44 protein-coding genes, 1 tRNA gene and 2 pseudogenes (1 of these 47 running past the window's edge) are annotated in these 57,671 nt (G+C 60.5%); 28 read left to right on the top strand and 19 right to left on the bottom strand.

Translation table 11 applies throughout. From position 1 onward, the window contains the following. The 5 genes from E4K64_RS33665 to E4K64_RS33645 form a co-directional block, all read right to left on the bottom strand. A protein-coding gene (locus E4K64_RS33665) for a DUF1272 domain-containing protein (protein WP_135167181.1) crosses the window boundary here: on the bottom strand, positions 1 to 310 show its 5' portion. 2 nt of this gene lie to the left of the window's left edge; only the first 310 of its 312 coding nucleotides appear in the window; it begins with the start codon at positions 308 to 310; the stop codon is cut by the window's left edge — 1 of its three bases falls inside, at position 1. A gap of 107 nt (positions 311 to 417) precedes the next feature. Beyond that, on the bottom strand, positions 418 to 1,536 hold the full coding sequence (locus E4K64_RS33660; protein WP_135167180.1) for a CaiB/BaiF CoA transferase family protein: 1,119 nt from the start codon (positions 1,534 to 1,536) through the stop codon (positions 418 to 420). Positions 1,537 to 1,744: 208 nt separating this feature from the next. Continuing rightward, on the bottom strand, positions 1,745 to 2,545 hold the full coding sequence (locus E4K64_RS33655; protein WP_135167179.1) for an FAD binding domain-containing protein: 801 nt from the start codon (positions 2,543 to 2,545) through the stop codon (positions 1,745 to 1,747). A 15-nt stretch (positions 2,546 to 2,560) separates the two neighbouring features. Further along, positions 2,561 to 4,903 carry a xanthine dehydrogenase family protein molybdopterin-binding subunit gene (locus E4K64_RS33650; RefSeq protein WP_135167178.1) on the bottom strand — a complete coding sequence of 781 codons (2,343 nt, stop codon included), beginning with the start codon at positions 4,901 to 4,903 and terminating at the stop codon, positions 2,561 to 2,563. Between the two features lie 84 nt (positions 4,904 to 4,987). Then, a complete protein-coding gene (locus tag E4K64_RS33645; protein WP_126260626.1) occupies positions 4,988 to 5,473 on the bottom strand; it encodes a (2Fe-2S)-binding protein in 486 nt (161 codons plus the stop codon). A 494-nt stretch (positions 5,474 to 5,967) separates the two neighbouring features. Here E4K64_RS33645 and E4K64_RS33640 point away from each other — a divergent pair, with 494 nt between their 5' ends. From E4K64_RS33640 to E4K64_RS33620, 5 genes are all read left to right on the top strand, one after another. Beyond that, positions 5,968 to 6,417 (top strand): SRPBCC family protein, encoded by a 450-nt coding sequence (locus E4K64_RS33640; RefSeq protein WP_135167177.1) that lies wholly within the window; start codon positions 5,968 to 5,970, stop codon positions 6,415 to 6,417. Between the two features lie 249 nt (positions 6,418 to 6,666). After that, positions 6,667 to 8,382, top strand: a complete 1,716-nt coding sequence (locus E4K64_RS33635) for a PQQ-dependent methanol/ethanol family dehydrogenase (RefSeq protein WP_209312006.1) — start codon at positions 6,667 to 6,669, stop codon at positions 8,380 to 8,382. Positions 8,383 to 8,523: 141 nt separating this feature from the next. Beyond that, complete coding sequence (locus E4K64_RS33630; protein WP_167772398.1) at positions 8,524 to 9,714, top strand: c-type cytochrome; 1,191 nt, start codon at positions 8,524 to 8,526, stop codon at positions 9,712 to 9,714. 113 nt (positions 9,715 to 9,827) lie between these two features. Next, the gene (locus tag E4K64_RS33625; protein ID WP_135167195.1) at positions 9,828 to 10,514 is read left to right on the top strand and encodes a response regulator; all 687 of its coding nucleotides are present in this window, start codon (positions 9,828 to 9,830) and stop codon (positions 10,512 to 10,514) included. 101 nt (positions 10,515 to 10,615) lie between these two features. Continuing rightward, positions 10,616 to 11,311, top strand: a complete 696-nt coding sequence (locus E4K64_RS33620) for a response regulator (RefSeq protein WP_135167175.1) — start codon at positions 10,616 to 10,618, stop codon at positions 11,309 to 11,311. A 33-nt stretch (positions 11,312 to 11,344) separates the two neighbouring features. Here E4K64_RS33620 and E4K64_RS33615 read toward each other — a convergent pair whose 3' ends face one another. Beyond that, positions 11,345 to 12,703, bottom strand: coding sequence for a hybrid sensor histidine kinase/response regulator (locus E4K64_RS33615; RefSeq protein WP_135167174.1), 1,359 nt, complete (start codon positions 12,701 to 12,703; stop codon positions 11,345 to 11,347). Continuing rightward, the gene (locus E4K64_RS33610; RefSeq protein ID WP_135167173.1) at positions 12,700 to 13,866 is read right to left on the bottom strand and encodes an FIST N-terminal domain-containing protein; all 1,167 of its coding nucleotides are present in this window, start codon (positions 13,864 to 13,866) and stop codon (positions 12,700 to 12,702) included. The genes E4K64_RS33615 and E4K64_RS33610 overlap by 4 nt, the downstream gene beginning before the upstream one ends. A 245-nt stretch (positions 13,867 to 14,111) precedes the next feature. Between E4K64_RS33610 and E4K64_RS33605 the strand changes: the two genes are divergently transcribed. Both E4K64_RS33605 and E4K64_RS33600 read left to right on the top strand, forming a co-directional pair. Then, positions 14,112 to 16,151 carry a methyl-accepting chemotaxis protein gene (locus E4K64_RS33605; protein WP_135167172.1) on the top strand — a complete coding sequence of 680 codons (2,040 nt, stop codon included), beginning with the start codon at positions 14,112 to 14,114 and terminating at the stop codon, positions 16,149 to 16,151. Between the two features lie 360 nt (positions 16,152 to 16,511). Next, complete coding sequence (locus E4K64_RS33600; protein WP_167772397.1) at positions 16,512 to 18,545, top strand: methyl-accepting chemotaxis protein; 2,034 nt, start codon at positions 16,512 to 16,514, stop codon at positions 18,543 to 18,545. Positions 18,546 to 18,774: 229 nt separating this feature from the next. Here the strand turns inward: E4K64_RS33600 and E4K64_RS33595 are convergent, their stop codons facing one another. Continuing rightward, positions 18,775 to 19,161: a DUF3175 domain-containing protein gene (locus tag E4K64_RS33595; protein WP_135167170.1), complete on the bottom strand. Its 387-nt coding sequence runs from the start codon at positions 19,159 to 19,161 to the stop codon at positions 18,775 to 18,777. A 185-nt stretch (positions 19,162 to 19,346) separates the two neighbouring features. Between E4K64_RS33595 and E4K64_RS33590 the strand changes: the two genes are divergently transcribed. From E4K64_RS33590 to E4K64_RS33580, 3 genes are all read left to right on the top strand, one after another. Further along, entirely contained in the window at positions 19,347 to 20,831 is a 1,485-nt protein-coding gene (locus E4K64_RS33590; RefSeq protein WP_167772396.1) for an MFS transporter, read from the top strand. A 4-nt stretch (positions 20,832 to 20,835) separates the two neighbouring features. Then, a complete protein-coding gene (gene otsB, locus E4K64_RS33585) occupies positions 20,836 to 21,654 on the top strand; it encodes a trehalose-phosphatase (protein WP_126260637.1) in 819 nt (272 codons plus the stop codon). 242 nt (positions 21,655 to 21,896) lie between these two features. After that, entirely contained in the window at positions 21,897 to 23,360 is a 1,464-nt protein-coding gene (locus E4K64_RS33580; RefSeq protein ID WP_135167168.1) for a trehalose-6-phosphate synthase, read from the top strand. A gap of 160 nt (positions 23,361 to 23,520) precedes the next feature. Here E4K64_RS33580 and E4K64_RS33575 read toward each other — a convergent pair whose 3' ends face one another. Further along, on the bottom strand, positions 23,521 to 23,862 hold the full coding sequence (locus E4K64_RS33575) for a hypothetical protein (protein ID WP_167772395.1): 342 nt from the start codon (positions 23,860 to 23,862) through the stop codon (positions 23,521 to 23,523). Between the two features lie 194 nt (positions 23,863 to 24,056). Here E4K64_RS33575 and E4K64_RS33570 point away from each other — a divergent pair. After that, positions 24,057 to 24,146 (top strand) — tRNA-Ser (locus tag E4K64_RS33570). 672 nt (positions 24,147 to 24,818) lie between these two features. On the opposite strand, the gene E4K64_RS33565 is transcribed toward E4K64_RS33570, so the two are convergent. After that, positions 24,819 to 25,367: a hypothetical protein gene (locus E4K64_RS33565; protein WP_235884862.1), complete on the bottom strand. Its 549-nt coding sequence runs from the start codon at positions 25,365 to 25,367 to the stop codon at positions 24,819 to 24,821. A gap of 134 nt (positions 25,368 to 25,501) precedes the next feature. Between E4K64_RS33565 and E4K64_RS33560 the strand changes: the two genes are divergently transcribed. Together E4K64_RS33560 and E4K64_RS33555 are read left to right on the top strand one after the other, a co-directional pair. Continuing rightward, positions 25,502 to 27,844 carry an AAA family ATPase gene (locus E4K64_RS33560; RefSeq protein WP_135167167.1) on the top strand — a complete coding sequence of 781 codons (2,343 nt, stop codon included), beginning with the start codon at positions 25,502 to 25,504 and terminating at the stop codon, positions 27,842 to 27,844. Continuing rightward, complete coding sequence (locus E4K64_RS33555) at positions 27,837 to 29,714, top strand: UvrD-helicase domain-containing protein (RefSeq protein WP_235884861.1); 1,878 nt, start codon at positions 27,837 to 27,839, stop codon at positions 29,712 to 29,714. The genes E4K64_RS33560 and E4K64_RS33555 overlap by 8 nt, the downstream gene beginning before the upstream one ends. Before the next feature lie 397 nt (positions 29,715 to 30,111). On the opposite strand, the gene E4K64_RS41330 is transcribed toward E4K64_RS33555, so the two are convergent. Beyond that, positions 30,112 to 30,531, bottom strand: a complete 420-nt coding sequence (locus E4K64_RS41330) for a hypothetical protein (RefSeq protein WP_235884860.1) — start codon at positions 30,529 to 30,531, stop codon at positions 30,112 to 30,114. Positions 30,532 to 30,558: 27 nt separating this feature from the next. Here E4K64_RS41330 and E4K64_RS41325 point away from each other — a divergent pair, with 27 nt between their 5' ends. Beyond that, positions 30,559 to 31,038 carry a hypothetical protein gene (locus E4K64_RS41325; RefSeq protein WP_235884859.1) on the top strand — a complete coding sequence of 160 codons (480 nt, stop codon included), beginning with the start codon at positions 30,559 to 30,561 and terminating at the stop codon, positions 31,036 to 31,038. 309 nt (positions 31,039 to 31,347) lie between these two features. Here the strand turns inward: E4K64_RS41325 and E4K64_RS33545 are convergent, their stop codons facing one another. The 3 genes from E4K64_RS33545 to E4K64_RS33535 all read right to left on the bottom strand — a co-directional run bounded on the left by E4K64_RS33545 (position 31,348) and on the right by E4K64_RS33535 (position 33,625). After that, positions 31,348 to 31,740: a hypothetical protein gene (locus E4K64_RS33545; RefSeq protein WP_235884858.1), complete on the bottom strand. Its 393-nt coding sequence runs from the start codon at positions 31,738 to 31,740 to the stop codon at positions 31,348 to 31,350. Between the two features lie 65 nt (positions 31,741 to 31,805). Next, the gene (locus E4K64_RS33540) at positions 31,806 to 33,185 is read right to left on the bottom strand and encodes a recombinase family protein (protein ID WP_135167164.1); all 1,380 of its coding nucleotides are present in this window, start codon (positions 33,183 to 33,185) and stop codon (positions 31,806 to 31,808) included. Next, the gene (locus tag E4K64_RS33535) at positions 33,182 to 33,625 is read right to left on the bottom strand and encodes a DUF2924 domain-containing protein (RefSeq protein ID WP_135167163.1); all 444 of its coding nucleotides are present in this window, start codon (positions 33,623 to 33,625) and stop codon (positions 33,182 to 33,184) included. The genes E4K64_RS33540 and E4K64_RS33535 overlap by 4 nt, the downstream gene beginning before the upstream one ends. A gap of 359 nt (positions 33,626 to 33,984) precedes the next feature. On the opposite strand from E4K64_RS33535, the gene E4K64_RS33530 reads away from it, so the two are divergent. From E4K64_RS33530 to E4K64_RS33505, 6 genes are all read left to right on the top strand, one after another. Beyond that, the gene (locus tag E4K64_RS33530; RefSeq protein WP_135167162.1) at positions 33,985 to 34,833 is read left to right on the top strand and encodes a hypothetical protein; all 849 of its coding nucleotides are present in this window, start codon (positions 33,985 to 33,987) and stop codon (positions 34,831 to 34,833) included. A 90-nt stretch (positions 34,834 to 34,923) separates the two neighbouring features. After that, positions 34,924 to 35,145, top strand: a complete 222-nt coding sequence (locus E4K64_RS33525; protein ID WP_135167161.1) for a helix-turn-helix transcriptional regulator — start codon at positions 34,924 to 34,926, stop codon at positions 35,143 to 35,145. Between the two features lie 199 nt (positions 35,146 to 35,344). Beyond that, a complete protein-coding gene (locus E4K64_RS33520; protein ID WP_135167160.1) occupies positions 35,345 to 35,971 on the top strand; it encodes a helix-turn-helix domain-containing protein in 627 nt (208 codons plus the stop codon). 451 nt (positions 35,972 to 36,422) lie between these two features. Then, positions 36,423 to 38,840 (top strand): MrcB family domain-containing protein, encoded by a 2,418-nt coding sequence (locus E4K64_RS33515; RefSeq protein ID WP_135167159.1) that lies wholly within the window; start codon positions 36,423 to 36,425, stop codon positions 38,838 to 38,840. 3 nt (positions 38,841 to 38,843) lie between these two features. Continuing rightward, positions 38,844 to 39,875: a 5-methylcytosine restriction system specificity protein McrC gene (locus E4K64_RS33510; protein ID WP_135167158.1), complete on the top strand. Its 1,032-nt coding sequence runs from the start codon at positions 38,844 to 38,846 to the stop codon at positions 39,873 to 39,875. A gap of 252 nt (positions 39,876 to 40,127) precedes the next feature. Then, a complete protein-coding gene (locus E4K64_RS33505) occupies positions 40,128 to 40,682 on the top strand; it encodes a hypothetical protein (protein WP_135167157.1) in 555 nt (184 codons plus the stop codon). Between the two features lie 243 nt (positions 40,683 to 40,925). Here E4K64_RS33505 and E4K64_RS33500 read toward each other — a convergent pair whose 3' ends face one another. After that, positions 40,926 to 41,120 (bottom strand): hypothetical protein, encoded by a 195-nt coding sequence (locus E4K64_RS33500; protein ID WP_135167156.1) that lies wholly within the window; start codon positions 41,118 to 41,120, stop codon positions 40,926 to 40,928. Between the two features lie 106 nt (positions 41,121 to 41,226). Between E4K64_RS33500 and E4K64_RS33495 the strand changes: the two genes are divergently transcribed. The 6 genes and pseudogenes from E4K64_RS33495 (at position 41,227) to E4K64_RS33470 (ending at position 51,641) form a co-directional block, all read left to right on the top strand. Further along, positions 41,227 to 44,595, top strand: coding sequence for an adenylate/guanylate cyclase domain-containing protein (locus E4K64_RS33495; RefSeq protein WP_135167155.1), 3,369 nt, complete (start codon positions 41,227 to 41,229; stop codon positions 44,593 to 44,595). A 680-nt stretch (positions 44,596 to 45,275) separates the two neighbouring features. Continuing rightward, positions 45,276 to 45,737, top strand: coding sequence for a hypothetical protein (locus E4K64_RS33490; RefSeq protein ID WP_135167154.1), 462 nt, complete (start codon positions 45,276 to 45,278; stop codon positions 45,735 to 45,737). 400 nt (positions 45,738 to 46,137) lie between these two features. Beyond that, on the top strand, positions 46,138 to 47,547 hold the full coding sequence (locus tag E4K64_RS33485; protein WP_235884857.1) for an alpha/beta fold hydrolase: 1,410 nt from the start codon (positions 46,138 to 46,140) through the stop codon (positions 47,545 to 47,547). 190 nt (positions 47,548 to 47,737) lie between these two features. Continuing rightward, on the top strand, positions 47,738 to 48,220 hold the full coding sequence (locus tag E4K64_RS33480; protein ID WP_167772393.1) for an SgcJ/EcaC family oxidoreductase: 483 nt from the start codon (positions 47,738 to 47,740) through the stop codon (positions 48,218 to 48,220). Positions 48,221 to 48,640: 420 nt separating this feature from the next. Further along, the gene (locus tag E4K64_RS33475; protein WP_135167152.1) at positions 48,641 to 50,431 is read left to right on the top strand and encodes a vanadium-dependent haloperoxidase; all 1,791 of its coding nucleotides are present in this window, start codon (positions 48,641 to 48,643) and stop codon (positions 50,429 to 50,431) included. A 587-nt stretch (positions 50,432 to 51,018) separates the two neighbouring features. Continuing rightward, positions 51,019 to 51,641: pseudogene (locus tag E4K64_RS33470) on the top strand (response regulator transcription factor). A 115-nt stretch (positions 51,642 to 51,756) separates the two neighbouring features. On the opposite strand, the gene E4K64_RS33465 reads toward E4K64_RS33470, so the two are convergent. From E4K64_RS33465 to E4K64_RS33455, 3 genes and pseudogenes are all read right to left on the bottom strand, one after another. After that, positions 51,757 to 52,521, bottom strand: a complete 765-nt coding sequence (locus tag E4K64_RS33465) for an outer membrane protein (protein ID WP_135167151.1) — start codon at positions 52,519 to 52,521, stop codon at positions 51,757 to 51,759. A 346-nt stretch (positions 52,522 to 52,867) separates the two neighbouring features. After that, positions 52,868 to 54,253, bottom strand: a complete 1,386-nt coding sequence (locus tag E4K64_RS33460) for an adenylate/guanylate cyclase domain-containing protein (protein WP_347338643.1) — start codon at positions 54,251 to 54,253, stop codon at positions 52,868 to 52,870. Positions 54,254 to 54,473: 220 nt separating this feature from the next. Continuing rightward, positions 54,474 to 54,952, bottom strand: a pseudogene (locus tag E4K64_RS33455) (SAM-dependent methyltransferase); the annotation flags it as partial. 201 nt (positions 54,953 to 55,153) lie between these two features. Between E4K64_RS33455 and E4K64_RS33450 the strand changes: the two are divergent. Both E4K64_RS33450 and E4K64_RS33445 read left to right on the top strand, forming a co-directional pair. Further along, positions 55,154 to 55,630: a YybH family protein gene (locus E4K64_RS33450; RefSeq protein ID WP_135167150.1), complete on the top strand. Its 477-nt coding sequence runs from the start codon at positions 55,154 to 55,156 to the stop codon at positions 55,628 to 55,630. A 390-nt stretch (positions 55,631 to 56,020) separates the two neighbouring features. Next, complete coding sequence (locus tag E4K64_RS33445) at positions 56,021 to 57,331, top strand: adenylate/guanylate cyclase domain-containing protein (protein WP_135167149.1); 1,311 nt, start codon at positions 56,021 to 56,023, stop codon at positions 57,329 to 57,331. 151 nt (positions 57,332 to 57,482) lie between these two features. Here the strand turns inward: E4K64_RS33445 and E4K64_RS33440 are convergent. Beyond that, on the bottom strand, positions 57,483 to 57,671 hold a 189-nt coding region (locus E4K64_RS33440; RefSeq protein ID WP_167772372.1), incomplete at its 5' end, for a transposase.

Raw genomic sequence — 57,671 nt, 5'->3', positions numbered from 1 at the left:
ATCGTTGGTCTGGCGGCACGTCCTTGATCCGCGCGCAATGCGCGGCGACATCCTCGACGCTGTATTTCAAATGCACCCGCTTGTCGGACGGCGCCTGCTTCGCTGTGCAGACGCCGGGCCGCCATTCCTGCGCCGGCCTGATCGGGCGCGGCGCAAAGCCGCCGCCGCAGTTCGGGCAGACGTTGGACAGCTTGGTCTCGACGCAGTCCGCGCAGAACGTGCATTCGTAGGAGCAGATCCGCGCGTCCGTTGCGTCTGGCGGCAGGTCGCGGTCGCAATATTCGCAGTTCGGACGAAGCTGGAGGGCCATGGCAAATCTCCCGGAGCGACCGCGATCATCGCAGATCGCGCGCGCGGTGCGAATGACGTAGTTCCCTCGATTTCAGCCGGCCTGATCGCCGTGCGGCAGAAGAGATCCTATCTCTTCCAGGCCGTCGTCACCGCGGCGATCTCCGCCGGCTCCGGCTCGCGCACCGCCGAGGGCGTGCGCGAGAAACGCGGCGCGGGACCGGGCTGCTTCACGCCGTGGCGCTCGATGAACACGTTGCGCGCGACCATGTGCGGATGCTTCGTCGCCTCCGACATGGTCAGCACCGGCGCGAAGCAGATGTCGGTGCCTTCCATGATCTTGCACCAATCCTCGCGCGTCTTGCTCTTGAACACCGCCTTGAGCTTCTCCTTCAGCGCCGGCCAGGCCTTGGGATTCATCTGCGCGTCGAAATCGGCGTCGGTCAGGCCGGCGTGCTGGCGCAGCAGCGCGTAGAATTGCGGCTCGATTGAGCCGATCGAGATGAAATGACCGCAGGCGCATTCATAGACGCCGTAGAAATGCGCGCCGCCGTCGAGGAAGTTCTGGTCGCGCCCTTCGGTCCAGCGTCCCATATTGGTCATGTCGAAGAAGAACGACATCAGCGATGCCGCGCCGTCGCACATCGCGGCGTCGACGACCTGGCCCTTGCCGGATCTCTGCGCTTCCAGGAGCGCGGCGAGCACGCCGACGACGAGATAGAGCGCGCCGCCGCCGAAATCGCCGACCAGATTGAGCGGCGGCACCGGCGCTTCCTTCGGTCCGATGGCGGCGAGCGCGCCGGTGATGGAGATGTAGTTGATGTCGTGGCCGGCGGCGTTGGCGAGCGGGCCTTCCTGGCCCCAGCCGGTCATGCGGCCGTAGACCAGCTTGGGATTGCGCGCGAGCACGACGTCCGGCCCGAGGCCGAGCCGCTCCATCACGCCGGGACGAAAACCCTCGACCAGCGCATCGGCGCTGGCCAAGAGGTCGAGAACCTGCGCGATCGCCGCCTTGTCCTTGAGGTCGAGCTCGATCACCTTGCGGCCGCGCCCGGCCACCGACTTCATGTTCTTCTTCGCACCGACGCGGTCGAGCGTGACGACGTCGGCGCCCATGTCCGCGAGCATCATGCAGGCGAACGGGCCGGGCCCGATGCCGGCGAATTCGACGATGCGGAAGCCCGCAAGCGGGCCGGAGCTGCGGACGGACGAGGCTTCTGATTTTTCTTGGGCTGATTGATCGAGCACGTTGTTGTTTCCTCGGGTCGCGGGCGGATGCCGGCGATCCGGCAGCCGTCTCTGACATTTCTTTTGTGGGGCGAGTTAATCGGCCGATTAACTTTTCTCGCCTTCGCGCCAGCGAGGCAAGCGGTTTTCATGCCGCATGGCCAAAATAAAACGGCGCGCACCGAAGTGCGCGCCGCGGAAAATTTGTGTCGAGGCGCTGGCCGCGGGATCAGCCCGCAGCAGAAACCGCGCGTTGCGCCATCACCTTGATGAGATTGGCGCGATACTCAGCAGTGCCGTGGATATCGGCCAGCAATCCGTTTGCCGAAATGCTGACGCCATCGACCGCCGCCGGCGACCAGTTCGCCTTCAGCGCGGCTTCGATGACGGGGACCCGCATCACGCCGCTCTGCGAGGCGCCTGTGGCGGCGACGCGAACCTCGCCCGACTTGGTCTGGGCCACGAACACCCCGGTCAGCGCGAAGCGCGAGGCCGGATGCCGCATCTTCTCATAGCCTGCCTTCGCCGGCACGGGGAATGATACGGCGGTGATGAGCTCGCCGTCCTCCAGAGCCGTGGTGAACAGGCCCTGGAAGAAATCCTCCGCCGCGATCGACCGCTTGTTGGTCTTCACGGTGGCGCCGAGCGCGAGCAGCGCGGCCGGGAAGTCCGCGGCGGGATCGTTGTTGGCAATCGAGCCGCCGATCGTGCCGCGATAGCGCACGGCAGGGTCGCCCAGCACCGAGGTGAGATGGGCGATCGCGGGAATCGCCTTCTTCACATCGGCATTCGTCATGATGTCGTAATAGGTCGTGGCGGCCTTGATGGTCAGCGTGTCGCCCGACAATTCGACGCCCTGCAGCTCCTTGATCTTGCCGAGGTCGATGACGTCGGAGGGGCTTGCGAGGCGCTGCTTCATCACAGGCAGCAGCGTCTGGCCACCGGCCAGGAACTTCGCTTCGCTGCTCTTGCCGAACAGGCTGACGGCCTCGTCGACCGAGGAAGCGCGATGATAGGTGGTCTGGTACATCTTGGTTGCTCCCTCTTAAGCCGCGTGGATGGTGCGCCAGACCCGGTCAGGAGTCGCGGGCATTTCCAGATTGTTCTTGCCGATCGCATCCGTGATCGCGTTGATCACGGCCGCTGACGCCCCGATCGCGCCGGCCTCACCGCAACCCTTGATGCCCAACGGATTGCCCGGGCACAGCGTCGTGGTGTGGGAGAGATTGAAGGAGGGCACATCGTCGGCGCGCGGCATGGCGTAGTCCATGAACGAGGCCGTGACCGGCTGGCCGTTGGCATCGTAGATCGCATGCTCGAGCAGGGCCTGTCCGATGCCTTGAACAAGGCCGCCATGGACCTGGCCTTCGACGATCATGGGGTTGATCAGCCGGCCGAAATCGTCTGCCGCGACGAAGTTGACGAAGGACGTCTTGCCGGTGCCGGAATCGACCTCGAGCTCGCAGATATAGGTGCCGGCCGGGAAGGTGAAGTTGGTCGGGTCGTAGAAAGCGCTTTCCTTCAGGCCCGGCTCCATCCCGTCAGGCAGATTGTGCGCGGTGTAGGCCGCGAGCGCCACCATCGGCAGGGCGATCGCCTTGTCGGTGCCGGTCACCTTGAACTCGCCGTTCTCGATGACGATGTCGGCCTCGGAAGCTTCCAGCGCATGGGCCGCAATCTTTTTGGCCTTCGATTCCATCTTCTCCATCGCCTTCAGGATCGCGGTGAGGCCGACGGCCGCCGAGCGCGAGCCGTAGGTGCCCATGCCGAACTGCACCTTGTCGGTGTCGCCATGGACGATCGAGACCTGGCTGATGGGAACGCCGAGGCGCTCCGCGACGAGCTGGCAGAACGTGGTCTCGTGACCCTGGCCGTGGCTGTGCGAGCCCGTGAGGATCTCGATGGTGCCGACCGGATTGACGCGCACCTCGGCAGATTCCCACAGGCCGACGCCGGCACCCAAGCTGCCGACCGCCTTCGACGGCGCGATGCCGCAGGCCTCGATGTAGCAGGACACGCCGATGCCGCGCAGCTTGCCGTCGGCTTTCGCCTTGGCCTTGCGGGCGGGGAAGCCGGCATAGTCGATCGCCTTCATCGCGGCATCGAGCGAGGCGTTGAAGTCGCCGGTGTCGTAGGCCATGATCACGGGCGTCTGGTGCGGGAACTGAGTGATGAAGTTGCTCCGCCGCAGTTCGGCCGGATCGACCTTGAGCTGCCGCGCCGCCGTTTCCATCAAACGTTCGATCAGATAGCTGGCTTCGGGACGGCCTGCGCCACGATAGGCGTCGACCGGTGTGGTATTGGTGTAGACCCCGATCACCTCGGCATGGATCGCCGGGATGTTGTACTGGCCCGACAGCAGCGTCGCGTAGAGATAGGTCGGTACCGAGGACGAGAACAGCGACATGTAGGCGCCGAAATTAGCGTAGGTCTTCACCTTGAAACCGGTGATCTTGTTGTTGGCGTCGAACGCCATCTCGGCATGGGTCACATGGTCGCGGCCATGCGCGTCGGTAAGGAAAGCCTCGGTGCGGTCGCCGGTCCATTTCACGGGACGGCCGACCTTCTTCGAAGCCCACAGCGCCACCATCTCCTCGGGATAGATGAAGATCTTGGAGCCGAAGCCGCCGCCGACATCGGGGGCGATCACGCGCAGCTTGTGCTCGGGCGCAATATTGTAGAACGCCGACAGCACGAGGCGGGCGACGTGGGGGTTCTGCGAGGTCGTGTAGAGCGTGAAGTGCTCTTCCGCCGCGTCGTAATCGGCGATCGCCGCCCGCGGCTCCATTGCATTGGGGGCGAGGCGGTTGTTGGTGACGTCGAGCTTGACGACGTTGGCGGCCTTGGCGAAGGCCGCATTCACGGCGCCCTCGTCGCCGATCACCCAGTCATAGACCTGGTTGCCGGGTGCTTCGGGATGAAGCTGCGGCGCGCCTGATTTGATCGCGGCGTGGACGTCGGCGACTGCGGGAAGTTCTTCGTAGTCGACGACAACCGCTTCCGCGGCATCGCGCGCCAGATTCTTGCTCTCGGCGATCACAACCGCGACGGCCTGCCCGACGAAGCGCACCGTCTCCGGCGCCATCGCCGGCCAGGCGCCCATCTTCATCGGGCTGCCGTCCTTGGAGGTGATGGCCCAGCCGCAGATCAGGTTGCCGACCTTGTCGTCGACGATCTGCTGGCCCGTGAGCACCGCGACCACGCCCGGCATCTTCAGCGCGGCCGACGAATCGATCTTCCTCACCTTGGCGTGGGCGTGCGGGCTGCGGATGAAATGGGCATAGGTCATGCCCGTCAGCTTGATGTCGTCGACGTAGCGGCCCTTGCCGGTGATGAAACGCTTGTCTTCCTTGCGCACGACGCGCGCGCCGATACCTTCAACACCCATGTCTGGTCCTCCCGACCGGAAATTTTATGGCTGCGCTTTCCTTCGAAAGCGGCAGCGGTGATTCTTCTTTCGAGGCGCGCCGCTTTACTCGGCCGCCTGCGAGACCTTCATGCGCCCGGCTGCATCCAGCACGGCCTTGACGATGTTGTGGTAGCCGGTGCAGCGGCAGATATTGCCTTCCAGCTCGCTGCGGACGGTCGCCTCGTCGAGCTGACCACCATGGCGATGCACGATGTCGATCGCCGACATGATCATGCCCGGCGTGCAATAGCCGCATTGAAGACCATGATTGTCGCGGAAGGCGGCTTGCATCGGGTGCAGCTCGTCGCCCTTGGCGATGCCCTCGATGGTGGTGATGGTGGAGCCGTCGGCCTGGCCCGCCAGCATGGTGCAGGATTTCACCGCCTTGCCGTCCATATGGACCACGCAGGCCCCGCACTGGCTGGTGTCGCAGCCGACATGGGTCCCGGTGAGGTTGAGGTGATCGCGCAGAAGCTGGACCAGCAGCGTGCGGTCCTCGACATCGACGGCAACGGCTTTGCCGTTCACCGTCAGTTTGACTGTAGACACGTGACGTCCTCCCAAAGTGATTTTGATTGGTTCTAATTAGAGACAGCGCAACGGAACTTTGCAACTGGCATTTTGGTGACCTCGCGTCATGGAAAGGTCATCGTGGCGGTCGTAGCGGCGCGCAATTCGGTCATGACGCTCCAAGCCGTCACCAACACGTGGCGCAGCCGCAAGGCAGGTGTGGAAAGTTCGGCATCGCTTCCGCGGGCAATGTCGCAGCGACGCCGCTTATCGGCGCCGCTCGCGCGCGAGTTCAGCCCTGTCGCACGTTGCTCTCCCCTGGATGTCTTGTTCCTTGGCGTGAATAGGAGCACGTGCCCGCGACTTTGTAATCGCGATCTTGGTAGTATGCGGCGGAACGCTAAGTAGTTGATTTTACTTTGGGTCTTCTGAGGCGATGGGCGCCGAATCCGCTCGCCTCCTACTTCCTGGCGATTGATCGACGGCGGCTGCCGCCCTATCCGCGCTGACCAAGCACAACGGAGGGTGGAACGATGCAGATGAACGAGAGCCAGCGCATCCCGGCGTCGAAAGCGAAAGTCTGGGCCGCGCTCAACGATCCCGAGATTCTGAGGCGCTGCATTCCCGGCTGCCAATCGCTCGAGATGGCGTCGCCCACGGAGATGACGGCCATTGTGGTGCTGAAGGTCGGCCCGGTGAAGGCGACGTTCAGCGGCAAGGTCACGCTGACCGATATCGATGCGCCCAACGGCTATCGCATCGTCGGCGAGGGCGCCGGCGGCGTCGCCGGCTTTGCCAAGGGCGGCGCGAAGGTCAGGCTCGCCGAAGAGACACCAGACGTCACCATCCTGCACTACGAAGCGGAGGCGCAGATCGGCGGCAAGCTCGCGCAGCTCGGCGCGCGGTTGATCGATTCGACGTCGCGAAAACTCGCCGCGAACTTCTTCGACAACTTCGCCGCATTGGTAGCGCCGTCATCGTGACCGATGCGTGATGCTGCCTGAATCCGATGGCGCATTTCGAGCTGCAAAATAAGGGCAAGACACGAGGCGGGACAACGAGATGAGCGGCGAAAGTCGCCAATGATTTGCACTACTACCTTCCGCCTATACTAAGCGCGAGAAGCCGATGCTGTAATTTCCAACGATGGTTCGCAGACGAACTGCGCATCACGAGCGCAACGCGCTTAGGCGTCCAACGTGGCGTGCACAACAACATCGTGGAGGGAATACATGACCTTTGGAACGAAGGGATTCTTGGCTGGCATCTCGATGATTGCGGTGCTGGCCGCCGTGAACTCAGGCGTTCGCGCCAACGAATCGCTGATCAAGGCGCAATCGGATGCAAACCAGTGGCCCGTTGCCGGCCACGACTACGGCAATACGCGCTACAGCCCGCTCAAGCAGATCAACACCGAGAACGCCGGCAAGCTGACGCTCGCTTATTCGTTCTCGCTGGCGTCGCTGCGCTCGAACGAATCCTCGCCGATCGTCATCGGCAACACGCTGTACGTGTCGAGCTCCTGGGGCCCGAAATACGTCTATGCGCTCGATGCCGCGACTGGCGCGCGCAAGTGGACCTGGGAGCCCGAAATCCCCGAGGACGTGCTGCAATATGCCTGCTGCGACGTGAACAATCGCGGCGTCTCCTATGCGGACGGAAAGATCTTCATCGGCCGTCTCGACGGCAAGCTGACGGCGCTCGACGCCGCGACCGGCAAGGCGCTGTGGACCACCAAGGTCGTCGACTACAAGCAGGGCTCGGTCATCACCTCGCCTCCGCTGGTCGTGCGCGACAAGGTCATCACCGGGTTCGGTGGCGGCGAATACGGCGTGCGCGGCTCGCTCCAGGCCTTCGACATCAACACCGGCAAGCAGCTGTGGCAGACCTTCACGGTCCCCAGTCCGGACGAGCCCGGCGGCGACACCTGGAAGGGCGATTCCGCCCAGCACGGCGGCGGCGCGGCCTGGCTGGTCGGCTCCTACGATCCCAAGACCGACACCGTCTATTGGGGCACCAGCAATCCCGGTCCGTGGAACACCGGCGTCCGTTCGACCGGCGACGGCAATTTCGGCAAGCTGACCAACCTCTACACCGCCTCGACGCTCGCGCTCGATCCCAACACCGGCAAGATCAAGTGGCACATCCAGACCACGCCGGCCGACGCCTGGGACTATGACGGCGTCAACGAGGCCGTGCTCGCGGACCTGAAGATCGGCGGCAACACCGTTCCGGCGCTGATGAAGGCGGACCGCAACGGCTACTTCTTCGTCGCCAACCGTGAGACCGGCAAGGTGCTCTCGGCGGAGAAATACGTCTTCTCCAACTGGGCGAAGAAGTGGGACGTCAACACCATGCGCGCGGTCGAAGACCCGGACAAGCGTCCGGGGCCGGGCCATCCCGCCAAGGACATCTGCCCGAACCTGATCGGCGGCAAGAACTGGCAGCCGATGTCCTTCAATCCGCAGACCGGGCTCGTCTACATCCCCTCGAACAATGTCTGCATGGACTGGTCGGTCTCCGACGTCGCCTACAAGCGCGGCGTGTTCTATCTCGGCGCCGAATTCCCCACCAAGGAAGGCCCCGGCGGCTTCCTCGGCGAACTCGTGGCCTGGGATCCGATCGCCCAGAAGAAGGTCTGGTCGATCAAGGAAGACCTGCCGTTCAACGGCGGCACGCTGACCACCGGCGGCGGCATCGTGTTCGCCGGCAACATCCATGGTGACTTCCGCGCCATCGATGCGAAGTCCGGCAAGGTGCTGTGGAGCAAGAATCTCGGCTCCGGCATCGGCGCGGGCCCGGTGACCTATAGCGTCGACGGCAAGCAGTACGTCGCCATCGTCGTCGGCCGCACGGCGGCATTGCCCGCGTTCCTGGGCGAGGTTGGAAAGAAGATGACGGCCGCAGCTCCCGAGGGCGGCTCGCTCTTCGTGTTCTCCGTCCAGTGACGACTCGCGCGCGTATCCCGAAGGAGACGGGATACGCGCGTGCTTTCTTCGACATCGCGCGGCGACGGCACAGGCCTGATCTTGGCTCAGACCCCGTGCCGCAACGCCTGGTCCACCAATTCCCAACTACCGGAGACGAGGATGCGTCCGATCAATCCAGGGAAAGGCAAGCGCCGACATCACAGCATCGCGGGACGGCTCGCATGGGCCGCAATGTCCGCGACGATCGCATCGGCCTCAGCCGTTCATGCCGACGAGACCAAGCCATTTCGCCTGTGCGCCGATCCGACCAATTTGCCGTTCTCGAGCGATAATCCGTCGCAGCCGGGCTTCTATGTCGAAATCGGCCAGGCGCTGGCGCAGGCGCTCGGCCAGCCGATCACGTATGATTGGTACAAATCCTATTTCGGCAAGCGGACCGTGCGGGTCACGCTGCTGGGCAAGCAATGCGACGCCATGATCGGCCTGCCGCGGTCCGAGGATTTCATGGGGCCGGCCGTGATCTTTTCCGACACCATCGCGAAGGAGGGCTATGCCTTGGTCGCGGCGAAAGGTCAGGCGATCGGCGGCGTCGACGACCTCAGAGGCAAGCGCGTCGCCGTCCAATACGCCAGCACACCGCAAAACCTTCTCGCGACACGTGACGACATTCAGAAGGTGACCGTGCTGTCGCCCGAGGAGGCCATGCAGGCGCTCGACCAGGGCAGGGCGGATGTCGCCTTCATCTGGGGGCCCGTCGCCGGCTGGTTGAACATGACCGCCTACAACGATCGCTATCAGATCCGGCTCACCGAAGGCGAAGGCCTGTCATGGGATGCCGCCATCGGCTTCGCGCGGGGATCGGCCGAGCTCCGCGATCGCGTCGATGCGATCCTGCCGACGCTTCAGAAGACAATCGCCGGTCTCGCGGTGAAATACGGTCTGCCGGGCGGGCAGCCCGTCCGCTTCGGCACGGCCGAGGCCGTGCCGGCGGGAACCACGACCGGAGCGGGTCCCGGCGCGGCTGTTGGACAGGTCGCAAATGTGGTGGCGACCGAGACCAAGGGCGATGCGGCGGCGCCGAGTGCGGAGAGTGCGCATGCAGGCAAGGAGATCTTCAACGGAACCTGCGCGCATTGCCACGGCCCCGACGCCATCCAGAGCGAGCGCAAGATCGACCTGCGGCTCCTGCGTCACCGCTACGGCGACGACATGCGCGACACCTTCTTGAAGACCGTGCATGACGGGCGACCGGCCAAGGGCATGCCGGCGTGGAAGGAGGTCTTCACCGACAACCAATTCGACAGCATCTATTCCTTCCTGCTGACGGTCCAGGTCGAATCGAACGACTGAACGGACGGAGCCGGCAAGATGTGGTAGCATCCATGCCGCATCTTTCCGACGCCGGACCGGCACGGATGGGTGCGCTGCTGCCGCGAAGTGCGGTGGATCCTTTGGAAGGCGCCATGGCCAGCTTCCTGATCATCGACGACCATCCGCTGTTTCGCGAAGCTCTGGGCAACGCCGTGCGGCTGGCCTTGCCGGAGGCCCGCATCCTGGAGGCGATGTCGATCGAGGACGCGCTGGACATCCTGTCGGCCGAGCAGGGGATCGACCTCGCGCTGCTTGATCTGTCGCTGCCGGATGCGACCGGCTTCTCCGGTTTCCTCCGCTTGCGCGAAACCTATCCGCGCCTGCCGGTCGCCATCGTATCGAGCGAGGAGGACCAGCACGTGGTCCGCGAAGCGCTGGCGCTCGGCGCGGCCGGTTATCTGCCGAAGTCGACGTCGAAGCGCGAGCTGGCCGCCTCGATCGAGGGTGTGCTGTCCGGATCGGTGTCTGTGCCGCGAGATTTCGTGGCGACGCCGCAGCGGCGAAAGGCCGAGACCAGCAAGGCCCTCGAGGTCAAGCTCCGCGAGCTCACGCCGCAGCAGATCAGGGTTCTGGACCTGTTGCGCCGCGGCTACCCGAACCGGCAGATCGCGCAGGAGCTCCAGCTCGCCGAATCCACGGTCAAGGCGCACATCACCGAGATCCTGCGCAAGCTCGGTCTGTTCAGCCGCAACAAGGCGATCATCGAGATCGGCAAGATGGACCTGCCCGATCCCAGGAACCGCCCCTATGCGCGGGCCGACCGCGGCAGGCCGCAATGATCGGCCTTGCCGTTGTTGACCTCGATCAAGCCGGCTCGCGCCGGCTGATACATCCTCGGGTCAAGCTCGACATCCGGCAACGATTTGGGGATGGCTGACGCGTGACCCGATTTCTGATTGTGGAAGACCATCCGTTGTTTCGCGAGGCGCTCGAAGGCGCGCTGCAAATGGTGGCGCCCGGGGCCGTGATCCTGCAGGCGACGTCGATCGACGGCGCGCTCGCGCAGCTGTCCGCGGGCGCCGAGCTCGATCTCCTGCTGCTCGATCTGTCGATGCCGGGCACGACCGGCCTCTCGGGCATCGTTCGCATCCGCAAGGCCTTCCCGAAGGTCCCCGTCGTCATCGTGTCGGGACATCAGGATCCCAGAATCATCTCCGGTGCCTTGTCGCTGGGCGTAGCCGGTTACATCTTCAAATCCTGCTCCAAGCAGGAGCTCGCCCAGTCGATCGGCGAGGCGCTGCGGGGACTCGTCTGCCTTCCCGATGCCTATCGCGCGCTGCGGCCGCAGCGGGCTCCAAGTCCCGCCCATGATCTGCTGAAGCGGCTGCATGAACTGACGCCGCAGCAATTGCGGGTGCTCGAAATGCTCAAGCGCGGCCTTCAGAACAAGCAGATCGCCTATGAGCTGAAGATTTCCGAGACCACCGTGAAGGTCCATGTCTCGGACATCCTGCGCAAGCTGAACGTCGTCAGCCGCACCAAGGCGATCGTCGAGATGTCCAGAATCGATTTCGCGACGCTGGCAGGCGAGGGGCCCGTGCCGAGGAGCGATCGTGCCCAACCGGATCAGCAGTAAAACCGCAGCGCTCTTTTCCGGAGCATGCGTTAGCTAGCTCAGCAGGAACGACAACAGCGCGCGCATCTCGGCGGGCTTGACCGGCTTCTTCAGGACTTCGAGGCCGGAGAGGCTCGCTTGCTTGGCGGCCTTCTCGGAATAATCGGCGGTGATGATCATCGCGGGCACGTCGAGCTTGAGGTGCTCCCTGATGTCGGCGATCGCCGACAATCCGCTCTCGCCGTGATCGAGATGAAGATCGGCGATGACCGCGTCGGGCGCTCCGCCCAGCTCGCTGAGGCGCAGCAGCGCGTCCGCAGCCGAGGGCGTGGTCGCGACGTCGCAGCCCCATCCTTCCAGCAGGGCGGCCATGGCCTCGGAGCCGGACGGATCGTTCTCGACCAGCAGGATCTTGGCGCCTTCGAGGCCGCCATAGTGACGTTCACTGAGCTTGGGCTCGTGCACCTCGTCGCTGAGCTCGGCGAGATCGGCCGCCTCGAGCTCCAGGACGAACGTCGATCCCTTGCCGACCTGCGACGACAGCCGCACCTCGTGTCCGAGCACCGTCGCGAAGCGGCGAACGATGGAGAGACCGAGCCCGAACCCGGCCTGGTCGGTTGCGCTGGCTTCGCCGCGCTGGAATTCGCGAAAGATGGCCTCCTGTTGCGTCTGCGCGATTCCCGGTCCGGTATCGGAGACCTGGACGCAGATGCGGTTGCCTCGGCGCCTGCATCCCATCACGACGCCGCCGCTGCGGGTGTAGCGGATGGCATTGGCGAGCAGATTTTGCAGGATGCGTCGGAGCATCATCGCGTCCGACGACACCGCGACCGGCGAGCTGCGGATGCGCAGGGACAGGCCTTGCCGCGCAGCGAGCGGCGCGAATTCGTTGCGAAGCTGCTCGAACAGCGGCGCCAGCGCCAGCGGACGCACGTCGGGCCTGAGCGCGCCGGCGTCGAGCTTGGCGATCTCCAGCAGCGAGCGCAACAGATCCTCCAGCGTCACCAGCGAGCGGTCGACCTGGTCGATCAGCAGACCCGCCTCCTGCGTTTCCATCATCTCGGCCAGCGCCGAGAGCGTCAGGCGCGCCGCGTTCAGCGGCTGCAGCAGATCGTGGGTGACCGAGATCAGGACGGACGATTTGAGCGAGCTGGCCGCCTCGGCCTGCTGCTTGGCGCGATACAGACCCTCATTGGCGCGTTCGATCGAATGCAGCGCCTCGCGCAATTGGTAGGTGCGGTCGCGGACCTGCCGGTCGAGCGCGATGGCGGTCTCGAACAGCGAGAAGGCGTTGAGCTGCTGGTCCATCGAGCGCTCGACGCGGGACATCAGCGCGGCATTGATCTTCTTCAGCTTCGCGGTTTCCCGCTGCAGTTGCTCGACCTCATCAGGGTCCTGCCACAGCCTGGTCACGCGGGACGCCTGCCGATGGCGACGCCCGTGAAGGTCTGGTTCACGTGCATCGAGCCGAACTGCTCGCCGTAGGTATGAAAGCCGACGACGCGATTCTGGCGGTAGAGCTCGGACATGTCGCGGGCGAGCTGGTGCTGCTCGGCGTCGAGCCGGCGCAGCAGGCATTCGAAGCCGATATAGAGCGAGACTTCGCCGATCTGGTCGCGCGTCTCCGCGAAGGCCTCGCGCGTCGTGCCGACGAGGCTGCGCGACGTCGCTGCGGTCAGCACCATGCCTTCGTCGATGGCGCAGAAGAAGTGCAGCGAGCCGTCCGGTTCGACGCGCTGGATCGACCGGGCGTAGTAGGAGCCGCCGACCCGGACCAGAACGGGATGCGAGGCGAACGAGAACGGGTCGAGCTTGGCGTCCATGATCCCGACGACGCGGGAATATTCCTGGGCCGCGGGCTCGGCGTTCAGCTCCCTGACGGTTCGATTCTCGGTGTCGGCCTCGGTGACCACCATCTTCCGGGGCCGCGGTTCGAAATTGTCACATTTGAAGACCCGGAACGGCAGCGACGTGCTCAAGAGGATCAGCAGGGCGGCATTGGTGTGGGCCTTGCCGTCGAGAAACACCCAGGTCCGCTCGAAGCGCATGCCGTCGCCCGCAGATCCCCCGACGATGGGAATGTCGTCCAAGGAGGCATAGATCGCGGACATCACGGCTTCCTCGCGGCGGCACAGGCCGTCGATCAGAACCAGGCCGAACGGATTTCCGCGCTCGCCTTGCGACGATTCCCGCAGCAATTCCTGCCGGAGCTCGGTGCCGATCCTGCGGCCGTCCTCGACGCGAAAATTGTCGAGATTGAGAATCGGCCGCACCACGGCCGAGAAGTCGGCGCGGCTGAAGGCCAGGGCAACGACGCTGTTCTCGTCCCAGCCGTCAGGAGCCAGCTCGCCGGCAGTGGTGCAACCGCAGACCTGGGTCCCGTCGAATTGCCGGCTGATCTCCGCGATGAATTGGTGCGGATCGTAGCATGGAGAGACGAAGAGCAGGATGAGTGCCAGCTCGTCGGATGGGAGCTGAGCGGCGAGATCGGCAACGGCCGGCGCGACGCCCGCGGCCTTCGACTTCGCGACGGCAACGCCGGACGCACCGCCAAACCGAAAGTCGGTTTGCCCCACTCCGTTTCTCCCTCAAGGACCCGCTCGGTCTTATGCCGAGTGCCTGACAAGTGCCCAAAGAGTATGGCCTTTTTCGTCTGGTCGCAACATGGCGGCCGGATCCGCGGAAGGTGTGTTCCGTGACCGGCGGCGTTCGGGCACGAATTTACCGCCCCTTGACGATTCTGCCCTAATTTTCATCGCGCGTCGGGCGGGGCTGCTCCCGGCCGTGCTGCACTTTGCAAAAGCAGATCTTGGGGGTGGGAATGTCCGGGCGTATCACGTCGCCGTCAAAGCGCACGCTATTTCCCACGCTGAGGTTCCGCGCCAAGATCATCCTGGGCTTTGCGATCGTGCTCGCCATCTCCGCGGTCAGCCTCGCCTTCGCCTATTTCGGCTTCGAGCGCGTTTCTGAAGGCGTAGGATCCTACCGTAGCAGCGTCTCGGAGGCCGATCTCGCCCGCAATATCGATCGCGAACTGCTCGGCTATCGTTCGGCCGCCCGTTATTTCGTGGTGACCGGCAAGGAAGACGACGCCAAGGCGGCGCTGGAAGCCGAGGCCGGCCTGAAGAATGCGATCGATCAGGCGATCAAGAATGCCAGGAAGCCGGCGCGGCTGGAGAGCCTCAACAAGCTCGCGAAGGAGTTTTCCAACTTCTCGGCGACCTTCGCCAAGATCTTGGAGGCCAAGCGCGACAGCGCGCTTCTGGTCCAGAATCAGCTTCAGCGCAACGCCAACCTGCTGAAATACAAGCTCGACGACATCGGTAACAACGCCTCCGACTCCGAGGCGCAGGCGATCGAATTCGGCACCAAGCAGGTCAACGCCCAATTCCAGACCGCGAGTGCAGCCGCGAGCAACTTCATCCTCAACTCGGACCAGGCCGTCGGGGCAAGTGCGATGGCGCGGCTGAAGTTCGTCGAGAACTCGCTCGGCGCGGTCTATTCCATGGATGACAAGATCGTCGCCGGCCTGAAGGAGGCCAAGGCGCTTCTCGGCGCCTATCGCGATGCGCTGGAAAAGCTGATCGCGAAAGCCAAGTTGGTCGACGACCTCGTCACCGAGATGAGCGGCTCGGCCGGTGCGATTCTGCAAGGCGCCACCGCCATGAAGGCGGACCTCGTCGCCGAACAGCAACGGTTGGACTCGGAGTCGGAAGCGACCATCGGGCGGACCGAGCGGCTGGTTCTGATTCTCGCCGTTGGCGGCACGCTGCTTGGCGCGCTTCTCGCCTTCGTGCTCGGCACGGGCATCTCGCGCCCGATGATCGCGATGTGCAAGGCGATGCGGGAGCTGGCCTCGGGCAATTTCGACGTCGTGCTGCCTGGCCTCGGCCGCAAGGACGAGATCGGCGAGATGGCCGGCGCGGTCGAGGAGTTCAAGGTTCAAGCCGTGGCCAAGGCCGAGCGCGATGCCGCCGCGAGCGAGGTCCAGAACCGGGAGCAGGCCGCAAGCCGCCGCGCCGAGCTGATCCGCTTCGCCGACGATTTCGAGAGCGCGGTCGGCGCCATCGTCTCCAACGTCTCGGCCTCGGCCGTGCAGCTGGAATCGGCGGCCTCGACGCTGACCCGCACCGCCGAGACCACCCAGAGCCTGTCGAGCCAGGTCGCCGGCGTCTCCGAGCAGGCCTCCTCCAACATGCAGTCGGTCGCCACCGCGACCGAAGAGCTGTCCGCCTCGGTCGAGGAGATCGGCCGCCAGGTCCGCGACTCCAGCCGTATCGCGGAGGCCGCCGTGGTCCAGGCCAAGGAAACCGACGGACGGATCGGAAAGCTGTCGCATGCGGCCCAGCAGATCGGCGAAGTGGTCAAGCTGATCACGGCGATTGCCGAGCAGACCAATCTTCTGGCGCTCAATGCCACCATCGAGGCGGCGCGCGCCGGCGAGGCCGGCCGCGGCTTTGCCGTGGTCGCCAGCGAGGTGAAGTCGCTGGCGAGCCAGACCGCGAAGGCGACCGACGAGATCTCCTCGCACATCGCGGGCATGCAGGGCGCCACGGCGGAATCGGTGGCCGCGATCAAGGAGATCGGGGCGACCATCGGCCAGATCTCCTCGATCTCGACCTCGATCGCCAGCGCGGTCGAGCAGCAGGGCGCGGCGACCCAGGAGATCGCGCGCAGCGTTCAGACCGTGGCGCAGGGCACCCAGACCGCGGCCACCGATATCGGCCAGGTCAACCGCGGCGCCGCCGAGACCGGCTCGGCCTCGGAGGAGGTGCTGCACTCGGCCAAGACGCTGTCATCCGAAAGCACCCGCCTGCGCGCCGAGCTCGATCGCTTCATGGCCAATATCCGCGCGGCGTAGAGGCTAGCTGCCGCTCCATCCTCCGCTGTCGTCCCGGGGCGCGAAGCGAACCCGGGACCCATAACCACAGGGAGCGGTTATGGAGCGAGCGGGCAACTCCAAGTCTTCGTCAAACCACTCCCTGGGGCTATCGCGACGAGCGCAAGCGCTCGCGCGGAGGTCCCGGATCGGCGCGCGCCTTTGGGCGCGCTTGTCCGGGACGACCGTGGAATGCGCATCTTCCCTTGCGTCATCTAACGCCGGTTGCGGCGCCACAAATTTACCACAGCTTATCCTTTGCCAATTACCGTGCGGACGAGTCGGGGGGCGGGCTGCTCTCGGGCTGCGCCTGGTTTTCCGCGAATGGAATGGGGTGGGGGAATGTCGGTCAAGTCCAAGTCGAACCAATCGAAGCTGCCAACTCTGCGGTTTCGCGCAAAAATCATCCTCGGCTTCGTGGCGGTGCTGGCCATCCTCGCCGTCAGCATGGCCTTCGCCTATTTCGGCTTCGAGCGGATTGCCGGCGCCGTGGCCTCCTATCGCACCAGCGTCTCGGAAGCCGACCTCGCGCGGACGGTCGATCGCGAACTGATCGCCTATCAAGGATTGGCACGGGCCTACACCCTGACGGGGGCGCAGGACGACGAGACCGCAGCCAAGGCCGCCGAAGAAAATCTGAAGGGCGCCATCGCCAAGTCGGTGGCCGCGACGACCGGCGCCGCGCGCCGCGAGCAGGTCGGCAAGCTCGAGGCTGAGTTCCAGCGCTTCACCAAGGTGTTCGGAGAGATCATCACGCTGACGCGTGAGAACAACAAGATCGCGGCCGATGAGCTCAACAGCGTCGGCAACAAGATCCGGTTCAAGTTCGACGATCTCGCCGATACTGCCGCGCTGGCGGGGCTGGCATCGGTCCAGACCACGGCCAAGGACATCACCTCGCAATATCTGGCGGTCTCCACTTCGGTCAGCGCCTTCGTCGCCAAGCCGGAGCCCAAGACCGCCGATGGCGTGATCGCCCGCGTCAAATTCCTCGAGACCCTGCTGGTCTCGATCTATGCCAACGACCAGAAGATCACCGACCGCGTGACCGAGATCGGCAATCTCCTGAAGCAATACCGCACCTCCTTCACCAAGCTGTCGGAGAATGTGAAGATCATCGTCAAGCTGAACGGCGAGATGACCAAGACCGCGGCGACCATCCTCAAGCTCTCGGGCGAGCTGCGGTCCGAGCTGACGACGGATCAGCAGCGCATCGAAGCGAGCGCCAATGCGACGATCCTGGATACCGAGCGACTGATGATGATGCTGGCGCTCGGCGGCCTTGCCATCGGAGCTGTTCTCGCCCTGATGCTCGGCAACGGCATCTCGCGTCCGATGATCGCGATGTGCAAGGCGATGCGGGAGCTGGCCTCGGGCAATTTCGACGTCGTGCTGCCTGGCCTCGGCCGCAAGGACGAGATCGGCGAGATGGCCGGCGCGGTCGAGGAGTTCAAGGTTCAAGCCGTGGCCAAGGCCGAGCGCGACGCTGCCGCCAGCGAGGTCCAGAACCGGGAGCAGGCCGCAAGCCGCCGCGCCGAGCTGATCCGCTTCGCCGACGATTTCGAGAGCGCGGTCGGCGCCATCGTCTCCAACGTCTCGGCCTCGGCCGTGCAGCTGGAATCGGCGGCCTCCACGCTGACCCGCACCGCCGAGACCACCCAGAGCCTGTCGAGCCAGGTCGCCGGCGTCTCCGAGCAGGCCTCCTCCAACATGCAGTCGGTCGCCACCGCGACCGAGGAGCTGTCCGCCTCGGTCGAGGAGATCGGCCGCCAGGTCCGCGACTCCAGCCGCATCGCGGAGGCTGCCGTGGTCCAGGCCAAGGAAACCGACGGGCGCATCGGAAAACTCTCGCATGCCGCCCAGCAGATCGGCGAGGTGGTGAAGCTGATCACGGCGATTGCCGAGCAGACCAACCTTTTGGCGCTCAATGCCACCATCGAGGCGGCGCGCGCCGGCGAGGCCGGCCGCGGCTTTGCCGTGGTCGCCAGCGAGGTGAAGTCGCTGGCGAGCCAGACCGCGAAGGCGACCGACGAGATCTCCTCGCACATCGCGGGCATGCAGGGCGCCACGGCGGAATCGGTGGTCGCGATCAAGGAGATCGGCGCGACCATCGGCCAGATCTCGTCGATCTCGACCTCGATCGCCAGCGCGGTCGAGCAGCAGGGCGCGGCGACCCAGGAGATCGCGCGCAGCGTGCAGACCGTGGCGCAGGGCACCCAGACCGCGGCCACCGATATCGGCCAGGTCAACCGCGGCGCCGCCGAGACCGGCTCGGCCTCGGAGGAGGTGCTGCATTCGGCCAAGACGCTGTCATCCGAAAGCACCCGCCTGCGCGCCGAGCTCGATCGCTTCATGGCCAATATCCGCGCAGCGTAGGGCTAGCTGCTGCTCCATGCTCCGCTGTCGTCCCGGGGCGCGAAGCGAACCCGGGACCCATAACCACAGGGAGTGGTTATGGAGCGAGCGGCCAACTCCAAGTTTTCGTCAAACCACTCCCTGGGGCTATCGCGACGAGCGCAAGCGCTCGCGCGGAGGTCCCGGATCGGCGCGCGCCTTTGGGCGCGCTTGTCCGGGACGACCGTGGAGTTGAGAGCGCCACCTGGCCTTACTCCCGCCCGAACGCCCGCTTCAGCTCGACCTTCGCCTTCTCCAGACGCGCGCGCTGCGTTTTCGGCAAGGTCTTGCCGGCGCGGTTGATGTAGAAGGTCAGCATCGACAGCGCCGAACGATAGGCGCCGGTCTTGCGCCGTGAGCTGTGCTCGGCCGATTGCTTCAACGAGATTGCGATCTTCTTCGGGCTGGTCAGCTTGAACACGCCCTGCCTGAGGTCGAGCGCGTCGCTCTCTTTCGTTACACGTTGCGACCAGCGCTTCGGCGCCGCGCGCCTGATGCTCTTGCGCGCAATCGGGCCGCGCCGCGTGCTCGTCTTCCGACGGCCGGACTTGCGTGTGCCGTTGGTCCGAGAATGTGTCCTCTTTCTGGCATGAGCCATGCGTCAACTCCCTGCGGCTGCTTCGGAAACGAGCGGGCCCGGGAGCTGTTCCTGGGGGAACCCGACCTCGCCGCAGACGTTGTCGCAGGGGCAGGCGGAATGCCGCACCCCGATGATCGGATCGATCGACCCCGTTCACATCCCGTGAACCGGGGCCGCTGCCATTGATCGAACGCAGCAGCCAGATGGAATTGCAACAAAGCCCAGCGCTGAACTACGCACCAACGGTCTCGGCGGCCGTGACCGACCGCATCGTCGAGACCAGCATTCCGTCACGGCTCGACGCGCTGCCCTGGAGCGGCTTTCACACCCGCGTCGTGCTCGCGCTCGGCATCACCTGGATTCTCGACGGGCTCGAGGTGACCCTGGCCGGTGCGCTCTCGGGGGCGCTGAAGCAGAGTCCGTCGCTGCAGTTCTCCAATCTCGATCTCGGCATCGCCAATTCCGCCTATCTCGCCGGGGCCGTGCTCGGCGCGCTCGGCTTCGGCTGGCTCACCGACCGCATCGGTCGCAAGAAGCTGTTCTTCATCACGCTGGCACTCTACCTCTCGGCAACGGCCGCGACCGCGCTGTCCTGGGATGTCGCCAGCTACGCACTGTTTCGCTTCCTCACCGGCGCCGGCATCGGCGGCGAGTACACCGCGATCAACTCGACGATCCAGGAACTGGTGCCGGCGCGCTATCGCGGCTGGACCGATCTCGTCATCAACGGCAGCTTCTGGATCGGCGCCGCGATGGGCGCGGTCGCGGCCATCGTGCTGCTCGACCCCGCCGTGCTCGCGCCCGATCTCGGCTGGCGGCTCGCTTATCTGATCGGCGCCGGCATCGGGCTCGTCGTGCTCCTGATGCGCATGTGGATTCCGGAAAGTCCGCGCTGGCTGATGATCCATGGCCGCCCCGATCAGGCCCATGCGATCGTCGACGAGATCGAACGCTCCGTGATCGGACATGATCAGGATATCAGCGAGGCGCGCTTCCCCAAGATCCGGCTGAAGATGCGCGATCACACGCCGATCCGCGAGGTCGCGCACACGCTGTTCTCGGCGTATCGCCAGCGCGCGGTGGTCGGCCTCGTGCTGATGAGCGCGCAGGCGTTCTTCTACAATGCCATCTTCTTCACCTTCGCGCTGGTGCTGACCGATTTCTACGGCATCAGGGCCGATCACGTCGGCTGGTACCTGCTGCCCTTTGCCGCCGGCAATTTCCTCGGGCCGCTCCTGCTCGGCCGGCTGTTCGATACGCTGGGACGCCGCACCATGATCATGTTCACCTATGGCATGTCGGGCCTGCTGCTGGCGCTGTCGGGCTATCTGTTCTCCATCGGCGCGCTCAGTGCGCAGGGACAGACCGTCGCCTGGATGGTGATCTTCTTCTTTGCCTCACCGGCCGCCAGCGCGGCCTATCTCACCGTCAGCGAGACCTTTCCGCTCGAGGTCCGCGCGCTGGCGATCGCAGTGTTCTACGCCGTCGGCACCGGCATCGGCGGCGTGATCGGCCCGGCGCTGTTCGGCGCGCTGATCGACACGGGATCGCGCACCAGCGTGTTCGCCGGCTATTTGCTGGGGGCAGTCCTGATGCTCGCGGCCGCGATCGTGGCGTGGCGCTATGCCGTCTCGGCGGAGCGCAAATCGCTCGAACAAATCGCGCGGCCGCTCGCCTTTATGGAGTAGACTGATGAAATCTGAACTTGCAGAAATGGCGATGGACCAGCAGCCCACAATATTCGACGACGACACACCCGAAACGGTGCCGGTGCCGCATGCGCTGGTGCCGCATCTCGACGAGACCGCAATTCTGCTCGACATCGACGGGACCCTGCTCGACCTGATGCCGACGCCGCGTGAGGTATGGGTGCCGCCGGGCCTCTCGGAGACGCTGAACCGGTTGACCGAGCGCACTTCCGGCGCGTTGGCGCTGGTCAGCGGCCGCTCGCTCAACGACATCGACCTGATCTTCGCGCCCGAGGTGTTTCGCGCGGTCGCCGGCCACGGCGCCGAGATGCGGCTGTCGGTCGACAATGAGGCCGATGCCGTGCACGCGCCGCCGCTGGACAAGGAGCTGAAGCGGCGGCTCGCCGCCATCGCCAAGCTCAGCCCGGGCATTCTGCTCGAGGACAAGGGCTATTCGCTCGCGCTGCATTACCGCCTCGCGCCGCACGCGGAGAAGGCGATCTACGAAGCCGTCTCGGTGATCCGCGCCGATCTGCCCAACGCGCCAATCGAGGTGCTGCCCGGCAAGTTCGTCTGCGAGATCAAGCATTCCGGATTCACCAAGGCGACCGGCGTGCGCGAATTGATGAACCGGGAACCGTTCAAGGGACGGCGTCCGATCTTCATCGGCGATGACGTCACCGATGAAACCGTCTTCGCGATCATGCCCGACATGAACGGGCTCGCCTTCTCGGTCGGTCGCCGTGCCATGGGCGTAAATGGCCATTTCGACACGCCGAGCGACGTGCGTGCCTTCCTCGCGCGCCTGCTCGATCCGAGGTGAAACCAAGCCCGCGCCATCTCGCAGGTATAATGAGAAGCGGATCGGCGTCGCGGCGCGCCGCAAAACCTGTTGCGCAACCGATCGCACAAGGTGTCTTTGCAACGAAATTACCTGGGTTCCGCAAGCGAAACCAGTTCCAACGCCCGCGCCCGATTTTGGTTTCAATTGGTTGAAACGATGATCAGGAACCATATTGATGAACGGCAGTTAAACGGGTGGAATGAAACAGGAGGGGACGACCTGTGAACCTAGTCGTCGTTTCAAATCGCGTCGCGCGCGGCAAACCTAACGAGCCCATGACGGGCGGCCTCGCGGCGGCGCTGCTGCCGGTTGTGGAACATTCGGGTGCGATCTGGGTGGGGTCTTCAGGCCGGGTACGGGACGGCCATCAGAAGGAACCGTTCGCTGAGATCGAAGCGCTCGGCGCGGGCGCTATCGCGACACTGGATCTGCCGGCGGCGCATTACGGCGGCTATTACGAGGGCTTTGCCAATTCGGCGCTGTGGCCGGCGCTGCATTCGCGCAGCGACCTGATCCGCGTTTCGCGCGAAGACTATGTCAGCTATCGCGAGGTCAACGCCTTCATGGCGCGCGCCTTGATGCGCTTCCGAAAAACAAAGACCGCGTTCTGGGTGCAGGATTATCATTTCCTCGCGCTCGGCGCCGAGCTGCGTGATCTCGGCGTCGACGACCCGATCGGCTTCTTCCTGCATACGCCGTGGCCCGTCGCTGCGGTGATGCAAGGCGTTCCCAACCACCGCGAACTGATCACGGCGATGCTGGCCTACGATCTGATCGGCTTCCAGACCGAGGAGGATCGCCACAACTTCCTTGCTTATGTCGGCGGCGAGCTCGGCCTTGCCATCGAGGACGGCGTTGCGATCTCGCAGCATGGCCGCACGCGCTGTGAAGTGTTTCCGATCGGCATCGATGCGGAGAAGTTCGCAGCCTATGCCGCCAAATCGGCCTCGCATCCAGACGTGTCGCGGCTGCGGCGCAGCCTCAACGGCGAGCGGCTCGCCATCGGCGTCGACCGCCTCGACTATTCGAAAGGCCTCGTCAACCGCATCAGCGCGTTCGACCGTCTCTGGACCGAGCAGCCGCAATTCGCGCGCAGCATCTCGCTGCTCCAGATCGCCAATCCCTCGCGCGGTGCGATCGAGGCCTATGGCAATCTCCAGAACGAGGTCGCGCGCCTCGTCACCGACGTCAACGGCCGCCACGGCGAGGTCGACTGGACGCCGATCCGCTATTTGAACAAGGGCTTCAGCCAGGCTGTGCTCGCGGGTCTCTACCGCACAGCGCAGGTCGGCGTGGTGACGCCGCTGCATGACGGCATGAACCTCGTCGCCAAGGAATATGTCGCAGCCCAGAACCCGGCCGATCCCGGCGTGCTGGTGCTGTCGAAGTTCGCGGGCGCAGCCAACGAGCTCGATACCGCCTTGCTCGTCAATCCGCACGACATCGACGGCATGGCGCGCGCGATCGCGGTCGCCGCATCGATGCCGCTCACCGAGCGCAAGCTGCGCTGGGACGCGATGATGAAGAAGCTGCGCGGCCACACCATCCAGCAATGGTCGGCCGATTTCGTCGCCGCGCTCGAGAAGTGCCGCACCGAGAAGGCCGCCGTCGCCCCGCTCGCCGCGCAACCGCCGCAAGCGCTGCGCTGGCTGAAGTCGGCGATCTCAGGCGTAAGGCTGATTTAGCTTTCTTCTCCCTCGCCCCGTTCTTACGGCGGAGAGGGTCGGGGTGAGCGGCCCGCTTCCGCAAGAGAGGTGATAGTCGGATTCGCGGAGAGTCCCCCTCACCCGAATTGCATCTTCGATGCAATCCGACCTCTTGCCGCAAGCGGGGCGAGGTTGGCCCTCAATAGCAATACGAGACCCCATCCAGAATCGCGCACTGCCGCTTGTTCGGCGCGTTGGGATCGTCCATCGGCACCATGCCTTTGCCCTGGCCGACGAACACGCCGGTGCCGACATGCACCGAGCTCTTGTTGCCGATGATCACGCTTGGATGCGGCGCCGAGCTGGAGCGCGTCCCGTCCGGCCAGATGATGGCATCGCCCGACAACACCCCGCGCCGCCCGTCGTCGCAGCTGACATCGACGCCTTGACGGGTGCAGACCTGGGCGGCAGCGGACACCGCGAGGGCGGAGCCCAGGGCCGAAATCAGGCCAAGGGCGAAGATGGTCTTGCGGATGGTCATGGCTCCCTCGGTCGCGCTTGCTATCCTCAACTGAATCGTCGCGCCAAACACCTCACGGGTTCAGCCTGCAGGCCGATCAGAGCATCTGCAGCGCCGAATATTGTGGTGTAAATACAATAGCTTGCGGAAAATTCGCCGGTTTTCCTTGCGATCCCTTGCAAAATCGTCGGCGCCCCTTCAAGAGAGGGCGCTCCGGAGAGATGGCCGAGTGGCTTAAGGCGCACGCTTGGAAAGCGTGTGTGCGGGAAACCGTACCGTGGGTTCGAATCCCACTCTCTCCGCCACCCCACCAAGATCATCCCGTACTTGGAGCCGCAGACAGGCCAGAAACTCGGCCACTTTCCTGCTTTTCCGCGGACGGAGAAATCCCATCGATTATACAAACCGGGCTTGAATGAAGCTGGAGAACCGAATTTTCTCCGAATCCTAGAACTCCCAAAATTGGTCTAGTACGGTATTTCTCGGCAAATCAATGGCTCGCTCCGGAGCGGTTTGCATCCCTCTCGCTCAACCGACATAGACTTTTCGTCGCTTCGACTTGGTCTCAGGACCTAGATGTCCGTATGCCTGTTCGAAGGACAGAAAGCCCCCGGCTGTATTCCAAAAATTCCCGTTTTGCAAAGACGGTTGGCGGAGACCGGCGCTACCACGGCTGCCACCAGATGTGCTCAGAACTAGGCGAGCACCTCTTGCACAGAAGAGCGTCGTCTTGAAGCTGCGCCGCTCGACTGCCAACGAGAGGCAGCAATCGACTCTGTGAGCGAAATTTGATGACCGCGCTCAGGCGTGGGATTTGAAGTTCCAGCCATCGGGATAGACAGCCAAGCCAATACTTACTTTGCGACTTCGAACGTCGTCTGAAAACCGGAGCAACAAAAGCTATCATTCCTTAGGCGCCTCGAACCACCACGTCTGCTCAGCTTGTCGAGCAACCGGCGGGCGGCTCATATTACTGTTTAGCTTGCGCGCTCGATCCTGTCGGCCGCCACCGTGATGTGGCTGCTGCATTGGCTGAATGCCATTGTTATCATTTGCGGTTCGCTCATCGCTTCAATGTGCTTCTTTTGCTCGGGCGTGTTCGCGTCGATAAAGGCTTTGCGGAGCTCGATAATCCGGTTGTCGATTGTGCCCTGCTTATCGCCGTGAGCGATAGAATTCCGCAAGTCGTTGCCGACTTCGAGTAACTTCCAGAGTTCCTTAGTCATCTCTTCGACGAAGAGCCCTCTGGCGACGTACATCTTGCCGGCAAATTTCCGACCTCGCTTTCGTCGCTTACCCGCGGTCAGCAAATAATTGAGAGCCTGTTCAGCGGCCAAGTGACCTTTAAGGACGGTAATAATACACTCCTCGTACGCCTTGATCCGTTCCGTGGCTCGCCGATGGGCTTCCTCAAACATCTTTTCTTGTTGGCTCGCCTCGTGCTCTTCCAGCATCACCCAATTTTCAACATCGGCCACCGCTCCCTCGCTAACTGCATCGGGAGGTCCATCAGTCGTTGCATTCACGGCCTTCTGTCCCACTGCTCTGTGCTATTCGATGGCTGGTAGCGTATCCACAACTCTTCCGATAGGCTCTGAAAATTTAGTATTATAGATAGTGCCCTCAGAATATTCTGCCCCGCTTGGGAGGGCCAGCGAAAATGTACTTAAGTCTCATTGAAGTCGTCAATTTCAGAAAGCTGCTTTCTGTCCGGATCGACCTTGCCGAGGAAAAGACCCTATTCGTGGGAGCAAACAACAGCGGTAAGACGTCGGCCATGCTGGCGATGCGGCGTTTCCTCATCCCAAGACATCGCCAATTTCAAGTCCATGACATTACGCTTGTGCAGTGGGGGGCGCTGAACAAGATCGGGGCAGATTGGATGGCGGCGCACGCTAGCGGAGCCGCACCAAACCTCAGCCTCGATATCTGGACACCGCATCTTCCGGCGATCGATGTTTGGCTACGGGTCGCTCCAACCGAGCTTCACCACGTCAGCAAGCTGGTGCCAACGCTGGACTGGAATGGTGGTTTGCTTGGGGTCCGATTGAGACTGGAGCCGAAGGATCCCGCGGAATTTCAGAAGGCCTTCGTGCAAGCGATGACGGACGCGGCTGCCATAAGAGGGGCTAGCGCCGGTGCTTTGATGGGATCTGAAGGAGGGGAGCTGAGGAAACTTACAATCTGGCCGGCGGACATGATGGATTTTCTGACGCGTCGGCTAAATCAATATCTAACTGTAAGAGCCTATCCGCTTGATCCATCAAAGCTGGTCGAACCGGCGAACTCGATTGCCGCACCTCAGCAGCTCACGCAGCTCGTTCCAGCGCTCGACGGTGATCCGCTCACCGGCCTGATACGAGTAAACGAGATCAACGCTCAGCGAGGATTTGGCGGCCCAGTAAATGCGCGAGAGGATGAGGACGGTCTGGCAGGACGCTCACCAGGACGCTTGTCCGAGCAGCTGCGGGCCTACTATCAAAAACACCTCGATCCCTCTGAATATCCGGAAGCGAGTGATCTGGATGCGCTTCAAGCGATCGAAGCCGCCCAGCAAGCATTCGACCTGCGCCTTACCGAAAGCTTCAAGTCCGCTTTCCTGGAGGTCGAGGGGTTGGGATACCCCGGCGTCGCGGATCCCAAACCGCGGGTAGCTACCCGATTACACCCAGTAGACGGTCTGAACCACCAGACCGCCATCACCTTCGAAATCGACGTGGTCTGCGAAGGCGGCGAATTGGTGCCGGTCGCAAGGCTGCCGGAGGCGAACAATGGCCTCGGGTATCAAAACCTTATCTCCATGATCTTCCGACTAATGAGCTTTCGCGATGCATGGATGCGGGTTGGTAAGGCCGCGCGTGAGCCCGAAGCAACTGAGTTCGAGCCCTTGCATCTCGTTCTCATTGAAGAGCCGGAAGCGCACCTACATGCGCAAGTCCAGCAAGTATTTATCAGAAAAGCCTACGACGTCCTCCGGGCACACCCGGATTTGCGTTCCAGCACCTTGCTAAGGACGCAGCTAGTTGTCAGCACGCATTCCAGTCACCTCGCTCACGAGATCGAATATGCTTGCTTGAGGTACTTCCGACGCCTTCCCGCCGGCTTGAACGGTGTTGCGATTCCAATCTCAATCGTCGTAAACCTCACGAACGCGTTCGGACAATCGGACGAGACCTCGCGCTTTGTCGCCCGGTATCTGCGCGCCCAGCACGCCGACCTATTCTTTGCTGATGCTCTCATCCTTGTGGAGGGAACTGCCGAGCGCGTGTTACTTCCTCACTTTATCCGTCGCGGATTTCCAAGGGTCGACCAAGGGTATGTTACTATTCTTGAGGTCGGTGGTAGCCATGCGCACAGGCTCAAGCCGCTGGTTCATCATCTCGGGCTGACCACGTTGGTGATCACAGATCTCGATGCCCAGGAGAAGAAAGTAGCTCCTGCAACTGATACGGCCAAAGAGAAGACCACCTATCATGCCGCTCAGCCGAGGCTGGGCGCCGGGCTTACGACGAACAATGACACGCTTAAAACTTGGTTGCCGCGGAAATCGAGCCTTGATGAGTTGCTGGACAGCGCCGTGATCAAGAAGCTATCAGGTGATCTGATGCACGAGGTCTGTGTAGCGTACCAAACGCCGGTCCAGGTTATTTGGCCGGAGACCGCGGCGACGGCACAAGTCGCTTTGCCTTACACATTCGAAGATGCGCTAGCGTTTGAGAATATGGCGTTCTTCGAGCGCCTCGAGGGCACGGGCCTAGTCCGAAAGTTCCGGGAAGCGATCGCTGGAGCAACTGACGTCACAAAGATCGGCGAACAATTCTTCGAGGCGCTCCGAAACAACGCCGACAAGGGGGCTTTTGCACTGAATATACTGGTGGCCGAGGACTTCGAAAGTCTCAAAATTCCGGGCTACATCGGAGAGGGCCTCGATTGGCTCGATAGCCAATTGAGAAGAAAGCAGGTTGAGCTGCTCTCAACCCAAACGGAGGTTGCAGTTGCCTGACCCTCTGCGCAGTGACGACGATCATCGCGATTCAGACGCCGATCAGGTCATTGCGACTTGCTTGGATTTGGATCACCCCAAAAGCTTCTTCCTGTTTGCCGGTGCCGGCTCGGGAAAGACTCGTTCCTTGGTTGAGGCCATCAATCACGTACGGCAGAGCTCTGGGCGGCGCCTAACACTGTCGAGGCAAAAGCTTGGTGTCATCACTTATACCAATGCGGCATGCGACGAGATTCTCCGCCGATTAGACTACGATCCACGCATTGACGTTTCGACGATACATGCCTTCGCCTGGTCCCTCATATCCGGGCACAATGAAGACATCCGGATGTGGGTCCGGAATTCACTGGCCAAGCGGATTGCTGAGCTTGAAACAACTATCGCCGGTACGAAGAACAGGTCGACAAAAACCTACCAAGAAAATGTTCGTTCGCTAGAAAGCCGCAGGCGGCGCCTAGCCGCTCTCGATGGAATCGTAAAGTTTGTTTACAGCCCGACCGGAGACAATCGAACCAGAGACGCTTTGAACCATGCCGAGGTGATCGCCATAACATCAGAATTTCTCACGTCAAAAAGCACGCTTCAGCGCCTTCTAGTTTCGCGATACCCGATTTTGCTGGTGGACGAGAGCCAGGATACGAACCGTCATCTAATGGAAGCTTTGCTGAAAGTTCAGCGCGACAATGCTGAGCATTTTGGGCTTGGCTTACTCGGGGACACGATGCAGCGCATCTACGCTGATGGGAAGGTCGATTTGGGCCAAGGACTGCACGGCTGGGTCTTTCCGCGAAAAGCTATGAACCATAGGTGTCCTCAACGGGTTATTCGCCTGCTCAACCGCATTCGCAGCGAAGTGGATGATGTGGTTCAGATTGGGCGTTCGGACAAGCCAGAGGGATGTGTCAGATTGTTTGCGGTTCAGGAATCCGCGAGCGACAAGCAGCGCGTCGAGCAGCATGTTGTCGATAGAATGGCAGAGATCACAGGCGATCAAGCCTGGAAAGATCAATCTCGCAATTTCAAGACGCTAACGTTAGAACACCATATGGCGGCAGTGCGCTTTGGCTTTGCTGAGATGTTTCGCCCCCTCTATCGAGAAAGCCGCATTCAGACCTCGCTTCTCGAAGGAACGTCTCCGTCGTTGAACTTCTTCAGTCGACAGGTGCTGCCGGCGGTCAAGGCGCTTCAGGCAAATGATGCTTTTGCTCTCGCTAGCATTGTTCGCGAGTCTTCGCCTCTGCTCACTCCTGAGGCTCTTAAATCAGGGGGGAGTGAACAGCTCAAGCGTGCCAAGAACGCATCAGATGCTCTACTTGGCCTATTCACATCGTCGAACAAGCCGACATTCCGGGAGGTGCTGGAGAATGTTGCGACAAGCGGCCTCTTTGATGTTCCGGAGGCGTTGGCGCCGTTTATAGCGCTGGAGGCTGGTTCTTCGGATGACACCGAAGAGCGAGAGGCCAGTGAGGTGTTGGCCTGGCGCGAGATGCTAGGCACCGACTTTCAACAAATTGAAGCCTACGATGAGTACGTCAGCGGAAGGTCGCCGTTTGGTACACACCAGGGTGTCAAGGGTCTCGAGTTTCCGCGAGTGATGGTGATTGTAAGTGACGAGGAAGCGCGGGGCTTCCTGTTCAAGTACGACAAGCTCTTTGGGGTCGAACCGCCCAGTGATACGGACCGCAAGAATCTAGCCGCGGGCTTAGAGACTAGTAATGACCGAACCCGACGCCTCCTCTACGTCACGTGCAGTCGGGCGGAGGAAAGCTTGGCCATCGTTTGCTATACAAAAGCGCCGAAGGATCTGCTGCGCCATGTCGTCGAGCGTCATTGGTTCGACGCAAGCGAGGCCGAGATAGTTGTGATTTGAGCTGTGGACCAAGTGGTGTTGCTGTCGCGGCCCCCGAGGTATGGCCAACAAGTTCAGTCGATCGCTGGACGCGTCAGGCAGGGCGAGGCGAACGTAAGTTTATAAGGTCCTCAAGCTAGTGCTGGTATGTCGTGTACTGTTGCCTCGATCGGCGTCCGCCCGACGCAAAAGATCAATAGGGGGGTAAATGCCCGCGACCGCGTTTTCAGTTAGATTCGCTCGCGAGCTGGATGTCGACCAGCTCGCGATGTTAATGACAGGTCTACAGCCGACGTCGGAACGTGATGGGGCCGAGCTTCTTAGCACATTTGGCGATTCGATCCGCTCCGATGTCCAATGCTCATCGTGCGGTAAGTTCGGTGCTCGCGTGGTTCGCTCCTCAAGATCGCCGCGCGGATCAAGAGCCGTTCTCCGGCAGGCCCATTTCAGGTTCGTCGATCCCAACGGCGGCAACGCCCACCACCCATTCTGCGAGTTCTACAGCGATGATGAGGATCGATCCGCGCAAGCAAGCCTCCTCGACTTTGGTTCGGAGAAGAGCACAGAAACAAGGGCTGTACGGCTCCTCGTATGCAAGGGTATCGAGCAAGGGTTGTTTGACCAAAGGCGTGTTCGGGAAATGCGCCAATGGTTTTTCGATCTCAAGTCTGCCAGTCGCTTCACTCTGACAACGTCGCCAGAAGCTATTTCCTGGACGCGAGCACTCCATCGTCATCCGAGCTACCAGCGTTGGATATTCCATCCAGCTCAGGCGGAAATGCCCGCATTTAATTGGAAAGCCGCGGCTAAATCTCAGTTCACCGAGGATCATCAGCATCTGTTCGCTCTGATAAGAGGTGTGCCAATGGACGACGCGGTTTGTCGACAAGCGGGAGGACTTCTTCGGAAACATTATCAGCGCGAGGTGTTCGATCCGACCGTGCTTCAGCGCTACTACGACGCAGCGGTCTCGCTTGCCGCCTTCGTCGCGGTGAATGGCGGAATCGATATTGGTAGGGTGCGTCCTGAGTCCTTTAGGTTAAAAGGAGCACCGGTCGCATTGCTTGCCTTGTGCGCCTTGGTTCTGTTCGTCTCTAATTGGGATATGAATGCTGCCATCGCGGCCTTCGCTAGGCTGTTGTTGGCGCCCGTGCCGAGTGATCTCACGCTCGGTAACGTTATCGGTCTAAACCCATTTCACGAGTACGCGGCGTGGCGGGTCCTTATCCTTTCTGCGCAAGTGGCTGCCAAAAGCCCCGGCGAACTGGACTACGATCGCCAGCTTGCCGCGACTGAAGCTGCGCTTCGTGAGCAGCATCGTCAGTGGAAGAAACAGCAATCCTGAGCGCGAGCCGAAACGCACCCGAGCGAGTGCCATCGGTCGCATAACGATTGTGATCATTTCTCTGCGAAGCAAACGGGCCAACCGTGAATGCGCGGCGCCTCGCAGCTTTGTCGAAACTGGCTATCGGTCAGAAAGTCCTACCAGCTATCGTGCAGGTATTTTGGTGAGAACAGCCTCTGAAAGCGCAGCTAATCGCAAGCGTACTATAGCCGTGTAATCACTGAACCGAGTAACGTGCAGTTCTCAGAAGGTTCCATAACATCCGATGTGCGAATCCACGCCCGCCCCGTTTCCAGCTTGGGAGGAGCCTTAGCGGCTTCCAGCTTTCCGGGCGGATGAGCTGATCAGTGCCTGCTGCTGGCCCCACTCAGCTGGGATGGATTTTAACAGCTGCGCGAGCTCAAGCCCGTCCGGCTGAAGCCCATTCAAGATGGCTTCGGTAATGGTAGGGGAGAGCAGGGTAAGGCGAAGCACCCGGCAGAGATAGGACTCGTTGATCTTCTCAGCCTTGGCGAGCTCTCGCACCGAACCAAACAGGTTTGATTCCAGCATGTGGCGCCAGCGATGGGCCCGCACCACGGCTTTAATCAGCGTGTTGTCGACCTGCGGCTTCGGCGGAGACCAAGCCTCCGCATTAGCAGGAGTTACGACGCGTTTGCGTCCGCCCTGCCGGCGGAACGAGATCGGGATGCTAACGACCATTGTTCGGCTATCCCGACTGAGCTTGGGTCGGCCAACAGGTCCAAGGGAGAGGGTCGTCGGTCGGTTCATTCGGCGGCCTGCTGGAAGGGCGGCGGTTGTAGTTCGGAGGACAGCGAGGTTAGACCCTGGATTTTCAAGGTGATGTCCATTCGTTCGGCGTGCATGTCGACGCGTTCGACGAGCAGCTCGACGATGCGCGCCTGTTCGGCCGGAAACAGCTCACCCCAGAGCTCGTCAAAGCCGAGTAGCGCGCTCCGCACTTCGGCCTCGCTGACTCGAGCGGATTGCTTACGTAGGGCGCGCCAGGTCTGAACGATGACTTCAGGGGTTTGCAGTAGTTGGCGGACCTGATCGATGATGATTCGCTCCAGCTCGGCCGCTGGCACCAGCTTGACGGGGCAATCTGATCTGCCCTGCTTCATCGCCGTCTGGCTGATGTAGTAGCGATAGAGCCGGCCCGACTTGCGGGTATGTGTCGGAGACATCGCCGCGCCGTCCGGCCCGAAGAGCAGCCCTTTGAGCAGGGCGGGAGTTTGCGCCCGGCTGTTGTTCGCGCGTTTGCGCGGACTTTGCTTGAGAATAGCGTGAACCTGATCCCACAGCTTGCGGTCGATGATCGCTTCGTGCTCGCCTGGATATGACGTGCCCTTATGAACGGCCTCGCCAAGATAGACGCGGTTGTGCAGGATCTTATACAACACCCCCTTATCCAGGAGATGTCCGTAGCGGGTTCGTTCGTTGGCAGAGACCAGCTCGCGGGCCAGCAGGGTCGCCGACTTGAGCTGCACGAAGCGCCGAAAAATTGATCTAACCCGCTCGGCGTCGACCTCATGAACCAACAATTTGCGGTCGCGGACTTCATAGCCGAGCGGCGTCCAGCCGCCCATCCACTTGCCGCGCTTCCGAGAGGCCGCGACCTTATCGCGAATGCGCTCTCCGATCAGCTCGCGCTCGAATTGGGCGAAGGTCACCAGGATGTTCAGCGCCATCCGTCCCATGGCATCCTTGGTGTTGAAGGATTGGGTTACGGACACGAACGTCACCCCATGGCGTTCGAACAGTTCGACAAGATTGAGGAAGTCGAGCATTGAGCGTGAAAGTCGGTCAATCTTGTAGACGACAATGACGTCTATCTTGCGGGCCTTAACCGCAGCGAGCAGTCGTTTCAGGGCAGGTCTTTCGAGAGTGCCACCCGAGAAGCCGCCATCATCGTAGCGGTCGGAAACCGGCGTCCACCCCTCGGCCCGCTGGCTTACGATGTAAGCCTCACATGACTCTCTCTGGGCGTCGAGCGAGTTGAAGTCCATGTCGAGGCCTTCTTCGCTGGACTTGCGGGTATATACCGCGCAGCGGACTTTACGGACTGCGAGTCGGCCGGGGGCTGCGCTCTCGAAGGAGTTGGCGAAAAGGGAGCTTGGGCGCTTGTGCGGCTTGCGGGCGGTCATTTGCCGAGCGAATTTTTAAGGCCGAAGAAGACCCAGCCATTCCATTTGGTGCCGGTGATCTGTCGGGCGACCGAGGACAGGGATTTGTAGGGGCGGCCGAGATATTCGAAATCGTCGTGACGGACGGTGACGCAGTGCTCCACGCCTTCCCATTCGCGAATCAGCTTGGTCCCGGCGACTGGCCGCAGCAGCGGTCGGGCCTTGCGGTCTGCCGGCTTTTGGTCGGCATACTGTTTGGCCATGGCTTTGAGCCGCTCGGTGGTTTCGCGAGACAGGCCGCCATAGGCCAATTCCTGAATGCGGTAAGCCAGCCGGCTCTCCAGGAAGCGGCGGTTATAGGCGGGCGGCTCGGTATCGAAAAGCTCGCGCCAACGGGCCTTTAGAACGGGGGCGGAGGCGCCCTTTAGGGCCGCTAACTGCGACAAAACGCTCTCTTTCACGGGTTAATTTCCTCGACATTGCGAGCGACATCACCCCCAAAAGGCCGACCACAGTCGAGCAGAGATTCTGTTTCACCGCGCAAATTTTGACTGGACTTCCGCTCCAAAAGACGCAGGAGACCTGCGGCGAGGATGGTGGCGAGCTCTGGTAGGGTGTTATCGTCTTGAGTAGTCATGCGCCGTTACTCGGCGCAGTCCTCTCGATGGTCCAACAGTTTCATATGAAACGGTAGAAGCCGGCATTGCATCGCAATTGGGCGTAATCGATGAGGCGTGCTTCTCTGGGGAAGAGCCCTTGGCCCGGTCTTTCACTCGAACCTCGGTGGGGCAAAATTGGGCGACTGATTCGGAGCCTGCCAATGCTGGTCGAAAATCCAGATGCTCGAAAACGTGAGCAAACGGAAGCTCAAGGTGCGTCAAACTCTCTTAATGGGCTGACGGTTGCCGAGGCATTTCGCAAGCACGTGCTGGAGGACGAAGAAGTCGCCGACCTTGGTCGGAAGGTCTCGCGGACCAATTCGGCGGTGTTTTCGGAAGGGCAGTTTCCAGGCTCCTTCGTTGACTTCCACTGGCCTCTGCACGCCACCGCGGAAACCATCGCCCACGCTTTCGTTCGTCAACCCATCGTCTTCTTGGGTGACCCGTTGCCGAGCCCTTCCGATCAAGAGATTGCCGCTTCCCGCAGGCTCGCTGAACGAATCGTTTCGTTTACAAGCCTCCTTGTGCGCTGCGATCTCATCGCCATCGGCACGGCGGCAGCTACTGGCTTGGAGGCTCCAATCGGGAGGGGCCAGTGGACGCGATCGGACCTCCTGATAGACGTACAGAATAGCGCCGTTTGCGAGATGCGGAATCATCGTCCTGTACCTGTATGGACAGGAGTCTGGCTCCAGCTCCCAGACCAGCAGGCAGTGATCAGTGAAAGGGCCGTCGCGGAACTAAGTCCCGAGCCGACGAGGGCGCGAAAGCAGATCCAGACCAAAGAGAAATCCCGTCGCGAATGCCTAGATTGGTTGTCCGCCATGATGTCCGATCGAACAATCGAGCCGATGTCTAATGATCAGCTCTGGAGCGAGGCCGAAACCAAGTGGCCAGGAACGCTCAGCGCGCGAGAGTTTGTAAGATGCCGGGCCAACGCTCTGAGTAGCTTGAGCGAAGAGCAGCGATACCTATGGGAGCGTCCAGGCCCCCGGCGTAAGCGATCGTAGTTCGATTCACCGCACTTCGAGATCGCGTCGGCTATTTTCAGGGCTCCAACGTAGCCAGTCTTACTGCATCGGAAACAATGCGGTATCGACATGGCCCTCGAGAATACACGAAAAGACCTTGACGCCCTACTGAGAGAACAGGAGGCGGCAGACCTCCTGTGTTTGTCCATCCGCACGCTCCAGTCTTGGCGTATTCGCGCTGCCGGCCCACCGTTCGTTCAGGTCGGGCGAGCTATTCGCTATCGGAGGCGTGATCTCCTCGCTTGGATTGATGCCAACACTTGCGGCGGTTCGGTGGAGGCTAGGCTGTGAAGAGCAAACGCCAAACGCCGCCTGACCCAGCCGAAGAGCCGCGAGAATATTCCGTTTACTTTGGTCGAGAGCGACTCGGTCGATATATCCAAGTAGACAAGATAATTGAGGCATTCGATAGAGATGACCGCCTTCTAGGGACCTTTCGAAAGGAGTCGGAAGCGCGTGAGGCCATTTACGCGGAAGCGGATGATTGCCCATGAGTTGGCAGGCTACAGCTTGGGCGATCAAACAATTCACCGGCTCTACAAGGCGTAAAGCCCTGCTTTTGGCTCTAGCCAACTACGCTGATCCGAATGGAGTATGCTGGCCTTCTCAAGAGCGTCTCGCCAAGGATACGGAACAGTCCATTGATTCGATTCAGCGGCATTCAATCGCGCTCGAGAAAGCCAACCTGATCGAGCGTGTCATTATGCCCAAACGTCGCGGTCACTACGCTGGGTACCGCTACCGGCTCGCTCTCGCGAATCTCGGTTCGGCCGGCGAACGCGAGACCAACAAGCTGCGGCCCGGCCAGGCCGCAAAACAACGGCGAACCGCACCGCACGGCTTGCGGTATAAACCTTCATTAGAACCTTTATACGAACCTTCAGATGCAAGGGCTCCGGTGGAGAGCAGACTAAGGGCTTTCCAGGCGCAATTGGAGCCGCTGGAGGTTGTTCAGAATCGCATCGCTCAGCGGATCGGCTCTGATGGCTGGCTTATTCTTGGCGATATGAACGATCACCAGCGGTCCTACCTCTCAAAGCTAGAGCGTCAGGGGTTGTTGGACGATAAGACGCTTGGCGAGGCGGTGCTTGCTGCCCGCTGCGTTGCCCGCAAGTGAATTCACGGTCCGCGGTGGGGGGTGGTCAAAAGCTTAGGAGCTCCGATGCAGGACCGGTCTTCCTCCTTCACACGCAAAAGTTCAGAAATAAATACAAAAAGCCACTTGGCTCGTGAGGTAGTGGGGGTCAATTCCTCCGTAGCCTCCACTTCGCGGACCGGCCCTACTCCCATTCGCAGAGTTTTTTCTCGTCAATCAAGAAATCCGGCGGGCTGGATCGCCTCCTTGAGCGAGAGCGCTTGAATATCAAGCACTTGAGCGAACGGGCAGCTCTGAGCGGCCCCGATTATTTTCCAGAGTTTCTGAGTTCGAAACTCCACTTGTGCTTCAGCGCGGGCTGCAGCGCTGATGCCCAAGACGTCCGTGCTAGCGTGCTGTCTGTGTTTCAGCGCTGCGTTCTGGATTAGATTCGAAGTCTGATTCGCCAAGCAAAGAAGAATTAGGAGGGGCAGTGAGTCGCTTTTATCCCACAGGTGCTCCAAAAGTGCTGACTGCCGCGCAGAACTGGCGTGATGTCGCTTTACTACGAGGTCGTTCAATTTTTACTGCTGATCAGGTCTGGTCGACTGCGAACCTACAGGAATTAGATCGTGTCTTTACCCAAGCTCCCGACGAAACTGATCGACCGTTCTCGGCGAAGCTCCAGGATCAGCTCAGCGCATGCACGAGTTTGGTGAAGCAGCTGGCAGCAGAAGTACTATGGCTGTTATTGTTGTGTCCCAGCAACATCTCTGCCGAGCGAAAGCGCGAAAATATCAAGACTATCTGGGAGTGGTCACAGACGCCATATCCTACGGGCAGTGAATGGCTGGCCGACGACGTTCTCTCCGGTATCGGAAGCGGCGGGCCTGGGTACAGCAACCACCGTCCCAGAGAGCTAACCTTCTGCTTGAACTTCCTTCTTTCATTCCGACAATTGAATCAGGAGCGCCAAGCTCTGCTGCTAACCCGTCCGTGGGAATTCGCAGAGTGGCTACAATCCGTGCCCGACGCGCAAGCGCGTCAATTCCGGCACATGATTCTTCATCTTCTATTTCCTGATGAATTCGAGAGGGTGTTTTCCGCAGGCGATCGTAAAGCGCTTGCTGAGCGCTTCGCGGGCGTATCCTCTCCAGAAACGAACAAGATGTCGGCAGTAGAGCTTGACAGGCTGCTGTACCAGACGAGAGCGAAGCTCGAGCAAGAATATGGCACGGCAGAGTTGGACTACTATAGGAGCCCACTTCGGGAGCTGTGGCAGCAGGATTGGCAAGCTGATAGTTCGGCGATAGCCGCACGCCACGTGCGACAGGCCATCCAGGAGCTCAAACTCGGAGGGATGCCGTCGGATGCGAGGTCGTCAAAATATGACCTTGTGGAAGATGGACAGCGATACCCGCCCAAGCTTATTTTTTCACTTGCTTACAAGCATGCCACGGGAAAAGAGCTGCCCAGGAATGAATTTTCTGGAGGAGACGATACAGCGTCGTTTCGAATCCTAAGGAAGCTAGGATTCTCGATAGTGCCGAAGGACTTGATTGGCGATCTCGTTTCCAGGTTCTTGGCTCAAGCGGATGCGGGCCAAGATCTGCGCACAAGCGAGTACCCGAAGGAATATGGCAGCCTTCAAGTAAAGGTTAGCTTCGGTCAGGGCGTTTTCTCTCGAGTGCCTTGGGTTGCCTTCTTGGCTCCTGGCCAAAAGGTAAGCGAAGGCATCTATCCGGTCCTCCTTTATTATCGAGAAGCAAAGGTTCTGATCCTTGCTTTAGGTGTCAGCGAAACCAATCCACCTGAAAAGAGCTGGGACCATACTTCTGAATTGAGCACGGTGGCAGATCTGCTACGCGAGAAGCATGGCAGAGAGGCAGAACGCTATGGCGACTCGTTCGTAGACGCCGCCTTTATTGTTCCCGACGGTCTAGAATTGAATAAGCTAACAGAGCGCTTGGATACTGTGATCGCTCGATATGAGCGTACGCTTCATTCGACAGACAAGGCGGTTAATCATCGGCCTGTGCAGGAGCTATCATTAGCCGATCTCTTGAAAGACATATTTGTTGAGCGCGAGTTTTTTGAAAGATTACTCCAACGATTGGAGTTGAAAAAGAACCTTGTCTTGCAAGGGCCGCCCGGGGTCGGCAAGACATTCTTGGCCCGGCGGTTGGCGCAAGCAGCAACTCAAGCGCTGGAATCAGATCGGGTTGGGATGGTGCAATTCCATGCTTCATATGCCTATGAGGATTTCGTTCAAGGCTATCGGCCCGATGGCAAGGGTGGATTTGAGCGGCGGGACGGTGTTTTCATGCGGTTCTGTCGACGCGCGCTCGCGGATCCGGCTCGGCCATATGTCTTTGTCATCGACGAGATCAATCGAGCCAACCTGAGCAAAGTCTTCGGTGAGCTTTTGATGCTTATTGAAGGCGATAAACGAACAGAGCTCTACGCGGTTGAATTGGCGTATTCGACAGACGAAGATGCGCGGTTCTATGTGCCGGAAAACGTTCATATCGTCGGCCTTATGAACACCGCGGATCGATCTTTGGCGCTTGTCGATTATGCTCTACGCCGCCGATTTGATTTTTTCAGCATCATGCCAGGCTTTGAGACCGAGCAGTTCCGATCTCACATGTTGTCTAGGGGCATGTCAGACGATCTCTTCTCGCATCTCAAGCAGAGCTTCAGTGAACTGAACAAAATCATCGCCGAAGATCGGGATCTGGGACCTGGCTTTGTGATTGGGCATAGCTTTTTCTGTGATCTCCCAATGACCGGAGATGTCGAAGACGCCTATAATGAGGTAGTTGATCTCGAAATCACTCCCTTGCTCCGAGAGTATTGGTACGAGGGTGCCCGTGCCGAAGAGTGGCGCAAGAAGCTGCTCAAGGCCTAGGCCATGGGATCGCCAATTCCGATTGCAAACCTCTACTATTTGCTCTGCTACGCGTGGGATAGACTGGATCAGGGTAGACTTGTTGACGTCAGTCCCTTGCAATCAACGGAGCTGGCCGACTTGTTCGCCCTTGTGCTTTGTGATGGCATTCATCATCTCGCACGCCGAGGCTTAGAGCAAAGCTATGACGTTCGGGAGGAGGAGCTTAGCGGAATTCGTGGCCGTATTGATATATCTCACAGCTTGCGCCGCTCGTTGTTCTTCCAAGGACGTGCTCACTGCCGTTTCGACGAGCTGACGGTCGACACCCTCGCAAATCGGATCCTGAAATCAACTTTGGTTGCGTTGCTCGAGGTAAAGGAGCTGGATCCGAAGCTTCGGCATAGGGCCTATCGTACGGCCCAGTTATTACATGGCATACGCCCTTTCCGGCTCTCTCAAAGAGATTTCGAAAGGGTGCGCGTGACCTCCAACAATCTCTTTTATCGATTCTTACTGGGCGTATGCAAACTCGTGTTTGAGTCGTTGCTGGTGGATGAAAGGACTGGGGAGACGAAGTTTCGAGACTTCACGCGAGACGAAGCGAAAATGGCACTCCTATTTCAGTCGTTTCTGTTTAACTTCATCGCGCGCGAATGTTCCGGGTGGAAGGTCAAGAGCGAAAACATCGCCTGGCAAGCGACCAGTGCGACAGATCCGGAGTTACGGTTGCTGCCACGAATGCAGACCGACATTTCAGCCTTCCGTCTTGGCGAATATCGCATCATTGATGCCAAGTTTTACCAGCGGAGCGTTGGGTCCTATTTTGGCAGCGAAAAGTTTCACAGCGACAATCTATACCAAATATGCAGCTATCTTCTGAATGCACGTCGGGTTGGGGATGTCCAAGCAAGCGGAGTGCTTGTCTATCCTCGTGTGGATCGCCAGATTCGGCAGCGATATGAGATCGCGGGTAGGACGGTCTCGATTTACACCATCGATCTCAACGCACCCTGGCGGGCGATCGACAAGGAGCTTCGGGAGCTGATGCTTTAGGAGCGCGCGGTGCCATGACCGGCGCTTGGGTCTTCACGCCAGATGGTCAGCTTCGTAGTCCGCTGGCTCAGTTCTTCCATAAGATCTCATATCCGAATGATGTCAGGTTCTGGCAAGAAAGCGTACGCCGCGCCGCTGCAGCTTTACCATCCGCTTCTGAACCCACAGCAGACATCTACGACTTGTCCCTAGGGTTCCTTCGGCTTAATTAGGTGCACCGCTGGAGCGGGCCCGGACCGTGGAGTTCAAGTCATGAACCGACCGTCGGCTATCAACGCTACCGATGCGCTCAGCACCTATATTTTGGCGAAGGATACTAACCGTCCGCAATTGATGAAAGATGCATTCGCAGCGGACTGCGAATTGGAAATGACTATAAAGACGGATGCCATATCGTTTCCAAGCTCAGCGAAGGGATTGGATGAAATCACTCAAGTTCTGGTGACAAGCTTCGGAGACCAATACCAGAATGTGCGTACGTTTTGTCTCTCGCGACCAAGTGCAGACTACCTTCCGCACTTCCAATGCGATTGGCTCGTCGGAATGTCTGCAAAGCAGGGAGGTGCCATTCGCGTGGGATGCGGACGATACAATTGGCATTTTAGTTCCGGCGACGATAAGCGCGTGAGCAAGCTCGCGATCGACATCGAAGTTATGTGCGTACTCCCTGCCGAGACCTCGGAGCCGATCATGCGTTGGCTTGGGGCGTTGCCATATCCTTGGTGTTCAAACCAGCAAGCCTATCGCACCATTCCCGCCATTGACGCCCTGCGACCTATAAAAAGCTTCCTGGGATCATCGGTGTAGCCGCAGGCGCTGCCTTAGGTTTCCGCCTGGCCCCCAGCGGTCATCAGTGAATTGAAGCCGTTACCACGCACGATTGCTGCGGAAAGTTCAACTTGCCGCCCACCAGCATCCAAAGGTCGAGGCGGAAGGCGGCGTCATCGGCAATCGACATGATCATGCGGGAGCGGCGCCCTCTCGCCTTAGTTATCCGTCAAGCGCAAGTGCGGATATTTGCTGCAGCACCATTCTCGCGTTCCGGTCGTATCAGGCGGTGGTCAGCTTTCTAAGATTGAAAATGGGCTTCAGCCGCAGAGTGTTAGCTAGTTCATAATTTTGTGGTACCTGCGAGCTTAAGCTTTTCGAGACAAACGCTCGGGAGGCAACGATGACATCCGGCTGGCTCATTGTCCCTGTGACGATCGCCTCTATCTCCTTCCTGACCGTTGTGACCTTGATCATTCTTGGTGCTTGGTAGGCAGCTGGAAGAGTATCGTCGAGAGCGCTCTGAAGGGGCGCCCACCGACCGACGCGACCTCATATCGGTCGAAACTCGATTGGGTGCGGCATGGATTGCCCGAAGTGCGGCAAAGTCACCCCCGAGGGAAAGAAGGTCTGCGACGATTGCGGCGCGCCGCTAACCTTTCGCTGCTCCGCGTGCGGAGCCGACAATCCGAAAGGAAAGAACTTCTGTGGCGACTGCGGTGCGGCGCTCACGTCAACAGTACTGCCGCAAGGCATGGCGGGTGCCGGTGCATCGACCTCCATAACGGCACGGGTCACCGAGCGCTCGAGCTTATCACTCGTATCAACTTCTTCCGCCGAGCGCCGCCAGCTCACAGTTATGTTCTGCGACCTTGTCGGCTCGACAGCACTTGCGACAAAGCTCGATCCAGAAGATCTACGGGACATTATCGCCAAGTACCGCGATAGCGTAGCGGCGATCGTCCGCAAACACGGCGGAACCATCAGCCGCTACATCGGAGACGGCATGCTCATCCTCTTCGGCCATCCTTCAGCGCACGAGGACGATGCCGAACGCAGCGTGCGCGCTGCCCTTGAGATCGCCGCGACTAGGCATGTGCCTGGAGGGCCGCCCGAGTTGGAGCTGCGGGTTCGCCTTGGGCTCGCGACTGGTCTCGTCATCGTAGGTGACCTTATCGGCAGCGAGGCTGCAGAGACACAGGCGGTCCTCGGCGAGACGCCGAACCTTGCTGCTCGGCTGCAAGCGCTCGCTGAACCAGATGGTGTGGTCATCGCTGAGGACACGCGACGGCTCATCGGCGGGCTTTTTGACTACGCGAACCTCGGCGCGGTGGCTCTGAAAGGCTTTGCTGCCCCGGTGCAAGCCTGGCGAGTGCTTCATGAGGGAACGGTCGAAAGCCGCTTCGAGGCGTTGCACCCTTCGATGCTCGCTCCGCTGGTTGGGCGTGAGGAAGAACTCGCGCGACTGGAGCGGAGCTGGGACCTTGCGAAGGCGGGTAGCGGCCAAGTAATGCTGCTCGTCGGCGAGGCTGGCATTGGCAAGTCTCGCCTGGTTGCGGCTCTCCAGGAGCATATCGAGCGCGAGCCGCATACCTACTTGCGATATTTCTGCTCGCCGCATCATCAGGAAAGTGCGCTCTACCCCTTCATTGCCCAACTCCAGAGAGCTGCTGGTTTCGATCGTGAGGACGCACCAAAAGTGAAGCTCAACAAGCTCTCACTGCTACTATCCCCAGCATTTCCGTCCGACGAGGACGTGGCGATCCTGGCCGAGTTGCTGTCGATTCCCAGCGGTGACCTGTATCTGCCGGCTGCTGCTACGCCGCAACAAAAGAAGGAGAGAAGCTTCGCCGCTCTGGTCCGCCAGCTTGAAACTCTTGCAGAACAACACCCAGTCATGGTGGTGTTCGAGGACATGCAGTGGATCGATCCGAGCTCGCGCGAGCTGCTGGACCGGACGGTCGATCGCGTAGCAAGCCTACCAGTTTTGGTCCTGATCACCTACCGCCCCGAGCTCCAGCTGGTATGGAGCGGAAAGCCGCACGTCAGTTTGCTTGTGATGAACCGGCTGGACCAGAAAGCGGGTGCCGCGCTGATCCGAAGCGTGGCCGGCAGCCGGACGTTGCCGACCGAAATTGTTAATGAGATTGCAGAACGAACGGATGGCGTGCCGCTGTTCGTTGAGGAGTTGACCAAAACGGTGCTCGAAACTAGCAAGGAGGGGATCACGCGAACCATCTCCTTAGCGCCGCTACCGGGACTTGCTGTGCCGGCCACGCTTCATGCTTCATTGATGGCCCGACTCGACCGAATCGGTCCGATAGCTAAGGAAGTGGCGCAAGTCGGCGCGGCCATCGGCCGCGAGTTTTCCTACGACCTGCTTGCCGCAGTTGTACAGCGATGCGACAACGAGCTGCAGGCGGCACTTGATCGGCTAATCAATGCCGAGCTCATGTTTGGGCGTGGCGAACCGCCTGACGCCAATTTCTTGTTCAAACACGCACTGATCCAAGATGCGGCGTACAGCACGCTGTTGCGCAGCCAACGCCGCGAGCTGCACGCGCGAATCGTGGGCGCGCTTGAGGAGAGGCTCTATAAGGGCATTCAAGAGCGACCGGAGATCCTAGCCCAGCATTGCACGCATGCAGGTCTAATCGAAAAGGCAGTGTCGTATTGGCAGGAAGCAGGTGAGCGCTCAAAAGCTCGATCGGCAATGACAGAAGCAATCGCGCAGATGCGAAAAGCGCTCGATCTGCTATCCCATCTGCCCGAAACCGCCGGACGCCAAGGCACCGAAACCGACCTCCAACTTGCGCTCGGCGGCGCACTGATCGCTGCGAAGGGACATGCGGCCGAAGAGACCGGCAAGGCTTATGCCCGGGCTCGCCGCCTTTGCGAGTTACTGAACGACCGGCCGAACCTGCTCAAGACGCTCTGGGGGCAGTTCGTGCACTATCATGTGCGTGGCGAAACGGACCGTTCGCATCGCATCGCTGAGGAACTGCTAGATTTGGCCGGACGACAGAACGATGCGGCCATTCTTGTCGCCGGTCATCGGGCTGTCGGCGACAGTTGCCTTCATCGCGGACAATTTGCCTCGGCGCGCGTCCATCTCGAGCAGGGGCTTGCCCTTTACGATCCGTCGCAGCAGCGCTCTTTGACGGCACTGTTCGCAGAAAACGCCCGCGTGGCGATGCTTTCGTTCCTCTCGCTAACCTATAGCCTTCTTGGATTTCCCGATCAGGCGCTTGTTCAGAGCAGTGAGGCAGTCTCGGAGGCCCGCGGGTCCTCCCATCCGATCAGCCTTGCCTTCGCGCTGAGCGTCGCTTGCCGGTTGCATTTCGTCCTCGATGACGTGGGTATGGTCGCGCAACTGGCAGAGGAGCTAGTTGCGCTTACCTCGGAGCAGCGCTTTGCCTTCTTTCTCGCGATGGGGACCGCCTATCGCGGTTGGACGCTGGCCGAAGCCGGCGACGCCGAGGCCGGGGTGGACTTACTGCGACGCGGTATCGAAGGATTTCAGGCGTCAGGCGCAGCATGGACTCTTCCGTTCTACCTTGCGCAGCTCGCGGCAGCTGAGGCAAAGAGAGCACGATTTGAAACGGGCCTCGGTCAACTCTCCGACGCCTTGGTACTGACCCAGAAATTGGGGGTGCGATGGTTCGAGGCCGAGCTGCATCGGCGACGAGGCGAGTTGATGCTGACGGCTCGGCCGGACGCCGAGGCCGAGGCTGAGACCGAGTTTCGACACTCCATTGCTATTGCTCGCCAACAGGAGGCGAAACTCTGGGAGGTCCGCTCCGCCGTCACTCTGGCCCGGCTCTGGCGTCGCCAGGGCAAGGGTGATGAAGCACGCGACCTTCTCGCCCCAGTCTACGATTGGTTCGACGAGGGCTTCGATGTTCGCGACTTGAAGGACAGCAAGGCACTCTTAGAAGAACTCTGCGCCTAGCACGAACCTATCTCCGAGCTCGTCTGTGAAGATGCCAGACACGGCATCTCAATAGCTTCACTCCTCACGCACAAGGTTGTGCATCAAGCTGCCCCGAGCAGGGGCAAGTGGTGGTTCGAGAGCGGAACTGCGCTTCTGCTTCTGGTCCGAGGGCGAAGATCGCGACCGAGCCCGGCACGTCAGCAGCCGCCGCCAGACCGGACGTGGTGAGAACGCGGCCAAATCGACGCTGGCGACCCGGAGGGGACTTGTGAAGTTGTGTTCGCATCCTAGACTTTTACGGTCGCGAGCCTGGTTCGCACGCAAAAGTTCAGAAATAAATACAAAAAGCCACTGGGATCTAAAGTCGGAGTCATTTCCCGCAAGCGGACGCTTTTTAGGCGGGTAGATGGGCGTAGCATTTGACCGAGGCGCCGATTAAGGCCGTTGAGATGCAAAGATTGCGGCTTTCAGGCCTCGGAGCTGCGGGAACAAAAAACTCCCGGCCGAACTTAAACGAACACAGGACAGCATCCTGCGATTTGAAGCATTACAACCCTATCGTCCCGGCAGCTATTTGGAAGGACGGCGGCCTTGGCAATTTGGAATGACGTTAGAGCGCCGGTGCGCGAAGGCCGGGTGTACGCCAGCCTTCTCCCCGCAGGCAGGATAGACAAGCTCTTCAAACCTAAGAGAGTCTAGTGTTTGGGTTTCTGAAGGCTAGCAGGCAGCGAAAGAAGATCCGCCAGGACCGGATTTATCTTGAGGCAAGAGCACGACGTTTTCTCAAGGCCTACTTGGCCGCAGACTCCGTGCGAAAGCAGCGCTTCTACGAAGCAGTCGAAGGCGCATCAGCCGCTTGTCATCCGGGGATCGCAGACTCGACAGCTGAAGATGCCCAGATCGCTGAGTCGACCGCCGCGGCTGCACTCAAGGTGGTCAGAGCGCGGGACGAGCGTGGAGCCGACGTGGTCGATAGTACTGCCGGTTTTATTACGGATGCCTATGCCACCGTCGCCATTGCATATCGTCGCGCCGCCGGGGCTTACGTCATGGAGACAGATTTGCAAAAGCTGGGGACCGCAGCGGTGCACTTGCTCACGATGGCAACGTCATATCTGACGGCCAATCCTCCAGAGGGAGAACAACAGCCCCACCGATGAGGTGAGCCTCGGCTGCTCTCTGAATGTGGCGCAAAGGGGGTGGGGGTGGTCAAATCCTCCGAAGCCCGTGCTCCCGGTTCACGCCGCGGCCCGCGTCATGTCGGTCCCTAGTAGCGAAGTGCTTGTCTCTCGGGTCGTAACCGACTTGGTCGCAGGGACGGATCTCAAGTTCTCCGAGCGCGGATCTAATCGAAGGGCCTGCCTGGCAGTTTGCGGACAGCAGATGATTTGACTGGCCTCCAAATTAGCGGAAGTCGAAGCGCACATTGCAGCGGTTCCATTTTGGACCAATGCAGACCTGCCCAAACTGCGCCTAGTCTAGGCAAGTTTTTTGACGGGCAATCGGGTGCCCTCACCATTCGAACAATTGTTTGATCACTGACGTAACTGAGGATTATCAGTGGTAGACGTTCAGGTGGAGCGCCGGCTAGCGGCAATTTTGGCGGCTGACGTCGCCGGCTATTCACGGCTGATGGGCGAAGATGAGGAAGGCACGCTTGCTGGATTGAAAGCGCATCGCCGAGAGCTCGTTGATCACAAACTCAAATCCCATCGAGGGCGCCTGATCAAGACAACCGGCGATGGCATGTTGGTGGAGTTTTCAAGCGCCGTCGAAGCTGTGAAATGTGCGGTCGAAGTTCAACGCGGAATGGTCGACAGGAACGCAAACGTACCTCAGGCCCGGCGTATTGAATTCCGGGTTGGGATCAACGTCGGCGACATCATTGAGGACGAGGGTGATATATTTGGGGATGGCGTCAACGTAGCTGCCCGACTTGAAGGCATCGCGATGCGCGGTGGAATATGCATCTCTCGCCAAGTCCTTGACCAGATCGATGGCAAGCTTAACTTCCCTTTGCGCGAGTTAGGCCGGCAGAATCTAAAGAACATCGCGCGGCCAATCGAAGTCTATGCGATTGACCTGAACGAGGAAGGATCGCCCGCAACGCGAGTTCTGTCGGCAGCCAACCTCAAACAGGAAATTCGCTATTGCAGAGCCACGGATGGTGTGCGGTTAGCCTATGCGAAAGTGGGTACAGGACCTGGTCTGTTGAAATCGGCGCATTGGCTTGGCCATCTCGAATATGACTGGGATTTTCCGCTCCAGCGCGATTTCCTGCTTGGACTTGCTTCGTCATTTACCCTCGTAAGGTACGATGCGCGTGGCAACGGTCTGTCTGACTGGGATGTCGGAGAGCTCTCCCTTGATGCCTGGGTCAAGGACATGGAGAGCGTAGCCGACGCGGCCGGTCTCGACAGGTTTCCGCTGCTCGGGTTTTCGCAGGGCTGCGTGGTTTCGATCGCATTTGCAGCGCGGCATCCCGAACGCGTCTCGCACCTAGTTCTTTACGGTGGATTCGCCGTTGGTGCGAACAAAAACCCTAACTTCTCGGCCGCTGATCGAGAACGGTTTGCTGCAATGAAAACGCTGATGAAACTTGGGTGGGGCGCAGATGACCCGACTTTCCGGCAACTGTTCACCGCCTCGATGTTGCCGGATGGCACGAAGGAACAAGTAGACGCCTTCAATGAGCTTCAACGTCTAAGCGCCTCAGCCGAGTGCGCCGTGCGCTATATCGAAACGGTGTCCGACTTTGATGTTCGGCCTTTACTCAAGCACGTGAAGGCGCCAACGCTTGTTATGCATGTTCGCGATGAACGCAGAGTGCCGGTCGCCTCTGGCCGTGACTTAGCTGCGGAAATTCCCGGAGCGAGGTTTGTAGCACTCCCTGGGAAAAACCATATGCTGCTACCACAGGATCCCGGCGCGCCAATATTTCAAGAAGAACTACGCAAATTCCTTCTTTAGTTTTCTTGGGACCAGTATCGCTGCTCATCTAATTTAGCTCGGTCAGTCACTGTGCGACTTCTTCCATAAGATCTCATATCCGAATGAAAGTGGAGATCATCCCTCGGCAGGCAGCGCAAATCGAACACATGAAACTATTGTTCCTCGAAGGCAATTGACACGAACCGATTAGCTCGCAATGGAGTTTGAGATGATCAGAAATCTCTTTGGCCTGACCTTTTTAGCGATAGCGATGTCGCTTTCCGCAAGCGCCCAAGAGGAGACCCGGGAAGCTGCCATACGCGCAATTGTCGCGGATCAAGTGTCGGCATGGGACGCCGGTGACGGAATTCGGTTTTGCCAATCCGCAGCGCCGGACATCTCTGCGTTCAATACGTCGGGAGCTGATATGTCTGGCAAAGACGTCTTCTGCCAGCGACAACTTCAAATCCTTGGGGGCATCTTCAAAGGAACCACAAAGAAGCAAACCATTCGACGGCTTCGTTTCATTACGGACGACGTGGCCGTCGTGGATATTGACAACGAGATACATGCCCTCAAGGCAACACCGAGCGGCGCCGCTTTATCAACTGACGGTGTAAGCAGAACACGTCTAATGGAAGTGTTTGTTCGACGGGATGGTCGCTGGTTAATGGAAGCATTCTACAATATCGATGTTAAGTCTTCGAAATAGAGGTAGGCGCTGGAGCCATCTGGAGCGGGGGGCTCGCCGCCTCGCGCTTCGGCGAAGTGGCGTCATCGCTCCACGAAGTCGGCTTATCAAGCAGGGCGGACAAGATTTGCTCAGGTTGAGTTCTTCGCATTTTGACCCGAAGCGGAAATCGTCCACAGATCAGGCGTCTTTTCAGGATGCATGAGATCGTATAGTCTTTAAAAAGCTGTCGGCGCCGGCGGGAAAATGCCGAATTCCTCGCGGGACTGAACGGACAGCAGTCGCGCCATCGGCAGGCATTGCACTCGAAATCACCGACTTCCTTTTTCGCCGGTCCTTCAACATTCGCATTTTAACGCGGGTGCGCGTATCCGCGGCCGAATTCCATTGAGTCCTGAAAACGCGGCCGAGAGACGGTGCCTGCGAGGAAGGAGACTCTCCATGGTTGACCACCCCACCATTCCGATTGAATCGAACCTAGCACCGCCGGCCCCGCCGACCGCCCCGGTCACTCGCCGCTCGCTGCTCGGCAGCGCCGGCATCGCGGCTGGCGCCGCCATGATTGCATCTCCACCTAATATGCTCGGGATTGCAGCGGCCGCGGCCGAGCCTGTGAGCACGGACCCGCGACCGCTTGACGCCGCTTTCAAGCGCCGCGCCTTAGAAATTCGAGAAGCCTGCGCGCGGAACAACGAGAAAATTCCTATCGCGATGCACCCGACGAATGGCGATGAGGCGCGCTATACCAATAAGATCGGTTCGGATTCACGCGGTCTGCCGCACGACAAACGCGGCGAAGTGGAGCAGCTGGCATGGCAGGCGCTCTATGCCGCTTGCCAATCGGGCGATCCCGCTGATTTCGAAAGTATCCCGCTCGGCGGCACGCGCAAGCTGGTCAATCCCGTCGGCACGTTAGCTGTCAGTCTCAGCGGCATAAACCCCACCCAGGTTGCGATTCCGCCGGCGCCAACCCTAGCAAGCGCGGAGCGCGGCGGCGAGGCGGTCGAAGTATATTGGCAATCCCTGCTTCGTGACGTTCCGCTTACCGAGTTGCGCGACGACACCTCCAATCGAGACGTCCTTGCAGCAACCGAGGAGCTCAACAAGCTCGCCGATTTCCGCGGGCCTAAGTCTGGTGGGCGGGTCACGCCGGGTACGCTGTTCCGTGCTAATGCGCTTTATTTCGACGCTACCGACTCAAAGGGCCGCTCGGTCACACCTCCAGGCGTTTTGGATGGCCCACTGATCTCGCAATTCCTGCTCCGGGACGTGCCTTATGGCGCACAGTGGATCAGTGCTTCAATCCGCACCGCGTTGCCGGCCAACGAATTCCTGACCGACTATGAGGAGTGGCTGGCGATTCAGAACGGCGCCGCACCGAAACGCCGGTTGCAGTTTGACTCGACACCGCGATACATCACCACAGGAAGAGATCTCGCGGAGTATGTCCGCGCTGGCCCCGCACTCGGGTGGGCGGCAGCGCTGATGCTTGCGACCCCCGGCGGTGGAGCGGATCAACGGTACTCCGGAATGTATCCACTGGCGGAGCCCATCTCCTACCCGTCTGACCCGTATCGGAAATCGAAAACACAGGGACCTGCGGGTGCCACCTTCGGGCTGGCCTATGTGCAGGCATTACTCGCCACGGCGATCAGCAACTCCGTCCGCGCGGCCTACTGGCAGAAGTATTTCGTGCACCGGGCTTTGCGACCGGAAGCCTACGGTGGTCTGGCGTACCATCGGCTCGCCAATGGCGTGAGCGATTACCCGCTGCATGATAGCTTCCTGAAATCGGAAGCCCTCAATCGCAGTAAAGCCAAATACGGCACTTATCTTTTGTCACAAACTTACCCAGACGCTGCGCCCCTTCACTCCACCTATCCCGGCGGTGCCACGGGCGTCGGTGCCGTCACAGCTACCATATTGAAGGCGTTTTTCGACGAGAGCCGCGTCATCGTCAACCCGGTACAGCCCGATCCGGCCGACCCGACGAGGCTCGTGCCCTATACCGGGGCGCCACTCACGGTTGGTGGAGAGTTGAACAAGCTCGCCGTGAATTTCGGGTTCGGACGGAATTGGGCGGGCATCCACTGGCGTTCCGACGCTTCGGCGTCAATGGCGATCGGCGAAGAAGTGGCTATCGGCATGCTGCGGGACGAGCGCATGACCCTCCGCGAACCTTTCGACGGCTTCTCCTTCACGCGCTTTGACGGCAGCCGCTTGACGATCTGACAGCAGTCGGGCGGCGCCCCCTACGGTGGGGCGCCGCCCCGGTCCCGTGCAGAGTAGTGGAAGCGTTCTATGCCCGACAGCTTATTAGTGGAAGCAGCGCGGCGCCTCCACGGGCGGACCGGCTGATCGTTCCTCAAAAGTGAACTCAACTCAATCAGAGTTCGGATGCAAAGACATACCAGATGGTCGACCGAATCCGCGATGCGGCCGGAGAGCGATGGAAGCGGGCTCTCGGAGTGGAAGACACTCCGTGCCAAGTCTGCTTGTGGGCCCGTTGCCGCCGTTCGCTGACGGGGCCGCTATGGCTGCCTTCAGGAGATAAGCCGACCGCTCAAGTCGGTTCGGAAGTCGGCCGGTGACCCGAACCAGACATCCACTTCGTGCTCGCTTGCGTGGCGCGGACAGGATCGTCTAACCAACTTGGCCGTCGGGTTCTGCGCCCCGCGTTTTTGGATTTCCCCTATTCCAGACTGGCGCTTGATCTGATTGTCCGGCCGTCCACTATTAGACGGACCACCGAGGGCAGACGGTGCAATAACTTTCTTTTGGCTGGGGACCAAGCAGTGCCTTCAGGGGGTGATCGTAGGATCGTTCACATCGTCGATGACAATGCGACCTTCCGTAAGGCGGTAGAGGCTGTCTTGACGAGATTTGGGTATGAGGTTTTGGCTTATCCTTCGGCCCAGCACCTGCTGGATCGCTTGCCGAATGACGAGGTGCCAGGCTGCATCCTACTTGACGTGCGCCTGCCAGAAATGAGCGGTCCAGAGCTGCAACAGCAATTGAAGGCACTCAACTTCGCGCTACCAATCATCTTCCTCACTGGCTACAAAGATATTCCCACCACCGTGCGGACCATAAAAGCGGGTGGCGAGGACTTCCTCACCAAGCCGGTCACACCGGAACAGTTGCTCGGCGCCATTGAACAGGCAGTGGCCCGCCACGCAATTATGCTTAACGCGCGACGCGGGCTGCAGCAGATGCAGGCGCTGCTGGCGACACTGACTGCGCGTGAAGGCAGGTATTCGAGCTTGTCGTGCGCGGAAGACTCAACAAGCAGATCGCGTCTGAATTGGGAGCGACGGAGCGGACAATCAAGGCACATCGTCATCGAGTGACGGAGAAGATGAAGGTGCAGTCTCTGGCCGAGCTGGTCACGATAGCTCAGCGGCTCGGATTGCTGCTTAACGAATGTGGCCGCGATGATTGATGCGGTCGAACGTGCTCTTCCAACTTAGACACCGCAAGGTAGCAAAGGCCAAGAAAATCATAACCACAGAAAAGCCCCGGCGTGCCGGGGCTTTGGTTTGCGAAGATAGAGGTGATCAGTATCTGGCCGCGACCGGTGCGCCGTATCCACCGAAGCGGTAGTTCAACCGAAGCGTGACCATGTCCACATCCTGGCTGACCCCGCTGCCCGTGAGGACAAACCCTCCGGGAGTAACCACGCCTGCGAAGCCGGCGTTGTCACGCCCCATCCAGAGATGGTCGTATTCGATACCGAACGACCAGTTGGGCGTGAAGCCGTACTCCCAGCCGACGCCAAGGGCGCCGCCCCAGCGCGTGTGGCCAGCCGATGCTAGGCCGACCCCGGTGACGTTGTTGAATATATCGAACCGATTGCGCGTCACGGCCGCACCACCCTTCACGTAGAATAGCGAGGCGTTCCACGCCCAACCGAGTTGCGCCGTGAAGAGCCCGATGGCGTCAATCTTGCCTGTAGTCGAAATCAATGGATCGATCAGACTGACGCGCGTGTTCTTGATTTCGGCCCAATCTCCTTGCGCTTCTAAGCCGAGCACAAATTGATTGGTTTGCCAGCGGTACCCGATCTGTCCGCCCGCGAGGCCCCCGGAGCGATCCGCGCAACCACCTGCGACTGTCCCTGCGGGCGTCACGAAATCCACACAACCGTGGCTTTGCCCCCAACCGCCGTTGGCGCCGATGTAGAAACCGGTCCAATCATAGATCGGCGCGACTACCGGGGGCGGGGCCTTGACGTAAGGCTTAGCCGCCAGATCAGCCGCTGATGCAGGTGCCGCCATGCTCACTGCCAGCAAAGCCACGCCACTTAACAAAATCTTCTTCATTACTTTCGCTCCATCCACGTTTCAGCCCAAACGACGCCGGTTCTTTTGGTGTCCCGCATTCCAGCCTGAAGCTAGCTGATTCAATCAGCGGGCGGTGTGCCTAGGTGGCAACAGCCGGGAAAATTCGGCAATACGCGCGCTTTAGTTGTGTCAGGTCTATTGACCGATCAAACTAAGGAGATCCAAATCTTGGAGGGGGCGCCCGCGATGTCGCCGGTTGGGCCCGTAGCTGACCTTCACGGCAATCTCGTTAAGGTCCGCTTCTGCCCCTTAGCTGACCTTCACGGCAATTTCGTTGAGGGCCGCTTCCGACCCATTGCAGACCATGTAAGGCCGGGAGGCGTCTCTATCGCTCCACTGCATAGATGCGCCACTCACCGGGGATTCCCTTAAGGGATCGGATGCCCCGATCGTTAAAGCGCAAACCAGAGCCGGCCACTAGATCTTTGACTGTGCTCGAAACCAAAACCTCGCTGCTGGCGGCAAGCGCGGCGACCCGCGCGCCTATGTGAACAGCAATACCGCCAACATCACTACCGATCATTTCGCACTCGCCTGTATGAAGCCCGGCACGGACCTCGATCCCAAGCGGTCTCATGTCCTCGACAATAGCGCAAGCGCAGCGAACACCGCGGGCTGGGCCGTCAAAGGTGGCGAGAAAACCGTCTCCAGTAGTTTTCACTTCATGGCCTCGAAAGCGTGCGAGGTTGCGCCGAATCGTCGCGTGATGGCCGTCGAGAAGGTCGCGCCAGCGTTGATCGCCAAGTGCAGCGGCTTTCTCGGTTGAACCTACAATATCGGTGAAGAGAACTGTGGCGAGGACGCGGTCAACCGAGACCGGAGACCTTGAGCCAGTTAAAAATTCCTCGATCGCATCGGAAATTTCGTCTGCGTTTTCTCCCACGTAGAAGATATGGTCGCTTCCGGGCAACTCAAAAAGACGGGCTCCAGGAATGTGCGCCGCCACATCGCGCCCACCTTCTACACTCACAGTTTTGTCTCCAGTCCGGTGGATCACGAGGGTTGGTACTCGAACCGCCGGAAGAATGCCGCTGATTTCAATTTGACTGTTCATGCTCATGAGAGCCTTCACGGCGGCAGGGCTGGCACCAAGACGCTCGTTACGGCCCCACCAGCGTTGAAAAGCGGCGTCGTTTGCGCGCGAAGGCGCGAATTTCTGCACGCTTCCTCCCGTACCCCATGCCTGCTCAACGTAGCCGAAGAACGCTTCGAGTGCCTGCTTGGTCGGAAACCAGTAGGAAAATCGTGAAAAGCTGCCGTAGAGTATCAGCGCGCGGCAGCGGTCGGGATAGGTTGCGGCAAACAAGACGGACAGCGGAGCGCCTTCAGAAATCCCAAAGAGTGCCGCCTGCTCCATGCCGGCAGCGTCCATGACGGCTCGAAGATCATCCATACGCTGGTCCAAGCCGGGGAGCTCTCCGCCACGATCCGACATGCCGGTCCCGCGCTTGTCGAAAGTTACCACTCGTGCGTAGCTACCCAAGCGGGTCAAGAAGCGAGCGAGATCGGGCTCCTCCCAATAATTCTCGACATTCGACACGAACCCCGGAACCATAACCAGATTTACCGGGCCACTGCCAAACAACTGGTAGGCGATGTGAACGTCACCGCTTTTGGCGTATTGCGTAGCCGGTTGCATTGGTGTCCTCACTGCTTGACGGGATTTGCCCTGCCAGTCCTGAAGCCTGACCCGACGATTGAAAAACAGCAAGTCTGCAGGTCGCCTGTTGGCCCGTTACTGACTTCCGCTGAGGGCGTCCCAAGGGTCGCTTCGGAGAGGAGATCCGACCAACTCCTGGAAGCTGGCGAAGGCAGCCTTTGAGCCTTAGCCGACTTTTACCGCAGCCCGCACACAGAAGGCGGGCCCGAGTTTTCATGCGACAAAGAACAGCGAATTGAACGCTACCCCTTAGGTCGGTTGGTCGCCGGCTTTAGGGAACAATGCCCCGGCAGGCCCACGCCATGTTCGCAAAGGACCTCGGGCCGTCGGGCCGGCCGGCTTCGTAGGCATCGCGCACCGCTGCGTCGGTGCGTGCTCGCTCCAGGCACCGAGGGTTGCCACAAACTTGCCTAGCGGGCCTTCACCCGCAGCAATCGGCGCCCAGTAGTCTTCAAAGCTTTGGTAGTCCATGCGGATCATCAACTGCGTTTCCGTAATGTTCACGAGACCCTGATCGAAAAAGGTCCGCTTCATTTCGCCCGGCTGCATCATCGGTTGGAAGCAATAGCGACTCCGCAGCTGGCGCCCTCCTTCGCTGAGTGCCGCCACTGTGTCGCTCATCATACGCATGCCGGGCATCCCGCCGAGATGGTCCCACACAGTTGCCGCGACCACGTCCCCCGACCGAACGACGCGACTCGTCTCACCGACTGCCTTGGCCGCTTCGGGAACAAAGTGGAGCACCAGGATCACCAATCTATTCCGATTAGGCACGCGACCTGCGCCTCCCCGCGTGACGTCGTCAGCTTGCGGAATTCCTCTCTCACAGCAGCGCCCGGAGCTTTTCATCACCGGTAGTAGGGCGGTAGGGAGCACTCCGCTGGAACCGCCTTACCTCGGGTGCACGAAGTGATATCTTGAACGAACCGACATCAACCTGGAGGGACAACCATGCGCACAGCAGTCCGGGCCGCAAATGTCATAGCGTGCTTCATAATGTTCTCCGCTGACGTCTTACCGACCTGGGCCGCCGGACCAGACGCGGAAGTGAAGGCTCTCCATGCCGCTGATCAGGCGTGGCTGAAAGGCTTCACCGCCGCCGATGGCGATGCGATGGCGAAGTTGTACGACGAACGCGCAGTTCTGATGCCACCCAATGCGCCGGCTGTCACAGGCCGCGACGCCATTCGCACCTCCCTGGCGAACATGGCGTCGGACGTAGCCAAAGCCGGTCTTGTGTTCAGTTTCGGCGACAAACAGGATGGCGGCGCAAACGGCAATCTGGGTTGGTCTTCGGGCTCCTATACAGTCAAGGATAAGACGGGCAATGTTGTCGAGACCGGCAAGTTCTTGTCGGTATCGAAAAAGGTCGGCGGCAAATGGCTGTATTGGCGAGACACCTGGAACGCTGACAGTCCACCAAAATAGTTGGGCAACTTTGCGCTTCGAGATGAATGTACTTTGCTGCGGGACCGCGTTGTCGCGCAGCGTTCCCTTGCCTCTGCTTTACTTCTTGGCGGTGTCCAAGCCGAGCCTTCAAGCTGCTCCTGTTTCTACGGCTTGAGAAGGCTTGCGAGGTGCGAACGGACCAGGTTCGAGGATGGCTGCGACGCCCGCGTGGTCCGTAGCTGAACACGGCGATGGCCGCTGAGCTGCCGCCTCTGAGCTAAAGCCGACCTCGGAAATGTTCCGGCTAAGGTGCGCCGCACACATGGGCAGTCTAGCAGCTATCGCCACGGTAACCCAATGAGCCGCTCAATTGCGCTGCTTGGCCATTAGCCGTAGGCTAACCCAAAGGGACTACGCTGGCGGGAAGCCATGGTTGTCGAGACGCGCTATGTGACTAGCGGCGAGGTCTTCGTCGCGTACCAAATATGCGGACAGGACGGTCCGGATTTACTCATGACGCCGGGCTTTGTATCGCATCTCGAGCAGTCGTGGGAGACTCCCGACGCCGCTCGTTTCTTCAACGACCTCGGCTCTTTCTCGCGGCTGATCCGCTTCGACAAACGCGGCACGGGTCTCAGTGATCGTGCCGTCGGTGTTCCACATCTGGATGAAAGAATCGATGATATCCGAGCCGTGCTCGACGCCGCGGGTTCTAAGAGGGCCTATTTGTTCGGTGTCTCGGAGGGCGGGCCGATGTCGATCTTGTTCGCGGCGACCTATCCTGGGCGGGTCGCCGGGCTGATCTTGTTCGGCACATACGCGCGCACGGTAGGCGCCTCAGTTCCATTTGACGATTTTGCGGCCTTGGAGCGTGATATCCGGTGCACTTGGGGAACTGGCCAAAGTCTACCAAGTTTCGCTCCGTCGGCGGCCGCAATTCCCGGTGCTATGGAGCGCTTCGCCAAGCTCGAGCGCTTGGCTGCCAGTCCGTCGGATGTGATCAACCTGATGCGCATGAACCGCGAGATCGACGTGACGGCGGTCCTGCCGTCGATCCGTGTTCCTACGTTGGTGATGCATCGCCGCGACGACGTGCGCATTCGCGCGCAAGCCGGCCGCGAGCTTGGAGAGAGAATCTCTGATGCGCGCTACGTCGAACTACCGGGTAATGATCACCTCGCATGGTCGGGAGATCAGAAGCGGCTGGTCGAGGAGATCAGAAAATTTATGGGTGTTTCGGCTCCTTCCATCGAGGCTGATCGCGTCCTCTCGACGGTTCTGTTCACCGATATTGTCGACTCGACAAGCAGAGCCTCCTTGATGGGCGACAGGCAATGGCGTTCAACTTTGGAAGCCCATCACGCGGTGGTGCGCTCGGAACTAGGGCGGTATTGCGGCCGTGAAGTTAAGACTACGGGTGATGGATTCCTGGCCCTGTTCGACGGCCCGGCGCGCGCTGTCCGCTGCGCCCAGGAAATCGTCAGCGCTGTGCGGGCGCTCGATCTCGAAGTGAGGGCCGGCGTCCACACCGGTGAGGTCGAAATGATGGGCGATGATGTCGGCGGCATCGCTGTGCACATCGCAGCACGGGTAGCTCAGCATGCGAAAGGGAGTGAAGTTCTCGCCTCGAACACTGTAAAGGACCTAGTGGCGGGCGCCGGCCTCAAGTTCGTCGACCAAGGACCGGCCGAGCTCAAAGGTCTTGCTGAGCCCATGCGCTTGTTCGCGGCCGTTACCTGAAATATGAGCTCCCGTGTCGCCGATCCGCCGAAGGTCGCCTGTTGGCCGATTTTGTTGCAAAAGTCGGCTGCAATGGATTTGGCTGGGCCCTTCGTTGAGCCGCGCTCTGAAGCGCTGGCCCTGACGCATTTTACGCAACTTCGACGCTACGCTACGCGCTGCGCAGAGCCTGAGCCGGTGGGGGTCGTGCGACCAGCGATGCAAACCGCCTCAGATTCTGGGCGATGGCGGCTAGAACAAACTCATCCTGGGCACCTTGCGGGCCGCGCAATCGGAGCCGACCAAGCTTCAGGATGCGCTTCAAGTGTGCGAAGTTCATCTCGATCTTCTTGCGCTGATG

Source organism: Bradyrhizobium frederickii, assembly GCF_004570865.1.
Taxonomy (GTDB): Bacteria; Pseudomonadota; Alphaproteobacteria; order Rhizobiales; family Xanthobacteraceae; genus Bradyrhizobium; species Bradyrhizobium frederickii.
This window is presented reverse-complemented; position numbering and strand designations above follow the sequence as displayed.

Coding starts and splice junctions, on each gene's coding strand:
- E4K64_RS33655 (WP_135167179.1), bottom strand. CDS start 2,545: ATGTACCAGACCACCTATCATCGCGCTTCCTCGGTCGACGAGGCCGTC.
- E4K64_RS33650 (WP_135167178.1), bottom strand. CDS start 4,903: ATGGGTGTTGAAGGTATCGGCGCGCGCGTCGTGCGCAAGGAAGACAAG.
- E4K64_RS33640 (WP_135167177.1), top strand. CDS start 5,968: ATGCAGATGAACGAGAGCCAGCGCATCCCGGCGTCGAAAGCGAAAGTC.
- E4K64_RS33635 (WP_209312006.1), top strand. CDS start 6,667: ATGACCTTTGGAACGAAGGGATTCTTGGCTGGCATCTCGATGATTGCG.
- E4K64_RS33630 (WP_167772398.1), top strand. CDS start 8,524: ATGCGTCCGATCAATCCAGGGAAAGGCAAGCGCCGACATCACAGCATC.
- E4K64_RS33625 (WP_135167195.1), top strand. CDS start 9,828: ATGGCCAGCTTCCTGATCATCGACGACCATCCGCTGTTTCGCGAAGCT.
- E4K64_RS33605 (WP_135167172.1), top strand. CDS start 14,112: ATGTCCGGGCGTATCACGTCGCCGTCAAAGCGCACGCTATTTCCCACG.
- E4K64_RS33600 (WP_167772397.1), top strand. CDS start 16,512: ATGTCGGTCAAGTCCAAGTCGAACCAATCGAAGCTGCCAACTCTGCGG.
- E4K64_RS33595 (WP_135167170.1), bottom strand. CDS start 19,161: ATGGCTCATGCCAGAAAGAGGACACATTCTCGGACCAACGGCACACGC.
- E4K64_RS33590 (WP_167772396.1), top strand. CDS start 19,347: ATGGAATTGCAACAAAGCCCAGCGCTGAACTACGCACCAACGGTCTCG.
- otsB (WP_126260637.1), top strand. CDS start 20,836: ATGAAATCTGAACTTGCAGAAATGGCGATGGACCAGCAGCCCACAATA.
- E4K64_RS33575 (WP_167772395.1), bottom strand. CDS start 23,862: ATGACCATCCGCAAGACCATCTTCGCCCTTGGCCTGATTTCGGCCCTG.
- E4K64_RS33560 (WP_135167167.1), top strand. CDS start 25,502: ATGTACTTAAGTCTCATTGAAGTCGTCAATTTCAGAAAGCTGCTTTCT.
- E4K64_RS41330 (WP_235884860.1), bottom strand. CDS start 30,531: ATGCTGATGATCCTCGGTGAACTGAGATTTAGCCGCGGCTTTCCAATT.
- E4K64_RS41325 (WP_235884859.1), top strand. CDS start 30,559: ATGGACGACGCGGTTTGTCGACAAGCGGGAGGACTTCTTCGGAAACAT.
- E4K64_RS33545 (WP_235884858.1), bottom strand. CDS start 31,740: ATGGTCGTTAGCATCCCGATCTCGTTCCGCCGGCAGGGCGGACGCAAA.
- E4K64_RS33540 (WP_135167164.1), bottom strand. CDS start 33,185: ATGACCGCCCGCAAGCCGCACAAGCGCCCAAGCTCCCTTTTCGCCAAC.
- E4K64_RS33530 (WP_135167162.1), top strand. CDS start 33,985: ATGCTGGTCGAAAATCCAGATGCTCGAAAACGTGAGCAAACGGAAGCT.
- E4K64_RS33525 (WP_135167161.1), top strand. CDS start 34,924: ATGGCCCTCGAGAATACACGAAAAGACCTTGACGCCCTACTGAGAGAA.
- E4K64_RS33520 (WP_135167160.1), top strand. CDS start 35,345: ATGAGTTGGCAGGCTACAGCTTGGGCGATCAAACAATTCACCGGCTCT.
- E4K64_RS33510 (WP_135167158.1), top strand. CDS start 38,844: ATGGGATCGCCAATTCCGATTGCAAACCTCTACTATTTGCTCTGCTAC.
- E4K64_RS33505 (WP_135167157.1), top strand. CDS start 40,128: ATGAACCGACCGTCGGCTATCAACGCTACCGATGCGCTCAGCACCTAT.
- E4K64_RS33500 (WP_135167156.1), bottom strand. CDS start 41,120: ATGATCAAGGTCACAACGGTCAGGAAGGAGATAGAGGCGATCGTCACA.
- E4K64_RS33495 (WP_135167155.1), top strand. CDS start 41,227: ATGGATTGCCCGAAGTGCGGCAAAGTCACCCCCGAGGGAAAGAAGGTC.
- E4K64_RS33480 (WP_167772393.1), top strand. CDS start 47,738: ATGATCAGAAATCTCTTTGGCCTGACCTTTTTAGCGATAGCGATGTCG.
- E4K64_RS33475 (WP_135167152.1), top strand. CDS start 48,641: ATGGTTGACCACCCCACCATTCCGATTGAATCGAACCTAGCACCGCCG.
- E4K64_RS33465 (WP_135167151.1), bottom strand. CDS start 52,521: ATGAAGAAGATTTTGTTAAGTGGCGTGGCTTTGCTGGCAGTGAGCATG.
- E4K64_RS33450 (WP_135167150.1), top strand. CDS start 55,154: ATGCGCACAGCAGTCCGGGCCGCAAATGTCATAGCGTGCTTCATAATG.
- E4K64_RS33445 (WP_135167149.1), top strand. CDS start 56,021: ATGGTTGTCGAGACGCGCTATGTGACTAGCGGCGAGGTCTTCGTCGCG.